This is a genomic window from Arthrobacter cheniae (assembly GCF_003602275.1).
GTDB classification, from domain to species: domain Bacteria; phylum Actinomycetota; class Actinomycetes; order Actinomycetales; family Micrococcaceae; genus Arthrobacter_D; species Arthrobacter_D cheniae.
This window is the reverse complement of sequence record NZ_QZVT01000014.1, coordinates 1-56676: the sequence shown is the minus strand read 5'-3', so window position 1 is coordinate 56676 and position 56676 is coordinate 1. Positions and strand designations below refer to the sequence as shown.

At 64.3% G+C, this 56676-nt stretch carries 53 protein-coding genes and 1 pseudogene (1 of these 54 only partly in view); 13 read left to right on the top strand and 41 right to left on the bottom strand.

The genetic code is table 11. The features are described from left to right. The 3 genes from D6T63_RS17425 to D6T63_RS17415 form a co-directional block, all read left to right on the top strand. Nucleotides 1–412, top strand: the 3' end of a protein-coding gene (locus D6T63_RS17425; protein WP_120150436.1) for a universal stress protein. Its footprint begins 455 nt before the window's first position; the window shows 412 of its 867 coding nt (coding positions 456–867); its start codon lies off the left edge, out of view; it ends in the stop codon at nt 410–412. 307 nt (nt 413–719) lie between these two features. Next, a complete protein-coding gene (locus D6T63_RS17420; protein ID WP_120150434.1) occupies nt 720–1976 on the top strand; it encodes a globin domain-containing protein in 1257 nt (418 codons plus the stop codon). A gap of 177 nt (nt 1977–2153) precedes the next feature. After that, complete coding sequence (locus D6T63_RS17415) at nt 2154–2774, top strand: DoxX family protein (protein WP_220725969.1); 621 nt, start codon at nt 2154–2156, stop codon at nt 2772–2774. 376 nt (nt 2775–3150) lie between these two features. Here D6T63_RS17415 and D6T63_RS19390 read toward each other — a convergent pair whose 3' ends face one another. Beyond that, a complete protein-coding gene (locus D6T63_RS19390) occupies nt 3151–3696 on the bottom strand; it encodes a hypothetical protein (protein ID WP_182977092.1) in 546 nt (181 codons plus the stop codon). 375 nt (nt 3697–4071) lie between these two features. Continuing rightward, nucleotides 4072–4380, bottom strand: a complete 309-nt coding sequence (locus D6T63_RS19905; RefSeq protein WP_235830835.1) for a family 1 glycosylhydrolase — start codon at nt 4378–4380, stop codon at nt 4072–4074. Nucleotides 4381–5331: 951 nt separating this feature from the next. Here D6T63_RS19905 and D6T63_RS19040 point away from each other — a divergent pair. Continuing rightward, a complete protein-coding gene (locus D6T63_RS19040; RefSeq protein ID WP_147394421.1) occupies nt 5332–6435 on the top strand; it encodes an excalibur calcium-binding domain-containing protein in 1104 nt (367 codons plus the stop codon). 134 nt (nt 6436–6569) lie between these two features. Here D6T63_RS19040 and D6T63_RS17395 read toward each other — a convergent pair whose 3' ends face one another. Beyond that, nucleotides 6570–7058 (bottom strand): Lrp/AsnC family transcriptional regulator, encoded by a 489-nt coding sequence (locus tag D6T63_RS17395; RefSeq protein WP_120150464.1) that lies wholly within the window; start codon nt 7056–7058, stop codon nt 6570–6572. A 315-nt stretch (nt 7059–7373) separates the two neighbouring features. Then, complete coding sequence (locus D6T63_RS17390) at nt 7374–8867, bottom strand: MFS transporter (protein WP_120150430.1); 1494 nt, start codon at nt 8865–8867, stop codon at nt 7374–7376. 151 nt (nt 8868–9018) lie between these two features. On the opposite strand from D6T63_RS17390, the gene D6T63_RS17385 reads away from it, so the two are divergent. Next, nucleotides 9019–9507 carry a DUF4396 domain-containing protein gene (locus D6T63_RS17385; protein ID WP_120150428.1) on the top strand — a complete coding sequence of 163 codons (489 nt, stop codon included), beginning with the start codon at nt 9019–9021 and terminating at the stop codon, nt 9505–9507. 32 nt (nt 9508–9539) lie between these two features. Here the strand turns inward: D6T63_RS17385 and D6T63_RS17380 are convergent, their stop codons facing one another. Next, a complete protein-coding gene (locus D6T63_RS17380; protein ID WP_182977091.1) occupies nt 9540–10505 on the bottom strand; it encodes a GlxA family transcriptional regulator in 966 nt (321 codons plus the stop codon). Between the two features lie 136 nt (nt 10506–10641). On the opposite strand from D6T63_RS17380, the gene D6T63_RS17375 reads away from it, so the two are divergent. Then, the gene (locus D6T63_RS17375) at nt 10642–11274 is read left to right on the top strand and encodes an isochorismatase family protein (protein ID WP_120150424.1); all 633 of its coding nucleotides are present in this window, start codon (nt 10642–10644) and stop codon (nt 11272–11274) included. Between the two features lie 245 nt (nt 11275–11519). On the opposite strand, the gene D6T63_RS17370 is transcribed toward D6T63_RS17375, so the two are convergent. The 19 genes from D6T63_RS17370 to D6T63_RS17280 form a co-directional block, all read right to left on the bottom strand. Next, nucleotides 11520–12482, bottom strand: a complete 963-nt coding sequence (locus tag D6T63_RS17370; protein WP_235830834.1) for a sugar kinase — start codon at nt 12480–12482, stop codon at nt 11520–11522. Further along, entirely contained in the window at nt 12479–13156 is a 678-nt protein-coding gene (locus D6T63_RS17365; RefSeq protein WP_328588687.1) for a bifunctional 4-hydroxy-2-oxoglutarate aldolase/2-dehydro-3-deoxy-phosphogluconate aldolase, read from the bottom strand. The genes D6T63_RS17370 and D6T63_RS17365 overlap by 4 nt, the downstream gene beginning before the upstream one ends. Nucleotides 13157–13213: 57 nt before the next feature. Next, nucleotides 13214–13981 (bottom strand): SDR family oxidoreductase, encoded by a 768-nt coding sequence (locus D6T63_RS17360; protein WP_120150422.1) that lies wholly within the window; start codon nt 13979–13981, stop codon nt 13214–13216. Continuing rightward, nucleotides 13978–15003, bottom strand: a complete 1026-nt coding sequence (locus D6T63_RS17355) for a zinc-dependent alcohol dehydrogenase (RefSeq protein WP_120150420.1) — start codon at nt 15001–15003, stop codon at nt 13978–13980. Before D6T63_RS17355 ends, D6T63_RS17360 begins: the two co-directional genes overlap by 4 nt. Further along, nucleotides 15000–15824: an IclR family transcriptional regulator gene (locus D6T63_RS17350; RefSeq protein WP_120150418.1), complete on the bottom strand. Its 825-nt coding sequence runs from the start codon at nt 15822–15824 to the stop codon at nt 15000–15002. Before D6T63_RS17350 ends, D6T63_RS17355 begins: the two co-directional genes overlap by 4 nt. Before the next feature lie 38 nt (nt 15825–15862). Then, on the bottom strand, nt 15863–16690 hold the full coding sequence (gene kduI / locus D6T63_RS17345; RefSeq protein WP_120150416.1) for a 5-dehydro-4-deoxy-D-glucuronate isomerase: 828 nt from the start codon (nt 16688–16690) through the stop codon (nt 15863–15865). A 52-nt stretch (nt 16691–16742) separates the two neighbouring features. Beyond that, nucleotides 16743–18050 carry a TRAP transporter large permease gene (locus D6T63_RS17340; protein WP_120150414.1) on the bottom strand — a complete coding sequence of 436 codons (1308 nt, stop codon included), beginning with the start codon at nt 18048–18050 and terminating at the stop codon, nt 16743–16745. Continuing rightward, nucleotides 18047–18553, bottom strand: a complete 507-nt coding sequence (locus D6T63_RS17335; protein ID WP_120150412.1) for a TRAP transporter small permease — start codon at nt 18551–18553, stop codon at nt 18047–18049. Before D6T63_RS17335 ends, D6T63_RS17340 begins: the two co-directional genes overlap by 4 nt. Nucleotides 18554–18582: 29 nt before the next feature. Then, nucleotides 18583–19599 carry a TRAP transporter substrate-binding protein gene (locus D6T63_RS17330; protein ID WP_120150410.1) on the bottom strand — a complete coding sequence of 339 codons (1017 nt, stop codon included), beginning with the start codon at nt 19597–19599 and terminating at the stop codon, nt 18583–18585. Nucleotides 19600–19906: 307 nt separating this feature from the next. Beyond that, nucleotides 19907–20758 (bottom strand): fumarylacetoacetate hydrolase family protein, encoded by an 852-nt coding sequence (locus tag D6T63_RS17325; protein WP_120150408.1) that lies wholly within the window; start codon nt 20756–20758, stop codon nt 19907–19909. A 38-nt stretch (nt 20759–20796) separates the two neighbouring features. Continuing rightward, entirely contained in the window at nt 20797–21549 is a 753-nt protein-coding gene (locus D6T63_RS17320) for an SDR family NAD(P)-dependent oxidoreductase (RefSeq protein WP_120150406.1), read from the bottom strand. A gap of 41 nt (nt 21550–21590) precedes the next feature. Continuing rightward, nucleotides 21591–22304 carry a GntR family transcriptional regulator gene (locus tag D6T63_RS17315; RefSeq protein ID WP_120150404.1) on the bottom strand — a complete coding sequence of 238 codons (714 nt, stop codon included), beginning with the start codon at nt 22302–22304 and terminating at the stop codon, nt 21591–21593. After that, nucleotides 22301–23503, bottom strand: coding sequence for a fumarylacetoacetate hydrolase family protein (locus D6T63_RS17310; RefSeq protein WP_120150402.1), 1203 nt, complete (start codon nt 23501–23503; stop codon nt 22301–22303). Before D6T63_RS17310 ends, D6T63_RS17315 begins: the two co-directional genes overlap by 4 nt. Next, a complete protein-coding gene (locus D6T63_RS17305; RefSeq protein WP_120150400.1) occupies nt 23500–24987 on the bottom strand; it encodes an aldehyde dehydrogenase (NADP(+)) in 1488 nt (495 codons plus the stop codon). The genes D6T63_RS17310 and D6T63_RS17305 overlap by 4 nt, the downstream gene beginning before the upstream one ends. Before the next feature lie 19 nt (nt 24988–25006). Beyond that, entirely contained in the window at nt 25007–26311 is a 1305-nt protein-coding gene (locus D6T63_RS17300; RefSeq protein WP_120150398.1) for an enolase C-terminal domain-like protein, read from the bottom strand. 31 nt (nt 26312–26342) lie between these two features. Continuing rightward, on the bottom strand, nt 26343–27623 hold the full coding sequence (locus D6T63_RS17295) for a TRAP transporter large permease (RefSeq protein WP_120150397.1): 1281 nt from the start codon (nt 27621–27623) through the stop codon (nt 26343–26345). 9 nt (nt 27624–27632) lie between these two features. Beyond that, nucleotides 27633–28247, bottom strand: a complete 615-nt coding sequence (locus D6T63_RS17290; RefSeq protein WP_235830833.1) for a TRAP transporter small permease — start codon at nt 28245–28247, stop codon at nt 27633–27635. Then, a complete protein-coding gene (locus D6T63_RS17285) occupies nt 28244–29293 on the bottom strand; it encodes a sialic acid TRAP transporter substrate-binding protein SiaP (protein ID WP_120150395.1) in 1050 nt (349 codons plus the stop codon). Before D6T63_RS17285 ends, D6T63_RS17290 begins: the two co-directional genes overlap by 4 nt. 43 nt (nt 29294–29336) lie before the next feature. Continuing rightward, a complete protein-coding gene (locus tag D6T63_RS17280; RefSeq protein ID WP_120150393.1) occupies nt 29337–30395 on the bottom strand; it encodes an Ldh family oxidoreductase in 1059 nt (352 codons plus the stop codon). A 104-nt stretch (nt 30396–30499) separates the two neighbouring features. Between D6T63_RS17280 and nhaA the strand changes: the two genes are divergently transcribed. Beyond that, a complete protein-coding gene (gene nhaA, locus D6T63_RS17275; protein WP_120150391.1) occupies nt 30500–31861 on the top strand; it encodes a Na+/H+ antiporter NhaA in 1362 nt (453 codons plus the stop codon). A 218-nt stretch (nt 31862–32079) separates the two neighbouring features. On the opposite strand, the gene D6T63_RS17270 is transcribed toward nhaA, so the two are convergent. Both D6T63_RS17270 and D6T63_RS17265 read right to left on the bottom strand, forming a co-directional pair. Continuing rightward, the gene (locus D6T63_RS17270) at nt 32080–33309 is read right to left on the bottom strand and encodes an NAD(P)/FAD-dependent oxidoreductase (protein ID WP_182977090.1); all 1230 of its coding nucleotides are present in this window, start codon (nt 33307–33309) and stop codon (nt 32080–32082) included. Nucleotides 33310–33564: 255 nt separating this feature from the next. After that, complete coding sequence (locus tag D6T63_RS17265) at nt 33565–34287, bottom strand: DUF4386 domain-containing protein (protein WP_120150387.1); 723 nt, start codon at nt 34285–34287, stop codon at nt 33565–33567. A 240-nt stretch (nt 34288–34527) separates the two neighbouring features. Here D6T63_RS17265 and D6T63_RS17260 point away from each other — a divergent pair, with 240 nt between their 5' ends. Then, a complete protein-coding gene (locus tag D6T63_RS17260; protein ID WP_120150386.1) occupies nt 34528–35259 on the top strand; it encodes a TetR/AcrR family transcriptional regulator C-terminal domain-containing protein in 732 nt (243 codons plus the stop codon). A 165-nt stretch (nt 35260–35424) separates the two neighbouring features. Here the strand turns inward: D6T63_RS17260 and D6T63_RS17255 are convergent, their stop codons facing one another. From D6T63_RS17255 to D6T63_RS17235, 5 genes are all read right to left on the bottom strand, one after another. Beyond that, complete coding sequence (locus D6T63_RS17255) at nt 35425–36606, bottom strand: MFS transporter (protein WP_182977089.1); 1182 nt, start codon at nt 36604–36606, stop codon at nt 35425–35427. A 37-nt stretch (nt 36607–36643) separates the two neighbouring features. Then, on the bottom strand, nt 36644–37540 hold the full coding sequence (locus D6T63_RS17250) for a dihydrodipicolinate synthase family protein (protein ID WP_120150384.1): 897 nt from the start codon (nt 37538–37540) through the stop codon (nt 36644–36646). Between the two features lie 84 nt (nt 37541–37624). Further along, on the bottom strand, nt 37625–38524 hold the full coding sequence (locus tag D6T63_RS17245) for an EamA family transporter (RefSeq protein WP_235830832.1): 900 nt from the start codon (nt 38522–38524) through the stop codon (nt 37625–37627). Continuing rightward, a complete protein-coding gene (locus D6T63_RS17240) occupies nt 38521–39300 on the bottom strand; it encodes a B3/B4 domain-containing protein (protein WP_120150382.1) in 780 nt (259 codons plus the stop codon). The genes D6T63_RS17245 and D6T63_RS17240 overlap by 4 nt, the downstream gene beginning before the upstream one ends. Then, nucleotides 39293–39895: a helix-turn-helix domain-containing protein gene (locus tag D6T63_RS17235; protein ID WP_120150380.1), complete on the bottom strand. Its 603-nt coding sequence runs from the start codon at nt 39893–39895 to the stop codon at nt 39293–39295. The genes D6T63_RS17240 and D6T63_RS17235 overlap by 8 nt, the downstream gene beginning before the upstream one ends. Nucleotides 39896–39980: 85 nt before the next feature. On the opposite strand from D6T63_RS17235, the gene D6T63_RS17230 reads away from it, so the two are divergent. Continuing rightward, nucleotides 39981–40886, top strand: a complete 906-nt coding sequence (locus D6T63_RS17230; protein WP_235830831.1) for an EamA family transporter — start codon at nt 39981–39983, stop codon at nt 40884–40886. A gap of 152 nt (nt 40887–41038) precedes the next feature. Further along, nucleotides 41039–41314, top strand: a complete 276-nt coding sequence (locus D6T63_RS17225; protein ID WP_120150378.1) for a hypothetical protein — start codon at nt 41039–41041, stop codon at nt 41312–41314. A gap of 186 nt (nt 41315–41500) precedes the next feature. On the opposite strand, the gene D6T63_RS17220 is transcribed toward D6T63_RS17225, so the two are convergent. Then, a complete protein-coding gene (locus D6T63_RS17220) occupies nt 41501–42835 on the bottom strand; it encodes an NtaA/DmoA family FMN-dependent monooxygenase (protein ID WP_120150377.1) in 1335 nt (444 codons plus the stop codon). 105 nt (nt 42836–42940) lie between these two features. On the opposite strand from D6T63_RS17220, the gene D6T63_RS17215 reads away from it, so the two are divergent. Continuing rightward, nucleotides 42941–43333, top strand: coding sequence for a MerR family transcriptional regulator (locus tag D6T63_RS17215; RefSeq protein WP_120150375.1), 393 nt, complete (start codon nt 42941–42943; stop codon nt 43331–43333). Here the strand turns inward: D6T63_RS17215 and D6T63_RS17210 are convergent. After that, entirely contained in the window at nt 43330–44823 is a 1494-nt protein-coding gene (locus D6T63_RS17210; RefSeq protein ID WP_120150373.1) for a DHA2 family efflux MFS transporter permease subunit, read from the bottom strand. The two genes, D6T63_RS17215 and D6T63_RS17210, sit on opposite strands and share 4 nt — an antisense overlap. A 368-nt stretch (nt 44824–45191) precedes the next feature. Here D6T63_RS17210 and D6T63_RS17205 point away from each other — a divergent pair, with 368 nt between their 5' ends. After that, a complete protein-coding gene (locus tag D6T63_RS17205) occupies nt 45192–45935 on the top strand; it encodes an NADPH-dependent F420 reductase (RefSeq protein WP_120150371.1) in 744 nt (247 codons plus the stop codon). Nucleotides 45936–45950: 15 nt separating this feature from the next. On the opposite strand, the gene D6T63_RS17200 is transcribed toward D6T63_RS17205, so the two are convergent. The 3 genes from D6T63_RS17200 to D6T63_RS17190 form a co-directional block, all read right to left on the bottom strand. Beyond that, a complete protein-coding gene (locus D6T63_RS17200; protein WP_120150369.1) occupies nt 45951–46895 on the bottom strand; it encodes an alpha/beta hydrolase in 945 nt (314 codons plus the stop codon). An 82-nt stretch (nt 46896–46977) separates the two neighbouring features. Next, entirely contained in the window at nt 46978–47991 is a 1014-nt protein-coding gene (locus D6T63_RS17195) for an SDR family NAD(P)-dependent oxidoreductase (protein ID WP_120150367.1), read from the bottom strand. A 23-nt stretch (nt 47992–48014) separates the two neighbouring features. Further along, nucleotides 48015–50540, bottom strand: coding sequence for an MMPL family transporter (locus D6T63_RS17190; protein ID WP_120150365.1), 2526 nt, complete (start codon nt 50538–50540; stop codon nt 48015–48017). Nucleotides 50541–50618: 78 nt separating this feature from the next. On the opposite strand from D6T63_RS17190, the gene D6T63_RS17185 reads away from it, so the two are divergent. After that, the gene (locus D6T63_RS17185; RefSeq protein WP_120150363.1) at nt 50619–51218 is read left to right on the top strand and encodes a TetR/AcrR family transcriptional regulator; all 600 of its coding nucleotides are present in this window, start codon (nt 50619–50621) and stop codon (nt 51216–51218) included. Between the two features lie 612 nt (nt 51219–51830). Here the strand turns inward: D6T63_RS17185 and D6T63_RS17180 are convergent. The 5 genes and pseudogenes from D6T63_RS17180 to D6T63_RS17160 form a co-directional block, all read right to left on the bottom strand. After that, entirely contained in the window at nt 51831–52760 is a 930-nt protein-coding gene (locus tag D6T63_RS17180; RefSeq protein WP_120150361.1) for an NADP-dependent oxidoreductase, read from the bottom strand. 773 nt (nt 52761–53533) lie between these two features. Beyond that, a pseudogene (locus tag D6T63_RS17175) lies at nt 53534–53869 on the bottom strand (DMT family transporter); the annotation flags it as partial. Then, nucleotides 53869–54192, bottom strand: a complete 324-nt coding sequence (locus D6T63_RS17170) for a DMT family transporter (RefSeq protein ID WP_120150357.1) — start codon at nt 54190–54192, stop codon at nt 53869–53871. The pseudogene D6T63_RS17175 and the gene D6T63_RS17170, both read right to left, overlap by 1 nt. Nucleotides 54193–54287: 95 nt before the next feature. Beyond that, nucleotides 54288–55733 (bottom strand): APC family permease, encoded by a 1446-nt coding sequence (locus tag D6T63_RS17165; protein WP_120150355.1) that lies wholly within the window; start codon nt 55731–55733, stop codon nt 54288–54290. Between the two features lie 373 nt (nt 55734–56106). Continuing rightward, entirely contained in the window at nt 56107–56436 is a 330-nt protein-coding gene (locus D6T63_RS17160) for a cupin domain-containing protein (protein WP_220725968.1), read from the bottom strand. Nucleotides 56437–56676: the final 240 nt, after the last annotated feature.

Sequence of the window (56676 nt, the reverse complement as noted above, 5' to 3'; positions counted from 1 at the left end):
CATCCGCCAGGATCAACCGGAAAAGGGTGACGTGCTGGTCGCGGTCGACGGATCACCGGAGAGCGATCGCGCGGTCATTGCAGCTGCGGATCTCGCGAAGACCCTGCACGCGTCATTGCGTGTCCTGCACGTCAGGCCCTACAGCCGGCACGCGCTGACGCGGCTGCCGGACCCTGAGCACGATCCCGTCGTCCAGCAGGCCCTGAACCTCCTGCCTGCGGATACCGAGCTGACCATCATCGAGGACTCGTTCGCGGAACCTTCAGTACCCGGAGTCATTGTGCACCACGCGAATAGGGCTGTCTGTGTCGTCCTCGGCGCCAAGGGCAACAACACGCTGGGCGCCCGCCTCGGATCAGCGGTCCATGCAGTGCTTCACCACGCCCAGGGGAATGTCATCGTCGTCCGTTAGGACACGACACGATGCCCGACGGCACGTGCTGAGGGAAGCATCACTGCCGGCTCTCCTGTGCCGGACAACTGATGCTTGCCCTGCACGCGCCACAGCCCACACCGTTTTTCGTGGGACCAGGAAACTGCGGAACGGCGCCGGCCCTTCAGGGACGCGTTCACTGACCGCCGGCGACGAGGCGCTGCAGCGATCACCGAGGACCTGATCCTCGTGCCGAACCGGACACACGCTGGGCGCCCCGACGATTCGGTCGTTCTCCTTCCATCACCACGCTCAGAAACCCCGCTCCCACCGTCAGGATTCCACAATGCTTTCCGATACATCCCGTCCCATCGTCGAAGCCACGTTGCCGGTCGTCGGCGCGAACATCGGCGAGATCGCCAAGCGCTTCTACGCGCACATGTTCGAGGAGAGGCCAGACCTTCTGGATGGTCTGTTCAATCGTGGGAACCAGGCAGACGGACGGCAGCAGCAGGCCCTGGCTGGATCGGTTGCAGCATTCGCGGGCCTCCTGGTGAACAGTCCCGGTGAACTACCCGAGCACCTGATGTCGCGGATCTCCCACAAGCATGTGTCCTTGGGCTTACGTCCTGATCATTACCAGATCGTCCACGATCACCTGATGTGGGCCATCGGCGACGTCCTCGGGGATGCAGTCACCCCGGAGATCGCCTCGGCGTGGGACGAGGTGTACTGGCTGATGGCCAACATGCTCAGGAATCAGGAACGGACCATGTACGCGGCCGCGGACCTGAGCCCCGAGACGGTGTGGGACACATGGCGGGTCACCGAGAAGATTCGGGAGACGGAAGACGTCGTGACCTTCGTCGTGGAGAGTACGAACGATCGAAGCGGGAAGCGATCCCTGCCCGGGCAGTACGTGACGCTCAAGGCGCTCATGCCCGACGGCGTGCACCAGCCACGCCAGTACAGCCTCACCCAAGCCGACGACGGACAGCACCGCCGGTTCTCCGTCAAGCGCCTACACGGGTCGCCGACCCCCGACGGCGAAGTTTCCAACCTCCTGCACTCGAGCACGGACGTCGGCGACGAGGTCGTGCTCTCGGCTCCTTTCGGTGACGTGGTCCTCGCCCCCGGCACTCGGCCGATCGTTTTCGCGACCGCCGGCATCGGTATCACGCCCATGGCAGGGATGCTCTCCCACCTCGCTCGGTCTTCCTCCACCCGCATGGTGGCGCTTCTACATGCTGACGAATCGTCCGACACCTTCGCGCTACAGAGCCAGGTACGCGCAGACCTCGCGCGGCTGCCGGGAGCAACACTGACCACCTGGTTCATGGAACCGTCACAGCCACCATCGCCCGACACAGCTCAGAACGCCGGATCAGGCCGGCAGTTCACCGGGTTCATGGACCTGTCCCTGCTCGAACTTCCCGCCGATGCCGAGTACTACCTGTGCGGGCCGCTCGCCTTCATGCAGATGGTGCGCAGCGCGCTGATCCTGCGAGGAGTTACCGCACGGGACATTCGCTACGAAGTCTTCGGACCGGATCTCTGGCTCGCCGAATTCCAGTCAGCCGACCCGGTTCTCGCCGCCTTGTAGTCGCGTACCGATACCTTCAGCGGGGACTCCAACGCGGTGCGTCTCCTGCTCATGCCAGTTGGCGCGCCGATGAGAATCCGCTTTCTCCGCGGCCGCGACCTTCGCCTCTGCCTGTTTCACCCGCAGCAGGCGACGCCGGTCGAAGCCCCATCCATCTCGATTACCTCAAGGATTCCCATGACGATCAGGACCTACTTCACCCGCCGTGCGCCCTCTGGAACACCGGAGCGCACGGTCCTCACAGAATCCACCCCGCCCTTGAGGGTCGCCCACACTCAAGGGGAGGATAAGGCGTCCCGCGGCAAGGGACTGCACATCCTGGCACTCCTGCGACTGGCAACCGGCTTCATCTTCCTGTGGGCCTTTCTGGACAAGACGTTCGGTCTGGGGTTCTCGACTCCTGCCGACCGCGCATGGGTTGCCGGCGGAACACCCAGCCAGGGGTTTCTGCTCAGTGACGGGGTCACCGGTCCACTGAAGGGCCTGTTCACTCTGATCGCCAGTCCTGCCTCCGACATCCTTTTCCAGCTGGGCATGCTCGGCATCGGGATGGCGGTGATGCTCGGCATCGGATTGCGCGTCAGCGCCGTCGTCGGCAGCTTTCTCATGGTGATGATGTATCTCGCGGAATGGCCCTTCGCTGCGAACACGACGTCGACGAACCCGCTCGTGGATTACCACATCATCTACGCGCTGACTCTGGTCCTCCTCGCTGCATCGTCCGCCGGCGACACCTGGGGCGCCGGCAGGCCGTGGAGGAAACTGCCGATCGTGCACCGGAGGCCGTGGCTCCTCTAGCGAAGCCAGGAACCACCAGTCGGCACCCCGGGCGTCATCCTCGCCGTCACGCTCATCACCGACTTGATCCGGGGTGCCCTCACACACAGGGCGCTCGCCGCCCCTATGCCTCCTCAGCAGCTCGAAGAGTCGGGACGTTGTGCCCTAGTACCCCGCATTGCAACCGGTTTGTATTGCCTGAGGACCTGAGGTGTGCGCCGTACCGTAGCGGCGGCCGATAAGGTCCCCGATCAGAAAGACGCACCCAATGACCAGCATCAGTGCTTTGTGGTCCACGCTTGATACCACCGTCCAGCAGTGGCTACTGGACAACCCAGGGACGATGGTGCTGCCACGCACCTACGTCAACCGGGTCGAAGCAGGTACAGGCGAGGTCCTATGCCTCGACGAGCATGGCGAGCACTGGCTGTCCGCGGAGGAGATGGACTTCCTCAAGGGGAAGCGAAGCAATGCTCCCCGCACCCATGACTGGCAAGAAGACATCACACGTCGGAGTGCACCTGCCCTCGGGTTGGACCCCCACCTTGAAGCCCTCGATCAGTAACTGAGGAGCTTCCCGCTGCACAACAGGTGCAGGCGAGGATTCGCGACACGGATCCCTCCTGCCGCGCGCCTCGTACTGTTCGCGATCCGTATGCCCATCGGCCGGAGGCCCTGAGGCCTCTAGAGGGCTGCATGACGGCACCCCGTGGTCGCATTCGCCGTCGACCTGGCCGCTCAAAAGGTGCAGCTGGAGTTCCACGATGATGGCGAGCTGCTGCTCGGTGAGCTGGATCGGGCGGTCGATCTCCTGCGTGGCCGAAGTATCGGTCTCGAAATCGTGCAGCGCCACGGCAACACTGATCACGTCCTGCCCTTTGGCTGCGATGAGCAGGATCGCCCCCTGCAGCCCATCGACACCAGAACAGCGATGAACGGCCAACTACCCATGCCGTTGCGCATCACGTCCGCTGCTCGCATGGATCGGGAGCGGAGGTCATCGACGCCCTCGGATGAGCAACTGATCCGGGCTCGCGGAAGGTGCTTGTCGAGAGGTTGCAACATTACGACGTCAGAACTGCAAGCGACGTCAGCACTCCGGTGGCACGGCGATTGCTCACTGCTGTCATCAGGTGTTTCCATTCTTCAGGAATGCGGGGGATCGGAACCCCCGCAGCCTTGATACTGCAGGTGAAGTCTGGCCATCGGGCAGGTCCTCGGCCCCGATCGCAGTGGCGGACCGCGCCATGGGCGACCAGCGCGCCGGCGATGAACGGGCGCGGCGCCCGTTTCGGCGGTGCCGGGGTTCACGGCGGTGTCAGGCCGGCTGAACGACGTCGGACGGGGTGTCCGCGCCGACCTGCGGAGCGTGTTCCTGCGGCTGATGACCCGGCCGGCGCGCACTGTCCTTGGGTGGTCCGCTCCTGGGTGTTCCGGTCCACCGCGATGAGACGAACTTCGGCCCGTAGCCGAACACCCATTCATAGTTGTCGAAGGCCGGCCAAACGATGTAGCCGCAGACATCCATGCCGTCCGCGAGGCAGGACGCAACGCTGTCCACCGCGGCCCGGAGATAGTCCACACGCTGTACTTCGTCCTCAGTGGCGAGGCCGTTCTCCTCGCCCATCTGGTTGGTCGCCGCGCCTTCCAGGGCCGGCGCCAGGCCGTTCGGCCGTAGACGGTGCGGCCGTAGGTCTGGATGCCCACGAAGTCGTCGTCGCGGGACGCCTCGAGGAAGCGTTCGTTGACGCCCCGGCGCACCTGATCGGCCGTGCCACGACCTCCATCGATGGACTGGATGTCCGAGTTCGCCAGGGTCCAGCCCGAGGGAAGCTCCGGGCGGTGAGCCTTGATGGCTGCGGTCGCGGCGCGGTGTGCTGCCGGCTGGAGCGTCATCAGGCGCTCGTAGAGGCCTCCGACGCGAACCGGTCACGACAGCCAAGAACCGCGCCAATATCAAGATTCCCCGTTACGGCTGTTGCAGCGCCGGGAAACTCTGGTCCGCACCGCTGAAGCCAAACTCGCGGCTTAGTTCGTATCCACCCAATCAGGGCAGGGCCTTTCTCTCGCTTGAATAAATATGTCCCGGTAGTGGAAATAACCCATGACGGAGACGAAAAGTCGCCGACACAACCCACAGCGTCGCAACAAGGTTCCACCGATTTCCCAGGTGGTTGTCACCCGAAGGAGTAGTGCGCCTGGGCAAGTAGTTTTCCCTCGATTTCCGAGTAGTCAGCAGCCTGTTGACTGGTAGTAACTGCCTGTTCTTGATTGGAAGCCCGGCGATTAAGGCGTAGGTGCCACTCGTGTTTACTCCTTCCCGAGTTCATAGATTGAGTGTTGTACGAGTGAGCACGACGCGCGAGGGGACCGCGCCTTTTGCATTCGATTAGAAGGTGTTGCAGCATTCGCAGCTTCTGACCGTGGCACTGGGTGACCTGGAAGTCCGGAAACGACTGGACAGGTCAAAAGTCGGCTTCAAACCACGCTTCATGGAGCGCCGCTGGATTGCCAGTGATGGGGCGCAACCCTCGCGCCAGTCCATGCCCAAAACACACAAGAGAAACAACAGGTAAATATGAACAAGCGCTCAGGGCTGCTCGCCCTCGCCGTCACTGCCGGTCTCAGCACATTCTCCGTCGCCCCTGCGTTCGCAACAGACCAGGTGGCCGAACCTGTGGAACAGGTGTGTGGCGAAGGTACGAGCGGGAAGCTGGACGTTACCGAGTCAGGACTCAAGGCAGTCACCATCACTGCCCCGCAGGGACAGCTCATTGCGAGCTACTGCGTCAAAGCCGGTTCCGCCAAGCAACAGAACGGTCCAGAGAACGTCGTCCTGTCTCCCCCCCAGACGGAGGTGACCTTCAGTCACACCAGCGGGAAGGACATCTCCCACTACTCCTACACGTTGATTCCCGCGCCTGTCGTCGTCGTTCCAATCCCCGAGGTACCTGAGGTTCCCGAGGTTCCCGAGGTTCCCACCCCGGAAACCCCCGAGACTCCCGGAAACCCCGCGGGGCCATCTCCCGAGCTTCCCGAGGTTCCCGAGGTTCCCGAGGTTCCCACCCCGGAAACCCCCGAGACTCCCGGAAACCCCGCGGGGCCTACTCCCGAGCTTCCCGTAGAGACCCCTGTCAAAGAGGTCCCCGTGAAGACCCCTGTCGAAGAGGTTCCAGTAGAGGTCCCCGCAGACGAAACCCCCGTGGACGAGGCTCCTGTCGTCGTGCCCGTCAAGGTTGAGGTCCCCGTGACCGTGGAAGTGCCCGTTACGCCGGTCGTCATCGTGGACACCCCCGACAACGTTCTCCCGGTGCTCGACCATGCAACGGTCGGTGTCTATTACGAGAACTGCGCCGAGGTTCGGGACGTACTGGGCCGCTCCATCCTCCTGGGTGAAGAGGGCTTCCGTGCCGGTCTCGACCGGGACAGCGACGGTATCGGCTGTGAGCTCGATACCGACGGCAACCGGACTGACGAGAGCACAGGAAACAACAACACCGCCAACGGTGGAGTTCTCGTGACCGACGATGACGACAATGCCACTTACAGCACACAGCAGCTTGCTTACACGGGCACCGACGACAGCATGAAAATCGCCGGGGGCATCGGTGCCGGTCTCCTGGCTCTCGGTGCCGGCGTGGTCCTCGCGGGCCGCGGCCGTCACCGCGCTGCGAAGGCATAGCAATAACGCATGGCTCGGGGCCGGTTCTCATGAACCGGCCCCGAGGCATGAACCGGCTCACCCCGCCAACCACCCGCCAGGCGGTAGTGGGAAGCGTAGTGGTGCCGGTCCCTGCTTGAAGCAGATGCCGAGGTTCAGTCGGTGATGGTGGCGAGCAGCTGGTTCATCCGGTAGGGGATGGGCTGGCGAAGGAACATGCTGGTTCTTGTTCGGAGGATCCCCGGGCAGAGCCGGATCTCCTCAGAGACGCGGTACAGGTCATCGGGGTCTCGTGCGACGACCCGGCAGAGCAGGTCCGTCTCTCCTGCCGGCGCCAGGCATTCTACGATCTCGGGTATTGCTCGTAGCCCCTCTACCGCTACATCGATCCGGTGCTGGTCGAGCTCAGCCGCGACGTGGGCCGAAATTCCCAGGCCAAGGGCAGTGGGGTCGATGCGCACGCTGTGGTCGCGCAGTGCGTTCTCTCGCTCGTATCGTTCCAGCCGGGCCTGCACCGTACCTCGAGCAAGTCCTGTGCGATGAGAAATGGCGAGGATCGTCATCCTGGAATCAGCATCGAGGGCTTCGAGGACAGCTCTGTCGATCGCATCCCGAATCGGGGTTGTATTTCGGCGAGACGCCATTGCTTTCTCCTCCTGATCTTCCCAGGTCAGATTGACCACGTGTGGTGATCCTAATGCTCTTACTCTGATCAGTTTGACTAGCTGATGTCGTGGCTATTGTTCAGGAAGTCGGTCATGGGATCAGATGGGTATCAGAACAGCGCTACCGAACGGGGAATGTTCAGGCGTTGGGAAGCACCTGCAGGGCACATCTCCTCTCGGGTTGCTGGCGATGGGCATCCCACGAGGATGTGCCTGCCGTCCATCGGCCACCCCACCCATGGACTCCATTGCAGGGAAGAATCGACCCTTCAGGGTCCGAGTTAGGAGTGTGCGTCACGCGCGTTCCGCGGCCTGCTGCGGGCGGGCGGTGACCATGAGGGCGACGATCAGTGCGGCGGCGGCGAGGATGACTGCTCCGCTGCTCAGGGCGGTGGTGTAGCCGTCGACGATGGCTTGGCCGGCGGTTGCCGCAGCGTCCGTATTGCCAGCTGAGCGTGCTTCGCGAAGGCTGGCAAGGGCGTTCGGGAGACGGCTTTCTGTTGTGGTGACGCTGATGGTGGACAGGGCTGCGATGCCGAGAGCGACGCCGATCTGCTGGGTTGAGTTCAGCAATGCCGATGCGATGCCTGAGTCTTCAGGGCGGACGCCGGTGACTGCGGTGAGAGTGAGGGGCACGAAGCTCAGCCCGAATCCGACGGCGACCGCGAAGATCCCGACCATGAGGTGCTGTACGTACCCGGAATCCGGGGTGATGGTGGACAGCCACAGAATGGCGCCAGTGGAAACGAGGATCCCGGCGACTGCGACGATCCGGGGTGCGATCCGGAGGACAAGCTTTGAGGCGAAGCCGGCGGAGAGGATGATCCCGGCGCCGAAGGGCAGCCATGCCAGTCCGGTCTGGACGGGGCCGTACTCGAGGATGTGCTGCATGTAGAGGGTGAGTAGGTAGAAGGTTCCCATGGGCCCGAAGCTGACGAACAGCATGCCGAGGTAGGAGCCGGTGCGATTGCGGTCCCTGAATAGACGCAGGGGAAGCATCGGGTCCGTGGTGCGGGCTTCGATGATGATGAATGCGGGCAGCAGGACGGCGGCCAGGCCGAAGGCGATCAGTGTCATCGGGTCGGCCCAGCCCTGCTCACCTCCGTGGATGATGGCGAAGACGATGGCGGCAATCCCGCCGGTGCCGGTGACCGCCCCGGGGAGGTCGAGTCGTCCGGCATGTCGGGGTGCGTCGACGAGGATCCGGGTTCCGGCAAGTAGGGCGAGCCCGATGGGGATGTTGATGAAGAACACCCACCGCCAGCCGAGCGTCCCGGTCAGCACTCCACCCAGCAGCAGGCCCACGGTCACGCCGAGGCCCGACATCGCCCCGTACAGGGCTAGGGCTTTGTTCCGGGCTTCGCCGGCGGGGAAGGTCGTGGCGATCAGAGCCAGCGCATTCGGCGCGGTCAAGGCGGCTCCGAGTCCCTGAATCGCTCGGGCCGCGATGAGGACCGGACCGGTCGGCGCGATCGCCGCGACACCAGACGAGAGTGTGAACAGGCCGATGCCGATCTGCAGGATCCGCTGCCGGCCGAAGAGGTCACCGAGCCTTCCACCGAAGAGCAGGAGGCCGCCGAACGCAAGGATGTAGGCGTTGATCACCCAGGGCAGGTTCGCTGGGGAGATCCGGAGTTCGTTCTGGACCGACGGCAATGCGATGTTCGCAATCGAATCATCGAGGACCAGCATCAGCTGAGCGCTGGCGACCACCAGTAGTGCGAGACCGACACCCCGACTATGCGCAGTGGTGGATGCTCCCGAGGGGGCGGGTGACTTCGCGGACATGGAAACTCCTCATGGGACGGTACTGAACTCTTGATACCCCCCAGGGGTATGCCCTACTATTTATAACCCTAGGGGGTATAGGAAGCAAGTGGGTAGCCGCTGCGTCCGGCACCTCGAGCGATCGGACGCGTGCTGGCTGAAGGAGAAGTAGATGAACGAGAACATGCATGCCGACCACCACGATCATCACGGCGGGTCATGGGCGACGTCCTGGTCGATGGCGGCGACAGCGACCCTGCATTGCCTCACCGGGTGCGCTATAGGCGAGGTCCTAGGTATGGTGATCGGCACGAGCCTGGGCCTACACAACCTGGCGACGGTCGCCCTGTCTGTCGCGCTGGCGTTCGTTCTCGGTTACGCACTGACGATGCGCGGGGTACTCCGGGTCCGTGTGCCCTGGCGGAACGCACTGAAGGTCGCCCTCGCAGCGGACACCATCTCCATCGCAGTGATGGAGGTCATCGACAACACCGCGATGCTCACCATCCCGGGTGCCATGGACGCCGGTATTGCTTCCGTTCTGTTCTGGGCGGCACTTGCCGCCTCACTGGTGTTGGCCTTCATCATCACGACACCCGTGAACCGCTGGCTGATCAGCCGCGGCAAGGGCCACGCCGTCGTCCACCAGTACCACCACTGATCCGGAGTCGATGGAGGACTGACTCGTAGCGATCAGTGCAGGCTTCGTATGTGGGGTCGGGCGTCGAAGCGGCGCCTGTAGTCGGTCGGGGTGGTTGAAAAGGCGGCCGCGAAGTTCTGGCGGAGTGTGACGGCGTTGCCGAACCCGCAGTCCGTGGCGATGTGATCGATCGACCGATCGGTGGTCTCCAGCAGGCGGCGGGCCGCGTCGAGCCGCCTGGACCGTATCCAGGCGGAGGGCGTTGTCCCGGTGGCTGCTCGGAAAGCACGGACGAAAGTGCGGCGACTCATATGCGCCTGCTCCGCGAGCCGGTCGACGGTGAGCGATTCACGGAGATTGCCCAGCGCCCATTCGAGCAGGGTCGCGATCGGCTCGACGGAGGAACGCTGTGGAACGGGCTGCTCGATGTACTGTGCCTGTCCGCCTTCACGGTGGGGCGCGACGACCAGGCTGCGGGCTACCGTGTTGGCCGCGTCGGCTCCCAGACGATCCCTCACAACATGCAGACATGCATCCAGGCCCGATGCTGTACCAGCCGAGGTCATGACGTCCCCGTGGTCGATGTACAGCACGGAGCGGTCGAGCAGGATGTCCGGGTGTCGCTCGGTCAAAGTGGCGAAGGCCTGCCAGTGAGTGACAGCCTGACGTCCGGCCAGCAGGCCGGCGTCCGCAACGGCGATCGCACCAAGACAGAGTCCCAGAACTGTCACGTCCCGCCGGTGTGCATCCTGCAGCAGGCCCCGCAGGGTGTCACCCAGCACGCGCCCGTCATCGAACCACGAGGGCACCACGACAACATCCGCCCTCGCCGCAGCCTCGGGGCCTTCAACCCCGGCCAGCTGGTAGCCCTCCGCCGTCCGGATCGAATTCGGACCGTCGGAAAAGAGACTGGTCGTCCACTCTCCGAGTCCCTGCCGCGAGACCTCGTCGAAGACCATCTGCGGAACGGCCAGATGGAACATCGTCACGCCATCGAAGGCGTACACCGCAATATGCACAAGACATCCTCCCGGGTGGCCCGAAACCATTGTACAAAGGCATACGTGCCACTGTTGGTCAGGTGTTGCACCGTAGAGGATGGAATCAGCACCCACCAGGCGTGCGTCAGCCCATTGATCCAGGAGAAGCCCCACCATGAGCAGCCCTCGCCGCGCCCTCGTTCTCGTCGATGTCCAGCAGCAGTATTTCAGCGGTCTTCTCGAGATCCAGTACCCACCGCACGAGCAGTCCCTGCCGCAGATCGCCGCGGCCATCGATGCGGCCACCGCCGCCGGTGTCCCCATCGCGGTCATCCAGCACACTGCGGGCGAAGGAGCTCCCGTCTTCGCTCCGGGCACGCCGGGCTTCGAGCTCCACCCAGAGGTCGAGAGCCGGCGCACCTACGCGTGGAAGAGCGTCGTCAAGCAATACGGCTCGGTCTACGCCGACACCGACCTCGCAGGGTGGCTGCGCGAGAACGATGTCGACACCGTCACCCTCGTGGGCTACATGACCAACAACTGCATCCTCGGTTCTGCCGTCGAAGCGGAAGCTCTCGGCTTCTCCACCGAAGTTCTCTCCGACGCCACCGGCGCGATCAACATCGCTAACGACGCCGGTTCCGCTGACGCCAGGACCGTGCATACAACCCTGCTCGCACTGCTCAACTCCAACTGGGCCTCCGTCGGCACCACGGACGCCTGGACGACAGCCCTGACCACCCACCACGCTCTTCCTGGAAGCGACCTGGGCACCTCGGCAGCTGCCGGAGCGCACGCTCACTCCTGACATCCCGCGCACGCGCTGAGAGCCAGCTGGCGCCCGAATCGCGTTCTCCCGTCGCGTCGGCAATTCCGCGAACTCGTACCCGACGGCTACCCCACGACCCTCGACGCCGTCGGCACCGGCGAGTTCGCACGTACCTTCCCCTCGATGACGCCGTCGATGCGATGCGCTACCTCAGCAACCAGCACCCAGGAGGGAAGCTCGCGCTACTCCCTCGAACGCAGCAGGGTAGTCGCGGGCGATCTTCCTTACCGGGTGACCGACTCGGTGTGGTGGAGCAGGGCCAGCTCGGCGCGTGTCGGGAGTCCTTCCCAGTCTCCGTAGGCAAGACAGGCGAAGGCTCCGGTCTTTGCTGCCAGCTCGAGCCGCTCCGACGGGGCCTTACCTGCCATCAATTCCGCCAGGTACCCGGCGACGAAGGCGTCGCCGGCGCCGACGGTGTCCACGGGTTCGATGGGTACCGCGGGCTGGTGATGTATCTGGCCGTCGATGCTCGCTACTGCCCCCTTGCTGCCGAGCTTGATGATCGCCTGTGCGGGACCCAGTTCGGCCAGCCGCTGCGCCAGTTCGGCGGGGTCCTCTGCGGCTCCGACGGCCAGCGCTGCCTCCTCGTCGCCCGCGAAGACGATGTCGGTGAGGGGTATCAACTCGAGGTACGAGCGCCCGGCGTCCACTGCCGTCCATAGGTTCGCCCGGTAGTTCAGATCGAACGAAACGGTAACCCCTGCCGATCGCGCGATCCCGATGGCCTCGCGGACAGCACTCGCCGCTGAAGCGGACAGCGCGGGCGTGATCCCGCTGAGGTGGAGTATCGCTGCTCCCGTGATGATCGATGGATCCAGGTCCTCGGGAGTCAGCCTGGACCCGGCGCTGCCCGCACGGTAGTAGCTGACCTTCTGGGTGGACAGTGTCCGGCGTTCCTTCAGCATCAGGCCCGTCGGTGCGTCCGGATCCTCGGTGACGAGAACCGTGACTCCTTCAGCCCGTATCTCGCGCCGAACGAGTTGGCCGAGGGAATCCGTTCCCGTTCGCCCGCACCACACCGCGTTTCCGCCGAGCCGTTGCACGCCGATGGCGACGTTCGATTCGGAACCGCCGATACCGAGGCTCATCGAGGACACGTGTGCAAGCGGCCCGGGATGCTGAGCGGTGAGGAGTGCCATCGTCTCCCCGAGAGTCACGAGGTACGGGGCCGGAAGAGACGCACTCACAGCGTTGCCCGTGCTTCATCGACAACGTCCCGCAGCCTGGTTGCGCGTTCGGTGAGCCGCCGCAGGTCCCCGCCCTTGAAAGCATCCCCGAGCAGAGGACCACCGAGGCTGACGGCTAAGGCTCCCGCCTTCACCCAGGCGGCGGCTTCGTCGATATCGACTCCACCCGAGGGGACGACCTGGATGCCGGGAAAAGGACCTCGCAGCATGGAGACGTATCCTGGCCCGACCACCGACGCGGGGAAGACCTTCACCGCGGTCGCTCCTGCCGCCCATCCGTTGAACAGCTCCGTGGGCGTCAGCCCTCCCGGGTAGATGGCGACACCGCGCTGCACCGCGGCGGCGATGATCGCGGTGTCGGTCACGGGGGTGACCAGGTAGGCTGCACCGGCTTCGATCGCCCGCACGGCCTCGTCGACCGTGGTGACCGTGCCCACGCCGAATTCGGCGGTGTCACCGAAGCGTTGCTGCAGCAGTGGAAGCTCCTCGAAGACGCCGGGGGTGCTCAGCGTCAACTCGATGCTGAGCACTCCGCCGCGAACCAGTGCCTCGACAACGGGAGCATAAGCCGTGGCATGGGGAGCGCGCATCACCGCTACGGTCCCGGTGTCCAGCAGTATTGGTGACGCCGGAGCGCGTTGGATGACGGTCGGCAAGTGTTCTGTCGGAGACAAGGAGGATCCTTCGTGTGTGAATCGTGCGCGGGAAGGGAGTGCCGGCGGGGCGAAGCGTCAGCGGCCGAGCCAGCCGCCGTCGACAGGGAGAACGACGCCGTGGATGTAGTCCGATGCGGGGGAGGCGAGGAAGACGGTGGCGCCGGCGAGGTCGTCGGGGCGTCCCCAGCGCGCTGCAGGGATGCGCTCGAGGATGCCTCGTTCCCGGTCCGGGTCATCCTGTAGCGCCTGTGTGTTGTCGGTGGCGATGTAGCCGGGGGCTATCGCATTGACGTTCACTCCGCGGGGCGCCCACTCGTTGGCCAGCGCCTTGGTCAGGCCCGCGATGCCCGATTTCGACGCGGTGTAGCCAGGGACGTTGATGCCACCCTGAAAACTGAGGAGCGAGGCAGTGAAGATGATCTTCCCGCTGCCCCGTTCGAGCATCTGCCGGCCGACCTCCCGGCTCAGGATGAATTGGCTCGACAGGTTCACCTCGATGACCTGGTCCCACATGTCGTCCGGGTGCTGCGCTGCGGGCGTCCGGGCGATCGTGCCACCGTTGTTGACCAGGATGTCGATGGGCCCCGCAGCGGTCAGGTCGGCGGCGAGTTGATGTACCGCGGCACGGTCCGCGAAGTCCGCGCGCATCGCCGTGAAGCTGCGCCCGAGCGCTGTGACGGCATGTCCGACGGCGCTCCCTTCGGCCTCGAGGTTCGCGGAGACCCCGATGATGTCGGCTCCTGCTTCGGCGAGGGCTACGGCCATCGCCATCCCGATACCTCGCCGGGCTCCGGTGACGACGGCAGTCTTCCCACTCAGGTCGAAAGGACTCGTCGTGCTCATGCCGTCACCTCGCGGCAATCGACGAGGACCTTCATGACTCCGCCGGATTCGAGGGAGAGAAACCCTTCCTCGACGTCCTGCAGTGCCACGACCCGGGAGATCAGCTGGCGGGCGGGGATGGCGCCGTTGGCCACGAGGCGCACGGCTTCCTCGAAGTCCTCGCGCTGGTACAGGCGGGCACCGAACATCTCCAACTCACGCCAGAAGAACCGGTGGAGGTCGATTTCCTTCGGCTTGGGGTGGATCGCCACCATGACGAGCCGTCCCCGGGTGGTCAGGACTTCGACAGCCGAATTGACGCCTGCCGCTGCCCCGGAGACTTCGAAGGCCACGTCGGCTCCCGCGCCGTCCGTCTCCCGCAGGACGTACTCGACGAGGTTCTCCTCGCGGGGATCGATCGCGATGATGCCGAAGCCCTTGGCGGTCTCCCTCCTGCCGGGATCGAGTTCGACCAGCACCACCCGGGCGCCCTGCTGCAGGGCCACCGAGGCGATGAGCTGACCGACCGGGCCGCCGCCGATCACGACGACGAAATCCGATGCGACCAGCTTGGACCGCCGGACGTCGTGCACGGCGACGGCAGTCGGTTCGATCAGTGCCGCCTCATCGAGGGCCAGGCCCTCGGGTAGGGCGACGAGGATGTCGGCAGGGACGTTCCATGAGTTCTGCATGGAGCCCTCGGAGTCGATGCCGACGAAATTCAGGTTGTGGCAGATGTGGGTGTTTCCCCGGCGGCACGCCGGGCATGAGCCACAGGAGAGCGTGGGCATGACCGTCACGGGTTGGCCGACCGACCAGCCGGCGCCCCCCTCACCGATGGCGGCGATGGTTCCCGACATCTCATGGCCGATCACTGCCGGCATGGTCACCCGTGCATCCATGTCTCCGTGGAAGATATGCAGATCCGTACCGCACAGACCCGTGTAGGCGACGGCGATCTGCACCTGTCCGGGTCCCGGCGGGCCCACCGTCGGCTCGGCAGTCGTGAAGGTTCGTGCGCCCGTATAGGTTGCAGCGGTCATGGGGTTGCTCCTTGTAGAAGGGGGGAGGGGGCGGGCTCGGGATGCGGGCCCCGATAGCCGAGGGCCTCGGAAATGGCTGCGGCTGATGCGAGGAGGCTGCCGGACATCGCCTCCACCTGCTCATCGGAATGTTCGATCGACAGGGTGGAGATACTCAGTCCGTACCGGACGACACCGGTGTGATCATGGACCGGCGCGGCGATGCAGGCGATCCCCGGCACGTTCTCGCCGCGATCGCGGGCGGTACCCCTGCGGCGGACGTCCTCCAGCTCACGTCTGAAATCCTGCACATTGGTGATGGTCGCATCAGTAAGCTGCACCATCCCGGCGCGCTTCAGCATGCGTTCCACCGTCTCGTCGTCGTAGGTGGCAAGGATCGCCTTGCCGATTCCTGTGGTGTGGAGTGGAACGGACAGCCCGACCCTCGATGGCATCTGGTAGGGCTTGTCGGAGTCCTTGCGGAGGATATAGATGACGGAGTCACCACTGATGGCACCCATGTGGACCGTGCAATGAATGGTGTCGACGAGGTGGTCGACAAAGGGTTGCGCAATGGAGGAGATGTCGATGCGCTCCAGGGCCCGACCCGCCATGGCGAGGATGGATGGCCCGGGCAGGTAGTTGCCGTGGGCGTCGATCGTCACGAACTGGCGGTCGACCAACGTCGAGATCAGTCGATGGACCGTAGCTTTCGGGAATCCCGTAGCGGCTACGACCTCGCTGAAGCGAGCGTGCTCCAGCGCAGCTTCCAGGACGATCAAGGTTTTCTCGCTGGTACTGGGTGCGGAGCGGACAATCTGAGCGACAACTTTTTCTACCATGACCGTCTTTCCTTGGGAGGTGTTACGTCCATGGTCGGTCAACGCAGTTCGGTGATGGCGACGTGATCCATGTCGTCGAAGGATTGATTTTCTCCGGCCATCGCCCAGACGAAGGAATAACTGGCCGAGCCCACGCCTGAGTGGATGGACCAGCTGGGTGAGATGACGGCCTGTTGGTTGCCGACGATCAGATGACGCGTTTCGGTCGGTTCACCCATGAGGTGTACGACACGTGCTTCTTCCGGGAGGTCGAAGTAGAGGTATGCCTCCATGCGCCGGTCGTGGGTGTGGGCAGGCATCGTGTTCCACATGCTGCCGGAATGCAGGGTGGTCACTCCCATGACGATCTGGCAGCTGCGTACGCCGTTCTCATGGATGTACTGGTTCAGCGTGCGTCGGTTCGACGTCGACTGGTCTCCGAGCTCTCGTACCGTGCCGGCGCCGGCTTCGACCAACGTCGTCGGGAAGGTGGTGTGGGCGGGCGCGGAGAAGATGTAGTAGCGGGCCGGATCGGTTCCATCGGAGGCGAATTCCAGGTCCTGCGCACCTCGCCCCACGTAGAGGCAGGAACCGTGGGCCAGGGCGTACGACTCACCGTCGACGGTCACGGAACCGGGACCGCCGACGTTGATGATTCCTCCCTCGCGCCGCTCGAAGAAGTGGTCGGCACGCAGTTCGGGGAAGGTCGGAAGTGACAGCGGGCCGTTGACCGGCGCTGCCCCGGCCAGCACGACCCGGTCCCCGTGGGAGTAGACAGCCCGTACCTGATCGTCGGCGAACAGGTCCTCGACAAGGAATCTGCGCCGCAGATCGTCAGAGGTGAGGGCTGGGATCTGGTCGGGACTCGTTGAGTACAGCACATGCATAGGAGATCCTCGTTGGTAGCTGAGCGGGATGCGGGGGAGAGGGGCCGTGCTGTCACAGGAATCCGAGGAGCCTCGGCAACCACAGGGACAGTTCGGGGACGAAGGTGATGATGAGGAGCAGGATGACCAGGACTCCCATGAACGGCAGGAGCTTGGCGACCACCGGTGCGATGTCCACGTTGGCCACCTGGGCCCCGACGAAGAGCACGGGGGCCGAGGGCGGGGAGATCACCGCGATCGACAGGTTGAACACCATCATGATCCCGAAGTGCACGGGATCCACGCCGTAACTGACCGCGATGGGCAGGAAGATCGGCGTGAAGATCAGGATCGCCGGAGTTGCGTCCAGGGGGATGCCGATGATGAGCAGCACGATCATCATGATGAGCAGCACCACGACCTTGCTGTCGGTCCAGCCGAAGAGACTGTCGGCGAGCAGCGCGGGGATCCGCGTGAAGCTCATCACGAAGGACATGATCGTGGAGACACCGATCAGGAAGATGACCACCGAACTGGTGCGGGCGGCATTCATGAGGATGCCGGGCAGGTCCTTGACCTTGATGCTCCGGTAGATGAAGGAGAGAAGCAGTGCATAGACGACCGCGACCGCTGACCCCTCGGTCGGTGTGAAGAAGCCGGAGACGATGCCGCCGATGACGACGACGATCAGGCTCAGTGCGGGCAGGGCCTGCAGGAAGATGATGAGTGCTTCCCGCGGCCGCGTCCACCTCTCGGCCTTCAGTTCGGGGTGGCGCCGAGCGTAGAAGTACACGACGGTCATGCAGGTCAGACCCCACAGGATGCCGGGGACGTATCCGGCCAGGAACAAAGCGCCGACCGAGGTGCCTCCGCTGGCGAGGGCGTAGATGATCAGGGTGTTGCTGGGTGGGATCAGCAGACCGCTGGGTGCAGCTGCTACATTCGCCGCTGCACTGAACGCCGGGTCGTAGCCCTGCTTCGCCTGGATGGGAGCGGTGGTGGAACCGACGGCCGCAGCGGTGGCGACAGCCGACCCGCTGACCGCACCGAACAACATGCTCGCGAGGACACCGGTCTGCACCAAGGGGGCAGGGGTGCGGCCGACGAGCACTTTCGCGAGGTTGATGAGCCGGATGGCTATCCCCCCGTTGTTCATGATGACGCCGGCCAGGATGAAGAAGGGTATAGCCAGCAGCGCGAACGAGTTCACGCCGTTGAACATCCTCTGGGCCGAAGCGAGGGCACCGTCCTCGAACCCGAGGACGTACACCATCGATATTGCCGACGGCAGGGCCACGCTGATGCTGATGGGAGCGCCGATGGCGAGCAGGATCACCATTCCGCCGATGAGCATCGTGGCGACTGTCAAAGCGTCTGTCATAGCTCGACCTGCATCTCTTCAGGAGCGGTTGCGTCCTCTTTCGCCAGCACGATGCGGACGAAGTGGTAGCAGAGGTAGAAGGTGAGCAGCACGCCCGCGACCGGGACTGCCAGATACAGGACGCCCTGGGTCACCGGCAGAACCGGGTTGGCCTGGTTCCATGAGAGCTTCGCGTTCAGGTAGCCGCCGTAGACCATGAAGACTGTCGCGAAACTGATGGCCGAGAGGTAGGCGACCGCAGTCACCCAGCGCTGGGCCGCGACGGGAAGCTTCTTCACGAGAAGATCGATTGCGACGTCGGCGCGTTCCCCCGTGGCGACGGAGATACCGATGAGGCTGAGCCAGATGAAGGTGTACCGCGAGGCTTCCTCCGACCAGACGCTCGGGTCATTGAGCACCAGCCTGGTGAAGATCTGCCAGCACACGAGGAGCACGAGAATCGCGAACAGCACGATGCAGAGTGCCCGCAGGACGGAATCAACCGCCTGTTTCAGCTTGGTCATGTCAGTTATCTCCGGTGATGGTCAGGCGCTCAGCGCGCCGCCTCGATCTTGTCGAAGATGGCCGTGGTGACGTCGTTGCTGATTTTCTCCTCGAGCAAGGGGGCGACCGCTTCGCGGAAGGCATCGACATCTGCTTCGTGGAACGTCGCCCCCGAGTCCTCCGCCTTTTTCTTGGCTTCGGTGACCTTCGCGTCGAAGGACGCCAGTTCGCTGTCGACCGACTCGGTGAAGAGCGATTCGAGGTCCGCGCGCTGGTCCTCGCTGAAGGCCTCGAGCACGGCGGGGTTGGCCACGAGGTAGTCGGGGATCATGAGGTGCTTCGTGTAGGAGTAGAACGCAGCGATCTCGGAGTGACCCAGGTCGGCGAAGATGAGCTCGTTGTTCTCCGCACCATTGAGTACGCCCGACTGGATCGCTGTGTAGACATCGCCCTGCGGCATGGGAGTCCCGACGCCGCCCATGAGTCCGACCATGGAGACGTTCGTGTCGGACGAGATGACGCGGATCTTCTGCCCTGCCAGATCAGCGGGCGTCTCGACGGGACCATCCGTCGTGTACACGTTGCGGACGCCGCCGTGGTACGCGCCGATCACGGAGATCTGCTCCGACTCGGTCAGCGAGTCGTACAGGTCCCCGGTGATCTCGGGATCATTGAGGACGGACATCTGGTGCTCGGGTGAATCGTAGATGTAGGGAAGGTTCAGGACCGAGAAGTCAGGGTTGAACGCCTCCAGGAGCGGTCCGGCGACGATGGCCATGTCGACCGCACCAGACTGCACCAGTTCCAGCGTTTCGGCCTGCGAGCCCAGCTGCTCGTCAGGGAAGAGCTCGAGCTCATAGGCTCCATCGGTGGCCTCCTTGAGCTTTTCGCTGAGTTCCGTGATAGCCACAGCCTGGGGGTGGGTGGCGTTCTGATTGAATGCCACCTTCAGAACCGTTGCGGACTGCTGGCCGGCGTCATTGCCGCCCCCGGAACCGCAGGCGCTCAGTCCGAGCACTGCTACGGAGGAAAAGGCCAGGACAGTGAATACTTTGGTGCGCTGCATGTGAATCCTCTTCGTCGAGCCCACGCGTGTGGGCGCCTCATCGCGCCTCGACCAAGACGTCCGCAGCAGGATCAGAATCCTCCGCAGAACCGACCTCTGGCCGAAAATGGAACTCTGTTCCATTTCCGGCAACGGTAATCGCTTTCCGACATTGGGTCAAGGGTTCGGGCGCCGAAAAGGTGACGCCCCGTTCCAGAGCAGCGCCAGCAGGTGCTCTCGCTGTCCCTTCAGGCCGGGAGGGGCTGCCTGCTTCAGGAAGCGGGGCAGCCCGTGTGTTCGAGCTGGTTCGCCGTAGATGTTCCTTGCGTCAGTGCGCCACCATCTGTTGGTGCTGCTCGCCCAGTCCTTCGATGCCGAGAGTCACGGTGTCCCCGGGCGCCAGATACGGGAACCGCCCCGAGAGAGCTACGCCTTCCGGTGTTCCGGTGTTGACGACATCCCCGGGATCAAGTGCCATGTACTGGGACAGGTCACGGATGATCTCGGCCACGCTGAAGACCATGTCGGCGGTCGTGGAGTTCTGCCGTTCCTCGCCGTTCACGCTCGAGTACAGCCGGAGCGACTGGGGGTCCGGTATATCGGCGGCGGGGACCAGCGCGGGGCCGAGCGGATTGAAGGTGGGGGCGCATTTGCCCTTCGACCACTGGCCGCCGGAGTGCCGAATCTGGAAGTCGCGTTCGGACACGTCATTGCTGATGGTGAAACCGGCAATGCATTCCAGCGCTTCCTCGTGGCTCTGCACGTAGGAGGCGCGCTTGCCGATCACCACTGCCAGCTCCACCTCCCAGTCGACCTTCTCGGCCCCGGGTGGGATGACGACGTCGTCGTTCGGGCCGACGACGGTGTTCGGGTGCTTGAAGAAGATGATCGGTGCGGCCGGCGGTTGGTCGCCGGTCTCGGCAGCGTGCGCTGCATAATTCATGCCCACGCAGACGACGGCGCCGATTCCCGTGAGCGGAGGCCCCACCCGCAGGGACCCGGCGCCCTCGAGTTCCGGCAGGGAACCATCCCGGAGGGCGGCTCGCACGCGCTCGATGAGGCCCGCTCCGAGTGAGGCCCCGGTGATGTCCGGTGCCAGTCCGCGCAGGTCGTAGTAGGTGCTTCCTACCCGGACGGCCGGTACTTCCCGTCCGGCATCGCCCAGTCTCATCAGGTCCATCGTCGTTCTCCTAGCTCATTGGGGAGTGGGGGCGGGGCTCAGGTGGCGGGCCGCAGGAGGAGGCTGTGCATGCCGCCGTCCACTGCGAGTGAGACACCGGTGGTCGACCCGTTCGCGGGGTCGGCCAGGAACAGTACGGAGGCGGCGACCTCGTCGGGACGCACCAGTCTGCCGTGCGGTTGCCGGGCCTCCAGCGCCCGACGCTCACCGTCGGGGTCGTCGGCAGTGCCGAGTAAGCGACCTACCCAGGGTGTGTCGGCAGTACCGGGGTTGACGCAGTTGACCCGGATCCCCTCGCGCAGGTGGTCCGCGGCCATGGCGCGGGTCAGGGCGTCGACGGCTCCCTTGCTCGCCGTGTACAGGGCGCGCTGCGGAAGGCCATGGGTGGCCGCGATGGATCCGGTATTGACGATCGCTGCGCGGTCCGATTGCCGGAGGTACGGCAAGGTGGCTGTGGATACGCGGGCGAGGCCCACGACGTTCACGCTCAGCACGCGCAGCCATTCCTCGTCGTCGTGGTCCTCCACCGTGCCGATGGCACCGATGCCGGCGTTGTTGATGACGATGTCGATTCCGCCCAGCGATAGCGCGGCCGCGTGCACGGCCGCCTCCACGGACGCGCGGTCGCCCACGTCGCACTGGTGGCCCGATACCGTTTCCGGCAGGCCGTCGATACGGAGGTCGAGGACGGCGACGCGTGCTCCGCGGTCGAGGAGCGCCGTGGTGACGGCTGCGCCGATCCCGGACGCCCCGCCGGTGACGATGGCGCGGACGCCGGAGAAAGTATCCATGATGCACCCCTGGAGGTAGAAGAGAAGCCGGAACGGACGGGTCAGTAGAGCCTGGCCGTCGGTGGAACCCGCAGGCCCCGGCCGATGTCCTGGGAGAATGCCTCTGCGAAGCGGTGGTAGGCCCCGATGAGGTGGGCATGCATGGCAGCCTCCGCCGCGTCCGGGTCACAGGCCCCGATCGCATCCACGATGTTCCGATGCTCTTCCACCGTCTGTTTCCCCCGGTAGTCCGCCGGATGAAGGCGGAAGAGATGCAGGTGGCAGTGCGTGGCGCGGTACGCGTGGAGCGCGAACTGATTGCTGCTGGCGCTCAGGATGCTGTCGTGGAACTGGGTGTCGTGTGCCACGAGGAGGTGCCGTACACTCGGTGCGGTCTCCGTGCCGCACTCGAAGGTCGAGAGGGACTGCTGCAGCGCTCGGGCCGGATTGCTCAGCCGGTTCACCGCCGCTACACGCGCGCCCCACGGCTCCACCATCAGCCGGAACTCGAACAGTTCCCGGAGCTCGGCCATGTCCAGCAGTGGCGTTGTCCGGTACCCCTTGCCGGGGGTCTTGATGATGAGGTTGTCACCCTCGAGCTGACTCAGTGCTTCCCGGACCGGGGTCTGGGAGACCCCGAATTCCCGGGCGAGGGCATCGATGTTCACCTTCTCGTCGGGCGGCAGCTGAAGGTCGAGGATCTTGGCCCGCAATGCCGCGTAGACGTCGACGGAGGGCCGCGCCCGGGGTTCGAGATCGAGGGAGCTGTCAGTCATGGCGTTCCAGCAGTAGCTGCCCGGCGGCGGATTTGTCCATCATTCACTACATACTCCAGCAGATCGCCGATGCCGTAGGTCCACGGTGCGAGTTCCTCTGTCGGTTGCACCCTGTTCGTGAGAGTACCGAGGCGGCTGCTACTGATCTGCACGATGTCCCCCGTCTCGTGGGTGAAGCCCATGCCCGGAGCGTTCCTGTCCTCGTTGGGGGCGAAGAGAGTCCCGGTGAACAGGGCGAAACCGTCCGGATACTGATGGTGCCGGCCGAAGGCAGCACCTACGAGTTCCTCGAAGGGGCGGCTCAACCGCTGCACGCTGTTCGTTCCGGTGAGGGTGTACCCGTTGGCTCCACTCACGATCAAACGGATGGTTTCCTGCCGGGCGTCGTCGAGCGTATACGCGTCATCGAAGAGGCGGATGAAGGGGCCGAGCGCGGCGGACCCGTTGTTGTCCTTCGCCATACCGAGCAGAAGTGCGCTGCGCCCCTCGATGTCGCGCAGGTTGACGTCATTGCCCAGGGTGCAGCCGCGGATCCGGCCCTGGTTGTCGACCATGAGCACCAGTTCAGGTTCGGGGTTGTTCCAGGAGGAGAAGGAGGGGATGCCGATGTCCTCGCCGCTTCCCACAGTCGAGAGGACAGGGGACTTGGTGAATACTTCCGGGTCCGGGCCGATACCGACCTCGAGGTACTGCGACCAGAAGCCTTCGCGGACCAGCACTTCCTTGACCCGGGCGGCTTCCTCCGAGCCCGGGCGTACTCCGGTGAGGCTCCCCCCGATCGCTTCCAGCACCTGCGTCCGCATCTGTTCGGCGAGCGTCATGTCACCGGCGCACCGCTCTTCGATGACGCGCTCGATCATGCTGTCCACGAAGGTGACTCCGCAGGCTTTCACAGCCTGCAGGTCCACCGGTGAGAGGAAGTGTGGTGCATGGTCGCGGTTTCCAGCTGGTGGATTCAGGACGTCCCGGAGGTTCCAGCTGCGGTGGGCCTCCTGCCGCCCACGCTCCAGGACATCAGGAAGATCGTCACGATTGAGCAGTGCGGAAACCGTGTGGGCGGATTCGAAGAGGTCGAGCAGGGCGCCGTCGTGGAACAGGACGGGGCGGGGACCCTGGGTTTCCGGGTCCCACAGACGGCCGATGAGCAGGGCCTCCGAGGCGTCCTCCGGCAGGACATCTTGCGGTTCGACCGGTGTCATCGGTTTCCTCCTGCTGGTTCCATTCTTCCGTCGACCCGGCGGGCGATGCCCCAGGGGTTTGCTTCCTGAAGGGCTGGCGGAAGGGCTGCGTCGGGTACGTCCTGGTAGGCGACCGGGCGCATGAAACGCCCGATCGCGGCCGTGCCGACGGATGTGGTGCCCGGCGCCGTCGTTGCCGGGTACGGCCCGCCGTGCTGCTGGGCGTAGGAGACGGTGACCCCGGTGGGCCAGCCGTTCCACAGCACGCGGCCGGCGATACCCGTCAGCGTCGAGAGCAGCTCGCCGGACGAATCTCCCTCGTCCGCGTGGATCGTTGCCGTCAGCTGGCCCTCCATCTGCGCAGCGAGCTCGGGCAGGTCCGTGACGTCGTCGTACCGCACGACCACGGTCGCGGGACCGAACATCTCCCGTTGCAGCACTTCGGGGTTGGACGCGACGGACTCGGCGTCGATCAGCAGGACGGTGGGGGAGGGTACCTCGTCATCGGTGCCGGGCACGAGAGCGTGGACGCCGTCGAACGATGCGACCTCGTCACGTGCCTTGCCGAAGGACTCCCTCAGGCCGGGAGTGAGGAGTTTGGCCAGCGGGGCCTTTTCGAGCGCCGTCCCCAGGGTGCCGCGCAGCTGCTCCTCGGAGGCGGAAGCCGGGACGAAGAGCACGCCGGGCTTGGTGCAGAACTGTCCCATGCCCATGGTGAAAGATCCCGCGTAGCCGGCAAGGATCTCTTCGGCACGGGCGTCCCAGGCGGTGGGTAGCACGAAGACCGGGTTGATGCTGCCCAGTTCCCCGTAGAACGGGATCGGCACGGGGCGAGCGTTGGCGCGGTCGAACAGCGCGCGGCCTCCGACCGTGGAGCCCGTGAACCCGATGGCCTTGACGAGGGGATGGTCGACCAGTGCCTCCGCGGCGGAGCGACCGTCCACCAGGGCGAACAGTCCGGTCGGGGCACCTGCGTCGGCGAGGGCTGCGACCACGATCTCCCCCGTGCGGAGCGCCAACTTCTGGTGCCCGGGGTGGACCTTGTGCAGGACGGCGCACCCCGCGGCGAGAGCCGAGGCGCTGTCTCCTCCCATGACGCTGAACGCGAAGGGGAAGTTGGACGCCCCGAAGACCCCGACAACCCCGAGCGGAACGTTGACCCTGCGAATATCCGGGCGGGGGCTCATGCCCCAGTCCGGATCCGCGTGGTCGACGGTGGCGTCGAGGGCGACGCCGGATCGAACCTCGTCGGCGAACAGGTCCAGCTGGAATGCGGACCGTTTCAGCTCTCCCTGGAGCCGGGCTTCGGCGAGATTCGTATCGGTTCCGGCAAGTGCGACCAGCTCGTCGACGTTGGCGCGGAGGGCATCGGCGATGGCATTCAGCCGTGCGGCTCGTGTCGAGGGGGATTCGTCGGCGATGGCGAGGAAAGCAGTGTGAGCCTTCCTCGCGGCGTGGTCCACCTCCTCGGACGTGGTGGCGATGGTCAGGGTGGTCGTGTTCATGGCAGATCCTTTCGAGAGCTCAGCGGGCGTTCAGTTCCTGCCAGACCGCGCCGTCGGGGTAGGACCAGCGTGAGGTGGACTCGGGCAGCATCTCGGCACCGATGCCGGGAAGCTCGGGCGCTCGGTAGCGGCCGTTGGAGACGACTGCCGGTTCGGTGAAGTGCTCGTGGAGGTGGTCGACGTATTCGATGACGCGGTCCTCCATGGTGCCGGTGATGGCCGCGTAGTCGAAGAAGGAGAAGTGCTGCACCAGTTCGCACAGCCCGACGCCGCCCGCATGCGGGCACACGGGCGTTTCGAAGCGGGCCGCGAGCAGCAGGTTGGCGATGTTCTCGTTGACGCCGGCGACGCGGGTCGAGTCGATCTGCATGATGTCGATAGCTCCAGCCTGGAGCATCTGCTTGAAGATGATGCGGTTCTGGACAGCTTCACCGGTGACCACCTTGATGGGGTGGACGGCCTTGCGGATGGCTGCATGGGCGAGGATGTCGTCGGTGCTCGTCGGTTCCTCGATCCAGTAGGGCTGGAAGTCCTGGAGCTGGTTGACCCAGTCGATGGCCTCCTGCTCCTCCCAGCGCTGGTTGGCGTCGATGGCGATCCGGACGTCCGGCCCCACTGCCTCGCGTGCCAGGGACAGACGGCGGCGATCGTCCTCGATGCTGCCGGCGACCTTGAGCTTGATCATGCCGAAGCCGTCCGCCACCGCTTCCTTCGACAGGCGCACCAGTTTCTCGTCGCTGTAGCCGAGCCAGCCGGGTGTGGTGGTGTAGGCCGGGTAGCCGTCCGCCTTGAGTTCCGCTATGCGCACCTCCTTGCCCACCTGTCCCTTCTCGAGGATGTCAGTGGCATCCTCTGGGGTGAGGGCATTGCGGATGTGGGTGAAGTCCACGGCGCTGACGATCTCCTCCGAGGACATCTCGCTCAGCAGCAGCCACAGTGGCTTCTTCTCCCGCTTTGCCCGGATGTCCCACATTGCGTTGATGAGGCCGCCGGCGGCCATGTGCGAGACGCCTTTCTCGGGGCCGAGCCAGCGCATCTGGGAGTCGTGGACGAGGCGCCGTGAGGACTCCCCGAGGTTGTTGACGAGTTCGTCGGTATCCCGGCCGACGAGGAGCTCACCATAGCTGTCCATCGCTGCGGTGACGATCTCGTTGCCGCGGCCGCAGGTGAAGACCAGGCCGTAGCCGCTCTCACCGTCGTCCGTGGTGATCTCGACATAGGCCGCGGAGTAGTCCGGGTCGACGTTGACGGCGTCCGAACCGTCCAGTTCGAGCGAGGTGGGGAAGCGGACATCGGTGGTGCGGACGGACTCGATTTTCGACATGAGGAATTCCTTGGGGGTTGGTCGGTGAGTGTCAGAGGAAGCCGAGCAGGACCGGCAGGCCGAGCGTGATGACGGGGAAGAAGGTGATGAACAGCAGGGTCAGAACCATCGGGGCGAAGAAGGGCAGGATTCCCTTGATGACGACGGGCACCGGTGCCTTCGTCACGCTCGACAGGACGAACAGCACCAACCCCACGGGCGGGGTGATCAGTCCGATCAGGAGATTGAAGATGACCATGATGCCGAAGTGGACCGGATCGATCCCGAACGTCTCGGCGACGGGCAGGAGGACCGGGACGAGGATCAGGATCGCAGCCGTCGGCTCCAGCACGCAGCCCACCAGGAGCAGCAGCACGTTGACGAGGATCAGGAACATGATCGGCTGGTTCGTGATGTCTAGGATGAGGTTTGCGGCGACCTGTGGTGCCTGCTCCCTGGCGAGGACCCAACCGAACAGCGCCGCTGCGGCGACGATCAGGAGGACCGAGCCGGAGGTCTCGACGGTCGTCAGCAGCGTGCGGTACATCTTCCGCCAGGAGAGTGCTTTGTAGATGACGGCGAGGACTGCGATGTAGACGACCCCGATACCGCTTGCTTCCGTGGGGGTGAAGATGCCGCTGAGGATCCCACCCAGGATCACCACGGCGGAGCCGAGGGCCGGCACTGCGCCGAGGGCCGTCTTACCGCGGGTGGCCCAGGTTGCCTTGGGCAGGCGGAGTTCGTTCTTCTTCCGCATCAGGATCCAGACGGTGGCGCACAGCGCGGCGACCAGGATGAGGGCAGGGACGATGCCTGCCATGAACAGGGCCCCTACGGACACGCCTGCCGTGACGGCATAGATCACTGCTGGAATGCTCGGCGGGATCATGGGGGCGATCAGGCTCGAAGCGCCAGTCACTCCGAGCGCGAACTCCTGCTTGTAGCCGCGCTTGACCATGGCGGGCACCTGCACCCGACCCATTGCGGCAGCGTCGGCGATGGCGGCACCGCTCATCCACGAGAAACCGAAACTGGTAGCCACATTGACATAGCCCAGGCTGCCTCGCAGATGGCCGATTGCGGCGACCGCGGCGTCATAGAGCTTGTCGGTGACGCCCGAGACGTTGGCGAGGTTTCCCAACAGGATGAACATCGGGACGGCCAGGATCGAAAAGCTGTCGACACCCGAGACGGTCTGCTGGACGGCGGTTCCGAGTTGTACGGATGGGTCCGTGATGACGTACCCGAGGGAGGGGATCAGGAGCGCGAAGGAGACAGGAACGCGGAGGGCGAGGAGCAGCAACAGGCTGATCACCATGATGAGTAGAGTCATGTTTGCTTCCTAGACCGCTTCCCGTTCGAGGTTTTCCATCGCATCCGGTACGAGCTCCGGATGGCGGATGTTGAGGTACATGTGCACGAGGGCGTGGAAACAGATCAGCACGAATCCTGTTACCGCCGAGCTGTAGACCAGGCTCATGGGCAACGATGTCGCCGGGGCCTGCAGCCGCGCTGCTTCGGCCGCGAATCCTGCGCCGGCGTAGGCCATCATCCCTGAGGCGATGATGACCATGAGCAGGGCGAAGGTGTCGAGGACGACCGTTCCTCGTCGCCCCAATTTGCTGGCGACGATATCGACCGCGATATGGATGCGGCGCGCCATCACGAATCCGGCGGAGACGAAGGTGAACCACAGCAGGGCGAACCTGGCGAGCTCTTCCGTCCAGGTGAAGGGCGTGTTGAAGATGTAGCGGCTGACGACCTGCAGGATGATCAGGCCGAGCGTGCCCACGAGGAACGTGCACGCGGCGATCCTCTCCGCGACGACCAGGTACCGGTAGAGGGCGACCCGTTGCTCCGGGAAGTCCGGGTCATCGGGTTCCTGCGGAACCCGCAGTCCGGTGGCGAGGTTGTTCTCATTGCCCGAGGACGGCTGCGGGCTCACCGCTTCGCTCACCGAGAGGCCTGGATCTGCTCGTAGAGGTCGCCCCAGGGCTGCTGCCGCATCGCTTCCCCTGCTGCGGCGGCGAGGGAATCCCGGTCGACGTCCTCATTGACCTGAATGCCGCTTCCGGCCTTCCATTCCTCGAGGATGGACTGTTCCTGCTCCTCGACGCACTCGCGGGTGGCATCCGCTGCAGTCTGCATCGCACCCTCGAGTGCGCTGCTCTCGTCGTCCGTGAGCCCTTCATAGACGGTGCGCCCTGTGGTGATCTCGACGCCCTGAACCATGTGACCGGTGAGGTTGATGTAGTCCTGGACCTCGTTGAACTTTGCGGTGGCGATGGTGGGGATGGGGTTCTCCTGGGCGTCGATGACGCCCTGCTGCAGGGCGAGGTAGACCTCGTCGAGCGCCATGGGAGTAGCCGTTCCGCCCATCGCACCGATGTTCGTCAGGTAGAGGGGAGCGTTGGGTGTCCGGATCTTGAGGCCGGCGAAGTCCGCTGCTGAGCTGATTTCCTTGTTGGCCGTCACGTGGCGGGTTCCGTAGTACCAGCTGGACAGGACCTTGATGTCCGAGGATTCGTAGAGGTCGTCGAAGACAGTCTGCATCTCCTCACCGTTGGCGGTCTCGACGAAGTGGTCGACGTCGTCGAACAGGTACGCCGCATCGAGAACTGCCGCGTTCTCCTCCCATACCCCCAGGAAGGACGGGCCCGCAACGGCCATGTCGAGGCTGCCCGAAGCGACCTGTTCGAGCAGCTCGGACTCGTTGCCCAACTGCGCGGACGGGAAGCTCTGGATCTGCAGACCGCTTCCCTGCAGCTCCTCCTTGAGGGTGGCGACGCCACACTCTTCAACCGGGTGACCGGCGTCGTAGACGTGAGCCAGTCGCAGCGTCTTGGCTTCTGTATCCACTTCTTCCACGCTGTCCCTGTCGACGGGAGCGCCGACGTTGCAACCGGACAGCAGCAGGGCTGCTGCTGCGGCAACGCCCAGGACGATCTTCCGGTTGCGTCGGCGACCCGTGGAATTGTTGGTGGGGTGAGTTTCGAGCGTCATTGCTTGATCCTTTCGAAGGTGCTGGTGGTTACGGTGCTGGTGGTTACGGTGCTGAATGCGTTTCGAGGGGCGATAGGGACAGCTCTTCGGCCAGGGCGGCCAGTTGGCTTACGGTCGAGGGTGGCAAGGGGACTGCCTGTGCAGCTTCCTCCTGGCGACGACGCTCCGGATCTCCCGGAGCGTCGACGGGCTGTCCACCTGGACCCGAGGAGCGCACCCGGTCCTGGAGGGCTGCGACCCGCGATGCAGTTTTCTCCGAGCCGGCAAAGGCAGCGGTGTCGAGACCGATCACCAGATGGCCGTTGTTCATCCGCGATGCCGGGTTGGACCAGATATCGACCGTCTCGAAAGCGAAGGTCGCGTCCGTCAGGGAGGCTGCGAAGGCCTCGAGCAGGACGGCGACCGCAGAACCCTTGTGTCCGCCGAAGGGGATCATCGATCCCTTCTCCGCTTCAACGGGGTCGGTGGTCGGGTTGCCGTCGGCATCGACGGCCCAGCCCTCGGGCAACTGAGTACCTTCGTTCTTCGCGGCGATCACCTTGCCGTAGGCGCCGTTGCTGGTCGCAAGGTCAGCGGTAAGTGGCCACCCGGACGCGCTGGGTACACCGAGTGTCAGCGGATTGGTGCCGAGGACCTTGCTCGTACCGCCGTGAGGCGCCACGACCGGTCCAGTGGATGAGGTGATGAAGGACAGGAAGCCTGCCTCGGCGAGCTGATCGCTCCAGAAGGCGCCTGCACCATAGTGGCTGCTGTTATGGACGGCCACGGCGGCAATTCCCTGCTCGCGCCCGACTCGAATCACGCGGTCTACGGCAGCCTGCATCGCGACCTGACCGAGCGCGGCATCGGCGTCGAGTACTGCAACACTGCCCTGGTCCTTCGAGAACTTCAGCTTGGGCGCGGGGTTGATGCCTCCGAGCCGCAGTGCCTCGCAATACAGGGGGAGCCGGAGCAAGCCGTGGGAATAGATGCCGCGCTGGTCCGCCTGGACGAGCGAGCGGGCCGTGAGGTCCGCGTCCTCTCGTGGGACGCCCCGGGCGGCTAACGCCTGAGCGGCGAAGCGAACAAGATCCCGCTGAGGGAAGAGCTGCTGGGTATTCATCGGCGAATCCCCTTCCTATATAGGAACTAGATGTATCCTATATTTATAGTGCCCCACATCACAACCCTGGGGAAAAGTCAGTTCTGCAAGCCAGAGGAGTCGGCATGTCCGCCAGCAAGCCGGATCGGTCCAGGCGTTTTCCTTCCGTGGTCCTGCAGCGCTCCAGTTATCCGGAGTACCTACGCATCGCGGAAATCCTGCGCAAGGAGACCGTGGGTGGCATCCTGCTGCTCATCGCCGCCTCGATAGCGATAATCTGGGCGAACTCACCCTTTGCCGACGCCTATTTCGCGATCCGCGACCTCGAGTTCGGCTACGAACCGTGGCACCTGAAGCTGTCCGTCGGCGTATGGGCGTCCGACGGGCTCCTGGCCGTGTTCTTCTTCCTCACCGGGCTCGAACTCAAGCGCGAGTTCGTTGCCGGTGACCTTCGGCGGATCAGCCGCGCAATCGTGCCCGTTGCCGCGGCCTTCGGCGGCGTCGTCGTTCCTGCGCTCATCTACACCTTGGTCAACCTGTCCTCACCCGACACCCTGCGCGGGTGGGCCATCCCCACCGCGACGGACATCGCCTTCGCCCTGGCCGTCCTCGCTGTGATCAGTTCGCACCTGCCGGGCGCCCTTCGCGTCTTTCTCCTGACGCTCGCAGTGGTGGACGACCTCATAGCGATTGCGATCATCGCCTTCTTCTACTCGGAGGACGTGAGCCTTGTCTTCCTCCTGTGGATGCTCCTACCGCTCGGGCTGTTCGCCCTGCTGGCGCAGCGGAGCCCGAAGTTCTTCGGCGCCACCACGCGCGGCCCCTGGCTCATCCTCCTGCCGCTCGGCATCGCGACGTGGGCGCTGATGCACGCATCCGGGGTGCACGCCACGGTGGCCGGCGTGCTGCTCGGCTTCTGCGTCCCGGTGCTGCGCCGGACGCCCGACGGTAGACCGGCATTGCCCAGGCCCAACAAACCCGGCCTTGCCGAAGTACTCGAGCACCGCTTCCGTCCGCTCTCCACGGGGTTCGCGGTTCCCGTCTTCGCGTTCTTCTCGGCCGGAGTCAGCATCGGGGGAGTGCAGGGGTTCGCTTCCGCACTGGCCGATCCGGTCCTCATCGGCATCGTACTGGCTCTCGTGCTTGGCAAACCCCTGGGCATCATGCTGACGACGTTCATCGTTACCAGGACCACGAAGGCGGATCTGGATCCGGGTCTCAGCTGGTGGGACCTTTTCGGCGTCGGGATCCTCGCGGGCGTTGGCTTCACCGTATCGCTGCTGGTGAACGACCTCAGCTTCGGCGCCGGGAGCGAGCATGACGACCACGCGAAGGTGGCCATTCTGACGGCGTCGTTGACGGCAGCGCTGCTGTCGAGCGTGGTGCTGCGCAGCCGCAACAAGTACTACCGCCGCATCGACGAGCAGGAAAAGATCGATATCGACAACGACGGCATCCCCGACGTCTTCCAGGACCGCGGAGACTAGTGCACCGATTGAGGTTGTCGCATCACAGCTGACCTGGGTTCAACCTCCGAAGGCGGTACTCGACGTACCCACTCATTGGTAGGGGACAGATGCGTCGCGGCAGGTCTGCAAGTAGGTCCGGAATCGTGCATCGTGCTCAGACATGGGGGTGCCCATAGCGTCCACGTGGTCCGCTGACATCGTGCAACCTTCACCTCGCGGTTGAACCGTCGGCATGATCAGGGTCCTGCGGGTGCGGAAATGTCCATCCGTGGGGGAATTCGTGGTCCTTTCGGTGCTTTGTAGGCTCCGGGCCGGATCCGTTCCTCCTGCAGTGCCCTCACGGTCATCCGACAGATGGCCTCTTTCATCCAGGCACCGGTACGGCCACGAGCCCACAGTTTCCGGGGCGAATCGTCGGGCCCGACGACCTGGATGAAGCTGTCCAGCCGGCCAAGACTCAGGCACTGCAGGGCGTACCCGATGGACGCTGGTTCCGGTTCGACTCCTCTCAGCTGGGCAAGAACAGTCCTGGCGGCGGAGCTTCCCATCGGAAGCGCCGCCGCGCACCCCATGCGCAGATGGCCGCCTGCGGTACGTGGCATGACAGCGGCATCGCCGGCACCGATGATGTTCGGGTGATTCCATGCCCTCAGGCACGCGTCGACCTTGAGCCGCCCCGAGGAGTCGGTGGCCAGACCACTGTCTTTCGCGAGCTTGGGAACGGCAAAGGAAGCAGCCCAGATACAAACATCGCCAATAATCAGTTCACCCGAATCCGTAACCATGCCCTGCTGCGTCACTGACATGACGCGTACTCCTGACCTGACGATGATGTTCAGCCGTTCCAGTGACTTCCGGACGCTTGCCCTGGCGCGGGGTGTCATCGATTCTGCAAGTTCTCCACCACAAAGCAGGGTGATGACAGCGTCCGGGTGTTGCTCCGCTATCTCGGAAGCTGCCTCGATGGAGGTGTATCCGCCTCCCACCATGATGATGCGCATGCCTGGACGGGCATTCTTGATCGCTGCCTGTGCTCGGAGGGCGCCGCCGGCATCAGCGATGGTGTGGGCATAGGTGCTTACCCCGGGAACCGAGTTGGAGGCCAGACTTCCAACGGTGTACACCAAGAAGTCGTAGTGCAGCGTCAGTCGGCCGACCGCGGTTTCAACCGTGATGACCTGACTCCCAGGATCGATGAGAACGGTGATTCCTTCGAGGAGTCGGACGTCCGAGTGAAGTACATCGCTCAGCGGAATGGAGGCGGTCCGGGTCGTGCCGGCAGCGACTTGGTGAAGCCGAATTCTCTCGACGAACGACCCGAGCGGGTTGATGACGAGGATCCGGATCTGCTCCGCTTCCTCATTTGTCAGGGAGGAACGCAGCCTGTTGGCGGCCATGACGCCGGCGTAACCGGCCCCGATGATGACCACCGACCGCTCAGCTGCCCGCGTGTCGGTACGAGGCAAGTTTCGAGTCATTGTGTCAACTTCCAGGGTCGTTGCAGCTCGGCGGTTCGCAGGGGCATCTGGACGCATTGGCGCCCAGGTGCTTCAAGGGCCATGAACGCGCCCGAGTCCAGGTGCCGGGCCGGCGCACGGTGATCTGCTGCCCCGACGGTACTCGCATGCACGTCAGGGGACCTTGTAGCGCGCGGCAGTGGCGTCAGCACCCCCGTCACCGTCACTACGTCCGGAGGTCCAACCTGCCGGATTCAGCAGCCTTCATCGTTTAGCCGTTGCTACGTCGAGTACGGCCGGGCGGCTGATCAGAAAGCTCACCGGGCGGAAGCCCTTGACGATGAGCCACAGTGCCAGGCTCAGCTCCCAGGCAAAGACGGGGAGCGCGACGATCAGCCCAAGGGGGGAGAACTGGTCGTAGGCGCCGAACATCACGGCGACTGCAGAGAGGGAGATCATCGTACCGCCGGCGAGCCCGAGGACAGCGATTGGACGGGGCACCAGACGCGATGAGTACATCAGGGCGGCCAGGAGAAGCGAGGCGGCACCGAGGGCGAAATTCGGTCCGAATAGGTACGTCCATTCGCGCAGAGCCACCAGCGAGGAGCCGATGGTGGAGAGTACCTCCGGGTCCGCGCCTGCGCCGGCGGCGAACTGCCGGCGAAGCCTGACGATCGTCAACAAGCTGAGGGTCCCCACGAGAATGACCGCGGCCTCCAACAGTCGGGCCGCAAAGAACGCCAGTGCGAGCCCCTCGTTCTGGCGCTTGAGGATCGGATACAGCGTCACAGCGGTCCCGACGGCGGCAATCACCAGGAGCAGTTCGAAGAACCCGCCCAACAGGATCCTGACATCCGCCCCGGGGCCCGTGATGTAACCGATGTCTGTGAGGACCGGGCTGTAGAGGGAAGCTCCCACGATCGCGCCTACCTCGGTGAGCAGGAAGAACACGCCAGCGGTGACGGCGGTGGATCTGGACAGGTTCATGATGATTCCTCTTAACGGAAGTATACGGCGTACACCTATGTAAGGAACCGTAAGGTGTACACCGTACTCCTGTCAAGAAGTGTCATCCGAACGGGGCAAGAAGTCCCTTTCTTGGAGGGAGGCGGTCGGTCGAACCACCGCCGACCGTGGAATCGAGCCCTACCGCAGGCAAGAGGAGGTAAGGTGTACGCCGTACTCCCGTTGATGAATCCATGGGCGGATGACAGGAAGGCTGGGCGAATGACCGACGTACTCAAGGCTGACCGGCGTGTCCGCCTCAACAGGGACCGCGTCCTGCAGGCCGCCGTCTCCCTGGCCGACGAAATCGGCATCGACTCGCTGAGCATGCGCAGGCTCGCCCAGGAACTTCAGGTAGTGCCGATGGCCCTGTACAAGCACGTCTCGAACAAGGAAGAACTCCTCGACGGCATGGTCGAGGCGATCGTCGCGGAGATCGATCCTCCCGAAACCGGTGCTGATTGGAAGAGCGCTGTTCGCCTGCGGGTGCTCTCGGCAAGACGCGCGCTCCAGCGGCATCACTGGGCGCGCCGGGTCATCGAGTCGCGTACCACCAAGACCCCCGCGGTGCTCGCGTACTGGGATTCGTTCATCGGAATGTTCCTCGAGGGGGGATTCTCGGCCGATCTCACGCATCACGCCATGCATGCCATCGGTGGCCGCATGTGGGGGTTCACGCAGGAGCTCTTCGACGACCCCGCTGTGCACGCGGCAGCGACGCCGGTCGCTATGCCACCGGCCGTCCAGTCCGAGATGCTGCAACAGATGGCCGAACTGTATCCAAACATCGCTACCATCGCCGCGCTGAGCGCCCACGACGACGCTTCGGTCGTGGGGCAGGGCTGCGACGACCAATTCGAGTTCGAATTTGCCCTTGATCTGCTCCTGGACGGATTCGAGCAGCTGCACAGCGGGGGCTGGAACTCAAAGCTCGGGCTGCGCGGCACTGCATGATCCTTCGCACCTGAAAGCTCCACAACCCACCTCGTGTCAGGTGTTCAGGAATCCTCCGCCGATGCGACAGAAGAGTGCATCACGGTGACCCGGCGATCGCTGGTGTCGCCGGTACCTTCGTGAGGTGTGAGCTTGGTTGCCGGTTTCGAGAGGCGCCGGGACGGACTAGCCGGAACGACGCGAGAGCGCTCGCGTTCGTCCGACGGCACTGATGCCACCGGCAAGGATGGTGAGCACTGTCGCAAGGGCGAGCGGTGCCCAGCCGGCGGAGCCTGTGATGGCGCCGGCGACGGCGGTGCCGGCGGATCCTGCCGCGATCTTGAGGGCTCCCACCCAGATGAACACCTGCCCGCGTGCCGCGCGGGGCGCGTACTCGCTGCGGGCGGCCAACGTCGCGGCGAAGAACAACGCGTTGGCGATCCCAGCCAGGCCGAAAGCGAGAAGCAACACCGGGAGATTCGGACCGAGGATGACCAGGATCAGCGTGACGGCGACGAGGACGGACAAGGACGTCATCAACCGATCGGCGTCCCCGCGCAGCGGTCGGAGCATCAGGCCGGCCGATCCGAGCAGGTTCCCGACGCCGTATCCGGCAACCAGCAGACCGGCCGATGACGCGCCGCCCATGGCCGGGGCGATCGCGACCGCGTAGATCGGTAGCGCGGCGACCGAGAATGCAACCGTGACGGTGAGTCCGAGCGTGCGGCGAAGCGGACCGTGTCTCCAGATACTCCCCAGGGTCCGCAGGGGTGTGGGGACGTCGACCGCCGGGTCGGGTGGAGCCTGCCGGGGGAGCGCCAGCACTGCCGCCGCGCCGAGGATGGCTGCTGCGGCGAGGACCAGCGTCGCTGTCAAGGGACTGGATGTTGCCGAGATCCATGCCACCACGGCCGGTCCGAGTGTCCCACTGAAACCGTACGTCGCCACATCCCAGCTCTGTGCCCTGCGCTGGGCACGCTGGTCAGGACCGGCGATGGAAGGCAGGCGGCTACTGATCCCGCCGGTGAGCATCGGCCCGAAGATGCCGGACACGAACAGCAGAACAGCGGGCCAGAGCGCCCAGGTGATCGGCAGGAGCAGTGCAGCGGCACCGAGCAGCAGCCCGTGGAGGACTGCGGACACTGCGATCACTGTGCGCCCGTCCCGGGCGGTGTCCAGGCGGCGGGCGATAAAAGGGCCGAGGAGATGGGGTGCTGTGATGGACGCCCCGAGAAGCCCGGCGACCCAGCCGGGCAGCCCGACAGCATGCGCCAGGAGCACGATGGCGACGACCGCGCCGCCGTCGGCGCTGCGCACCAGTGTCGCGGCAAAGACATACCGGATCAGCGCACCACGGTGATCGCTCACCCGACGCCTCATCCGGCCTGGAACTCCCGGTCGGCGTCTACTGGTCGAGGCCGAGCTCATCGATGACCTCGGCGACCCGGTGACGCTGGCTCTCGGTCAGGCCCTGGATGGGAAGGGGCAGGCTCGCTGAGGGTGCGAGCCCGAGGTGCTCCGCGATGGCGGCGACGACCCTGATGCTTCCCCCGAACTCGGTGAACAGATCCCACAAGGGTGCGAGCCGGTGGGCTTCGGTGGCGGCGTCGGACATCCGGCCCTCCTGGGCCGCCCGGGTGATCGTCCGGGCAAGGACGGGCAGGGTACCGCCGATGACCGAGTACCAGGTGTCGCATGCGGCGGCCAGGCCGGCAGCCGCGCTGGCGTCTCCGGACACGCCGATACTCACGTGGTCGGGGATGACGGCCCTGATGCTCCTGACACGGGCCTGCGCCTGCTCGGGGTCCGCCGGTACAGCAGGGATCTTGATGGACGCGATGCCGGGCAGCTCGGCGATCCGTCCATAGAGCTCAGGAGCGAACATGAAGTGCGTGGTCCCGGGGTTGTCATACACGATGACCGGCAGAGAGGAGTGTGTGGTGACGGTTCGGAACAGCTCGAACACATCATCGGGGGTGAGCGGCTGGTACGTCATCGGCGCCAGCAGAAGACCGGACGCGCCGGCCTTTTCCGCGTTGGCTGCATTGGTGAGGACGTGTGAGGTCCGTAAGGCTCCGATGCCGACGAAGACCGGGGTTCCAGCAGCGTGGGCGACAGCAAGCTGGGCGACGCGGTGCCGTTCCTCGCAGGTGAGGTACGCATACGAGCCGGTTGATCCCAGTGCCGTGATCGAGTCGACGTCGGCCGCTGCGAGCCGGTCGACCAGGCGGGTGAAGGACTCTTCGTGGACGGTGTCGTGGTGGAGGGGTGTGAGGGGAAAGGCGCTGAGCCCGGTGAACATGTGAAGACTCCCAGGGGGTGGTGGGGAACGTAGGCGAAGTGGGATGAAGTGCAGTACGCGGGGGAGGCCCTGTGTGGAACGCGCCTAGGGGGTGGATCCGAGTTCGGGTGTGCTGTGTGCTGGTTCGAAGGATCGGGTTCGGCGGCCTCCGCGCTGGGCTGCTGCGCCGGCGAGGACGACCAGCAGGATCCCGGCGAATTGGATGGGGGAGGGCTGCTGGTGGAGGACGATCAGGCCGAGTAGGAGCCCCATGGCCGGTTCCAGCGACATGAGGGTTCCGAAGGCGGTGGCAGTCAGGCGTCGTAGGGCCAGCATCTCGAGTGCGAAGGGCAGCACGGGCAGCAGGACTGCCAGACCCGCAGCTACTGCAAGGACGCCGAGGTTCATGTGACCGGCTGCTTGCGGGATGCCGATGATCGCAGCTGTCAGGGCAGCGACGGGGATGGTCAGGGACAGGGCGGAGATTCCCGTGAACCGATCACCGATCCGCTGGGTCAGAATGATGTAGATACCCCAGCCGATCGCTGCCAGTGCCGCGTACATGACGCCGACAAGGTTCACGTCACCATGCCACGGCTCGGTGAGGAGGATGACCCCGCACAGGGCGAGCCCCGGCCAGATCAGCGCTCGGGCCGAGTGGCTTCGGAGGGCGGCGACGGAGAGCGGGCCCAGGAACTCGATCGCGACCGCGGTGCCCAGCGGAATGTGTTCGAGTGCGGACAGGAATCCGATGGTCACCAGCCCGGTCGTCACCCCGAGTCCGAGCAGGACCGGGACGTCGGGGCGGCGCACCCTGGACAGGGGTGGTCGGGCGATGATCAGGAAGATCACCGCACCCATGCTCAGTCGGAGCCAGGCCGTACCGGCAGCTCCGACCTGCCCGATGAGATCCACCGACAGTGCTGAGCCGAGCTGCACGGACAGCATCGCGGTGACCGCCAGACCCCACGGAGGGACGGGACCACCCGCCCGCGACCGGATCATGATCGACCCTCCTCACCGAGCAGGCCGGATGCACTGGCAATACCGGGTGCACTGGCAGTACCGGGGGTGACCAGGCGGCGGGTGATCGTCACGTTGGGTCCAAGCCGCCCCAGGTGACCGGACAGGTCATCGGCTGCGGCGGTGAGGTCATCCTCGGTCAGAGGTGCCAGGGCATCGAGGATGAACAGGGCCGACGTCGTGTCGTCGGTGAGCTGAGTGCGTCTGCCCTGTCGCCAGTTCCAGCGGCGGCACGTCACGCCTGCGTCATCCATCCACACGACCTCTCCCGGCTCGGGATGCTCGATGACGATCTCGCCGTTGCTGGCGGTGTCGAAGATTTCATTCCCGGTCGCGCGGATGAGGGCGGGGGAGCCCTGGTACCGGGTGAGGTCCTCGCCGCCGAGGGGGATCTGGTGCAGTACCGAGATCGCGTTGTAGATGTCCGTCAGGCGGTTCACGCGCGGCAGGCCCACAGGCGTACGGCGCAGGAGCGCTTCGAGGCTGTTACGGGTGCGGTTCGGCTTCGCACCGAAGCCCTGGTACGCCTCCCGCCACGACACGACATGGGGGAGCTCCGTAACCGGTCGCTCCGCCAGCCAGGCACCGGCGGCGGCTTCTGCTCTCTGCAGCAGCGCCTCGCTCTCGGCGTCACTGGGGCCGGCAACCAGCCCGTCGACGGCGATCAGCAATGCCCGGTAGTCGGGGCGGAGTGCGAAGACCGCCTCGTCGACACGGGCGGCTTCGAGGAAATCCTGATGCTGCCGTGCCTCAGTCATGGGTGCCCTCTTTCTGGGTGAATCCGACACCGGGCTCGAAGACGGCCAGTAAGAACCGTGCCTTGGTTTCGCTGTGGTTCACGTAGCTGTGGTTCACATCGCCGGGAAAGGTCAGCGCATCGCCCTCACCCAGCGTGAAAGGCTCACCGGCTACGGTGATGGTGATCGTGCCCTGCTGTACCTGTAGGAGTTCCATCGTTCCGGCCGAATGGGCCTCGCTGACGTGCTGTTCCTGAACTTCGAGCGTCCAGTCCCACAGTTCCAGGACATTCGGTGAACGGGTGCCGGCGACGAGGACCCCGAAGCCACCCAGATCACCCGTCCACAGAGCGGCCCCTTCGCCGCTGCGTATGACAGAGACAGGGGAGCTACGGGGTGGTGCCACCAATTCGGGCAACCCCACACCCAGGGCATCACTGATTTTCAGCAGTGTCCCCACACTCGGATTGGTCGCACCCTGTTCGATACTGACGATCATCCGACGACTCACACCCGTAGCTTCAGCCAGCTGGTCAAGGGTCAATCGGCGGTTCAATCGCTCATCCTTCACGCGACTACCAATGGCTGTAGCGAGCACAGCAGCTTTCTCATCCATTCGTGCAGTATACTGCACTAATGGAGCATTACGCAGTGAAAGTGCACGAGGGCGTTCAGACCGATGACCGCGAAGAGGTCCAGGCGTGATCGCGATCAGGCGTTCTCCGTCCGTCCCAGCGCCCCTGCTGATGATCTCCGCTGTGCTGTCCGTCCAGTTCGGTGCAGCGTTGGCTCAGACCCAGTTCGATGCCGTGGGTCCCACCGGCGCGACTCTTCTTAGGTTGGTCTTCGGAGCGCTCATCCTGCTGATCTCCGTCAGACCGAGAGTTCGCCGGTGGAAGCGGGAGCAATGGGCGGCCGCGACCGTGCTGGGCATCGCACTGGCCGGCATGAACACCCTGATCTACCTCGCCATCGGCGAGATTCCGATCGGTGTGGCCGTGACGCTCGAATTCACCGGGCCACTCCTGCTTGCCCTCGTACAGACCCGGCGCCTCACCGATGCCGCCTGGGCCCTGTTGGCGTTCGCCGGTGTCCTTCTCCTGGGGCTTGGCGCCGGCACCGACCTCTCGCTCGCAGGCATCCTCTTCGCGCTCGGCGCGGGCGCTTTCTGGGCCCTTTACATCCTCGCCAGTGCACGCGTCGGGCGACTGGTACCAGGCGTCGGAGGCCTGGCGGTCTCCATGGCGATCGGAGCGGTCATCGCATTGCCGCTCGGGGTCACAGCCGCTACCAGCGGAATAGCGGCCTCACCCATGGTGCTGCCGGTTTTCATCGGTGTGGCACTGCTATCCAGCGCCCTTCCCTACGGCCTGGAAATGCTCGCACTGCGGCGGCTATCCACGCGCATCTTCGGCGTGCTCTCCGCCCTGGGACCCGTCGTGGCCGCCCTCGCCGGCCTTCTGGTGCTAGGCCAGGCGCTCGGCCCTCGCGAGGTTATCGCACTGGTGCTGGTCACGGTCGCCTCCATCGGTGTCACGGTCGGCGTGCGACGACGGCGTGTCGACAACACGGTAGCTCTCACCCCCGAAACCGAGCGAAAAGCCTGATTCCTGCCCCTGCCCACGAAGGACACCACGATCACCTACCCGGACGGCGTGACCTCACTGTCCAGCGTTCGCAATCAACGCCGCTTCAATCGACTCCTTGAGCAAGCCCGCGACGAGGGGCGTCGGGAAACGGTGGGAACAGGAGACACGACATGATCGCCCGCCCCTTGTCGGTGACGATTGCCACTGACGCTGCCTCTCACCAGGAGGACCGAGGCGCGGTAAGCATTTCCGTGGACATCACTCAGATCGCCGCTACCTGCGTCGTCGATTGCGCCTTCGATCAGCCATCTGCCCTGCCTGCTACGGGCGCAGACGTGGTCTCACTCCTGGTTCCACTGGCGCTGGTGGTGGTCGGCATCGCCGCGACGTTGTGGTCGCGATGCACGTCCCAAGGACGACGGCCGGTCGCGGGACTCCGGTATTAGCTGAGGAGTCTGCTGTCACCTGGTCGGACTGCGGGTCAGCCGATAGGACCTTGAGCGTTATGGCCGGTGATGATGGTGATTCCGGAGGCGTCGTGGCCCACGCCGTCCCGGAACCGCCGTGGATCAATGCTGTCGCTCGCGTTGCCGGCTATCTCAGTAGTGGTCCTGGAGTGCTGGTGGTGGTTGTCATGGGGTGGGGTCCGTGAGGCGGGGGTCTAGTCCGTATTGGGCCGGCGCGCCGAGGTGGTCGCGGAGTGTGGCGCCGTCGTAGTCGTGGTGGTAGATGCCTCGGTCCTGCAGGATGGGGACGACTTCGTCGACGAAGGTGTCGATGCCGTCTTCGTTGACGTCGATGGAGACCCAGAATCCGTCGCAGGCGCCGGCTTCGAACCATTCCTGCATGTGATCCGCGGTGGCCGATGCGTCGCCGACGGGGGTGGGGTGGTAATCGATGACGCCGTGGGCGAGGATGTCGCGGATGGTCCATCCTTCGCGTGCAACTTCTAGTGCCCGTGGGGAGCGGGGGTCGAACGGGCTCGGGGCGGCGACGGCTAGCTGAGCGGGTGTGAGGGGTTGGTCGAGCTGGTCGGGGTCGAGCTGGAGGTTCAGCATCGAGCCGAGGTAGGGGACGCGGGATGCTGCTGTGAGCTCGCCCAACTGCACGCGCCGGTCGAGGGCTGCGCGTTTGGTCTTGCCGATGGCGGGCATGACTCCGGCGAAGAATTTGATCTCGTCCGGGTTCCGCCCTGCCCTGGCCGCGGCGTCACGGTAGGCCTGGCGTTGTTTGCGGGCGTCGGCGATGGTGAACGTGGCGCCGATGACGCCGTTGGCGTAGCGTCCGGCGAGGTCGAGTCCGTTTGCGCCTCCTCCGGCGGAGAAGATGACGGGCTGTCCCTGTTCGGATGGTGGGATGGGTAGCGGCCCGCGGGAAGCGACGTACTCGCCCTGCATGTTGATGGGTTGGATCTTGTCGGGGTGGGCAAACCGCCCGGTTTTCTGGTCCTTGATCCATGCGTCCTGCTGCCAGCTCCCCCAGAGGGCCTGGGCGATCTGGATGGTTTCGTGGGCGCGCTGGTATCGCTGCGGCCTGGGTGCGATCCCTTGGCCGAAGTTCGCCGCAGCATTGGGGTCGCTGGTGGTGACCGCGTTCCAGCCGGCACGGCCGTGGCTCATCACATCGAGGGCCTTGAACTGGCGGGCGATGTTGAAGGGCTCGTTGAAGGTCGTGGAACCGGTGGCTACCAGCCCGATGCGTTCGGTGGCTCGGGCGATCGCTGCGAGGGTCATCATGGGGTCGAGGGTGATCTGGGGTGCCTCGTGGTCCACATCGGCCTGCAGGCCGGGGAAGTCCGGGAGGAACAGGAAGGCAATCTTCCCGCGTTCGGCGGCTTGCGCGTAGCGGACCTGCGCGTCGAAGCTCGCGTAGTTCGCAGGATCTACGTTCAGGGAGCGCCAGGCTGAGGTCTGCGATCCGTATCCGTTGCCCAGGTGCATACCCAGGATCATCTGTGGCTTGGTCATTGGTTCTCCTTGTACTGCTATCTCGTGATGCCTGGAACTTGCCCAGTCTCAACGTTGCCACTAATGTGAAGGTCGAATTGGCCGGACAAGTGTTGGAGGGGTTTCATGCGTATTGGTGAGCTGGCGAAGAAAACTGAGGTTCCTGCCCGGATGCTGCGGTATTACGAGGAACAGGGCCTGATCTCACCTCGTCGCCTCGATAACGGGTATCGGACGTATGACGACTACCTGGTCGATCGGGTGAGGAAAATCCGTGGGCTGGTCGATTCCGGGATCCCGACGCGGATCATCTCGAATATCCTGCCGTGCCTGGACCAGCCGCAAACCATCGTCGTGAAGAACGCCGAACCCGGGCTGCGGGAGCTTTTGGTGACAGAGCGGGACCGCATGTCGGAGAAGATCGACTTCCTCATCCACAACCGGGACTCGATCACCCGGTACATCGAAGCGATCGATCGCGCCACCGTCTCTCCACGCCAGACGTCCAGAGCTAGCTAGCTCTCGTCTGGTGTGGCACGGCCTTTGCTGACGAACAAAGAGCCGATGACTGCACCGAGTCCGAGGATCGCGGCAACGGTGAAGGCGGCCTGTCCGGCGTCTAGGCTCTGAGTGAAGCTGAGCGCTCCGGTCTGGGTGGCGTTCGCTCCGATGGTGAAGGCGGAGATGAGGATTGCGCCTCCCGCGGCGCCGGCGAGCTGCTGGACGGTGGAAAACGCCGCGGTGCCATGAGCGTAGAGCTTGGTGGGCAGGGACCCGAGGGCTGAGGTGGTCATTGGAGCCCACATCAGTGCCTGCGTTCCGGTGATCACCAGGTAGGTGCACAGGGCCAGCCAGACGCTGGTGTTCTCATCGATAGTGGTCAGGAACCAGATGGCTGCGGCCCAGATGATTGATCCGGGAATCGCCAGGGGCTTCGGTCCGACCTTGTCGTAGATGCGTCCGCCGAGTGCGGAGACGATCGCGATCATCGCCCCTCCGGGGAAGAGGAACAGACCCATCTGCAGGGTGTCCAGTCCGAGGACCGCGGTCAGGATCAGAGGCAGGACCAGGACGACGCCGAAGCCGTTCATCGCGACGAAGACCATCACGATGGTAGGTAAGACGTAGGAGCGCGTGTTGAAGATTCGCATGTCCAGGAAAGCGTCCCCGTTTCGCTGCAGCCGGATCTGACGGTGGACGAACGCTCCCACGCCGATCAGTCCGATGAGGATCGGGATGTAGGGGTCGACGGGTGCGTGGCCGGAGACTGACTCGCCGATGGACGCCAGCCCGAAGACAAGTCCGCCGAAGCCTACGACGGACAGCAGCAAGGAGAGCACGTCCAGGTTTACCCGCTCGGGGACTGTGACGTTCTTGAGCTTCGCTGCGCCGAGGACGAGGGTCACGACGATGATCGGCAGCATGAGGATGAACAGCCACCGCCAGGAAAGCTGGGACAGGACCAGCCCGGAGACCGCGGGACCGATGGCCGGCGCAATGGCGGGAACCGCCGTGACGAGGGCCATCATCCTGCCCCGGCGCGAGACCGGAACCAGGCGCATCGTGGTGGTGATGAGCAGGGGTACGAATACCGCGGTGCCTACAGCCTGAATGATCCGGCCGGCGAAGAGCACGCCGAACCCGGGAGCGATGACGGCGATGGCCGTTCCGATCAGGAAGATCGTCATGGAACCGAGGAAGATCGTACGTGTATGGAACCTGCGCATCACGAACCCGGTGGCTGGAATCAGCACGGCAAGTGTCAGCAGGTACCCCGTGGTGAGCCACTGACCGGTCGTGGGAGTGATATCCAGATCACTGATCAGCGTCGGCAGGGCGACGCCGAGCATCATCTCGTTCAGCAGGACGACGAAGGTCGAGACCATCAAGAGCCCGATGATCATCGCGCTACCCGGCGCTAGCCGATCGGACGGGGCGGCTCGGGTGCCATCAGTTGCCCCTGGGGGAGCGGCTTCCAGGGTGGACTCGTTCTGACTAGGTGCCGACATGGGGCTCTCCTGATAGTGGGATGGTCTTGGAAACGAGCGTCAGTCGCACGACGGCGTACCCGCAGTCAGCGACGCGTCTCCGCTGTGTAAGGGCGTCGTTAGAGGTGCCATCCGGGAACGAGCAACTGTGCTGGGTTCGACCGGATGACGGTGATTCCCAGCGATTCCCCGTGGCCCCGGATGGTTCCCCGCGAGCCTTCACCAAACCATCGTGCAACGTTGCCATTAGTGAGAAGGTCAAGCCTGTGGGGGCTCATGTGACGAGAAGCACGGGGTTGAGGCACTGCCCAGCGGGCGCCCTGCTTGACCTTGACACTGTTGGAAGGTTCGACAATTGGAGTGCTCATTCATTCCACGGAAGGATTCTCATGAGGATCGGCATTCTCGGCGCAGGCTCGATCGGCTCGACGCTGGCACGCAAGCTCGCTGCAGCAGGACACGAGGTGAAGGTCGCCAACTCGCGCGGGCCGGAGACAATCGAGGCCGACCTGCTCGCTTCAGGCGCGACTGCGGTTGAGGCTTCCACTGTGGTGCAGGACGTCGAGGTTCTCATCACCTCGATCCCGCTCAGTGTCATGCCGGCACTCGAGCCTCTTATTGCGAACCTTCCCGCGGATGCCATCGTCATCGATACGTCGAACTACTACCCGGCCAGGGACGGGCAGGTGCAGGCCCTCGAGGAGGGACAGGTCGAAAGCCTGTGGATTGTCGAGCAGATCGGACGTCCCGTCGCGAAAGCCTGGAACGCGATCCTCTCCGGGACCCTTGAGATTAAGGGCACGCCTGCAGGAGACCCGGTCCGTCTGGCGATTCCTGTCGCCGCTGACACTGACACGGCCAGGGAAACCGCGATGGCGCTGGTGGAAGACACAGGCTTCGACGCCGTTGACGCAGGCTCACTCGCCGACTCCTGGCGGCAGCAGCCGGGTGCCCCGGCCTACTGCACCGAACTCACCCTCCAGCACCTGCCTGCCGCTCTCGCTGCAGCCGAAAAGGACCTGCTTCCGGAACGACGGGACAAAGCCATGGCCATCATCAGCAAACGAGCCGAGGCCGGAGAGTCGTTGAATTTCGACGACCTCGTGGCGATCAACCGAGCGACCTACACCTGAAGAAAAGCCCGCTCCCTAGGCCAGTGCTGCTCGCAGTTCCTGGCACAACTCACCCAGTGCTTGCGGCACGGCCCTGCTGATGCGGGGGAACGCCATGAAGCCATGCGGCATCCCGAAGTAGGTCGTCGTCCGTACAGCGGACCCCGCTTCCCTGAGGGCAGCGGCATATCGGAGGCCGTCGTCGCGCAGGGGATCGTGTTCGGCCACCTGCACAAGGGCCGGCGGTAGTCCGCTCAGATCATCGGCCAGCAGGGGCGACGCATGCGGGTGTCGCGGGTCCTGATCATTGAGGTAGTGGCCGCGGAATGCGAGCATGTCCGCCTTCGTGAGGATCGGGGCGTCCGCGTTCTCCTCAATGGATGGACTCGCCATCGTCATGTCGGTCGCGGGATACACCAGCCCCTGGAACGCGATCGCGGGGCCCGACCTGTCCCGAGCCATGAGGGCGACGACGGCGGCCAGGTTCCCTCCCGCGCTGTCACCGACGACGGCGACCCGGGAGGTGTCGGCTCCGAGCTCGGCCCCCCGGCTGACCAGGTCGACAGTCGCTGCGTACGCATCTTCTGCTGCGGCCGGCCACCGGTGGTCGGGCGCCAGGCGGTAGTCCAGGGAAGCGACGACGGCGTGCGCGTCACGGGCGATGCTGCTGGCGAACCAGTCATAGGTGTCGAGGCTCCCCGAGGTCCAACCGCCGCCGTGGATGAACACGACCAGTGGGGGAGCCTCGCCCGATGTCCGGGGGCGGTAGGTGCGGACCCGGATGGCACCGTCGGCACCGGCAGCAGTGGTGTCCCGTACCTGTACGCCCTTGGCGAGACCGCCGAGCAGGAGGTCTGTCAGCGGATTGTGGCCGATCGCCCGGCGCTGGTCCGCGACGATCTGCTCCTCGGAACGCCTGGTCACGGAGGCCAGGCCGATGAGCCGACCCAAGAGCTTTGTTCGCAGGTCGAGTGCTGTCATTTCTTCATCCTCTGGTCGTCGATGGATAGCGCCGCTTGCACAGTCGATGGTGCGGATTGCACCTGGTGTGCCTCACATCGGATCAGACGGCGGACCAGCCGTCGTCGGAGGGCAGGATGGCACCGTTGATGTTCACGCCGTCGTCGCTGAGCAGGAACGAGATCGTGGCTGAAAGGTGCGCGGGGTCGGCGATGCTGGGAATGTTGACGCGGGCCGCTTCGAGGCGGGTGGATCCGTACGCCGAGGGCGTGCCCGGCATCGGGATGCCGGTCGCGACGCCGCCTGGTGCAACCGCGTTGATGCGCAGGCCTTCCTTCGCGTACATGAACGCGGTGCTGCGGGTGATACCGACGACGGCGTGCTTCGACGCCGTGTAGGCGACGCCCGATGCGGAGCCCCGCAGGCCCGCCTCGGAGGCGACGTTGACGATCGAGCCGTGACCGGCGTCGAGCATGACCGGCAGGACCGCCCGCGTGAGGCGCATGAGTCCCTCGACGTTGACCGCGAAGACCCGCGTCCACATCGCGTCCGACACCTCGTGCAGTGGGCTGAAGTCGTCGTTGATCCCCGCCACGTTGGCCAGGGCATCGATACGGCCGTTCGCGCCGGCGATGATGCGTTGCGCTGCGGCCGTATCCGTGAGGTCGGCGGCGATCGGGACGACCTGATGGCCGTTGAGCGTTGCAACGAGGTTCTCGAGTCGGTCCGCAGCGATGTCGACGGCGAGCACACGCCCGCCCTCCCGGGCCACCCGCGACGCAGTGGCGCGGCCGATGCCCGATCCGGCTCCCGTGACGATCACGGTGCGTCCCTCGAAGCGTCCCGGAACTATGCGTTCCTGCCAGACCGAGGGGTCGGTCTCGGGAATGACGCCCCCGTTGACCTGCTTCACCAGCCCGTCGACCGCCTCCTGTGGCAGGGTGCCCTGGCTCAGGGCGACCAACTGCTGCAGGGGCATGGACCTCGCCGGGCCGAGGGCAGCTTCGTCGGTTCCGGCCTGGGCGAGGAATCCTCGCAGGACCGGTCCGCCCTCGGCGTGGCCCAGCCACTGCTCGATGGTGCTGTGCGCGGTCAGGGTGATGGGTGTCTGCGTCATCGCTGGTCCTTCTGCTTGTGGGTCTACCGAGTGAGTTGGCGGGCGGTGTGCTGGTTGTCCTGATGGTCGACGGGATGGGGCGGGTGTTGGCGTTCGAGGGCTGCGCCTTCGACGTCGACGTTGGGAAGGAACCGGTCCAGCCAGGTGGGGATCCACCAGGCGTGGCGTCCGAGCAGGTGCATGAGGGCGGGAACGACGAGCATGCGGATGATGAAGGCGTCGACGAGGACACCGAACGCGAGCCCGAAGCCGACGGCCCTGATGATGGTGGAGTGGGCGAAGATGAACCCGCTGAAGACCGAGACCATGATCAACGCTGCTGCGGTGACGACGGAACGGCCTGCCCGGAAGCCCTGGGCGACGGCGAGACGGGCGGGGGAGCCGTGGACGAAGGCTTCACGCATTCCGGCGGTGAGGAACAGCTGGTAGTCCATGGCGAGGCCGAAGAGGATTCCCACGAGGATGACCGGGAGGAAGCTCAGGATGGGCCCGGGGTCGTGGATGCCGAAGAGTCCGCCGAGCCAGCCCCATTGGAAGACCGCGGTGAGGGCTCCGTAGGTGGCCATGAGGGACAGGATGAATCCGGCCGTTGCGATGAGCGGTACGAGCAGGGACCGGAAGACGACGACCATGATGAGGAAGGACAGGCCGACGACGACGGCCACGTAGAGGGGGAGGACGTCGGCGAGGTTGCCGGAGATGTCGATGTTCGTCGCAGCCTGACCGGCCACACCGAGCGTGGACCCATCAGGCGCGGGGAGGTCTCGGAGACTGCGGACGAGTTCCTCGGTCGAGGCGTCGTTCGGGCCTCCAGCGGGGATGACCTGGAACGCGGTCAGGGTGTTGTCGTCGGAGACAGCGATCGGGGCTACGGCGGTGACGTCTGCCTGGCCGGCTATCGAGCGGGCGGTACTGAGCTGCTCCGTCAGGATATCGTCGTCGGTTGTTCCCCGAGGCACGGCGGCGGTGACGAGCAGGGTCCCGTTGACGCCGTCGCCGAACTTCTCGGTGGTGATCTGGTGGGCCCGGTACTGGGTGGAGTTCTCCGGTTCGGAGGATCCATCGGGCAGGCCGAGTCGCATCGACAGGGCGGGCGCGGCGACCAGCAGCAGGACGGCGGCTCCGGCGATGACGCTGATGACCGCACGTCCGGTCCGCATGGGGGTGATCTGCTTCTCGACGCGGTGCTGCGGGGGATTGCCGCGGTGGACCAGTTCCTTGCGGGACAGCACCCGGTGCTTTACGAGTCCGAGCAGCGCGGGAGTGAGGCTGATGGCAACGAGGACCGCGACGGCGACGCTCACGGCTCCGACGGTGCCCATCAGACCGAGAAACGGGACCCCCGTGATGTTCAGGGCCAGGAGGGCGACGACGACGGTGGAGCCGGCGAACACCACGGCGTTACCGGCCGTTCCGTTGGCGAGTCCAATCGATTCGTGGAGGTCCGTTCCCGCGATGAGTTGCTTGCGGTGGCGGTTGAGGATGAACAGTGAGTAGTCGATGCCGACAGCGAGACCGAGCATGAGGCCGAGGACCGGTGTCACAGACGCCATTTCCACTGAACCCGAGAACGCCAGCGAGGCCGTCAACGCGACGCCGATGCCCACGATGGCACTGACCAGAGGCAGCGTCGCAGCCAGGACCGTGCCGAGCATGACGAACAGGACGATGGCCGCGATCATCAGGCCGATGGCCTCACCCGGGCCGAAGACGCTGGGGGTGGCCTGCGCGAGGGAGTTCGCGTACTCGACGTTCACACCCTCGATAGGATGCTCTGCCACATAGTCGATGACCCCCTCGCGGGTCTCGTTGCTCAGCTCGAGTTGCGGCACATCGAAGCTGACGTTGATGATCGCCGTCGTGCCGTCGTCGGACACAGAACCGATGTTCTCCGCGAATGACAGGAGCTCCGCGCCGTCCTCGAGCTGCCGGTTCTGCTCCTCGAGCTCCGCCCGCCCGTCGTCGAGAGTCTTCTGCTGCGCGTCGAGCGTGGTGGACTGAGCGTCGAGCTGCCCCTGCTGCGTAGTGATGGCATCGGCCGCCGGCCCTGTCGCTCCCTGCCGTGAGCGGTCCAGCTGGGCCTGCGCGGCCTCGAGCTGCTGCAGCCCTGCATCGAGCTGTGTCTGCCCGGCATCGAGTTCGGCGCGTGCTGATTCGATTTGCACGCGGCCGTCCGTCAGTGTCTGCTCCTGCTCGGCGAGCTGCGCCTCGGTATCGAACGGGTCGATGACAGCGGACACATCAGCAAGGTCTCCTGCGTCAGCGGCCAGATCCTCGACGGCAGCCTTGTGAGCTTGCGTGAACGGCTCACCGTCAGCGGTCTGCAGAACGACAGCCCCGGAACCACCACTGAGGTCCGGCAACTTTTCCGCTAGCTCGTCGGTGACCTTGGCGGCCTCCGTTCCGGGAATGTCGAAGCTGGAGGCCAGCGCCCCACCGAACGTCAGGAAGGAGGCGACAGCCAGTGTGAGGATGGCAGCCCATGCCCCGAGGGTCCGCCAGGCGTGAGCTGCAGCCCATGAGCCGAGACGGTAGAGGAACAGGGCCATGAGGAATCCTTGCTTCGAGTGACACTGACACTTAGACGATACGCACCGTCTTGTTACAGTTCCAATTATGCTGGTGTGATGTCGATCAACCATCGTGCTGGTGCCCAGCGCAGCGAAGCAGCACGGGTCGCCATCCTCGATGCTGCGGCGAAACTTTTCGCCTCGAGTGGCTATGAGCGTCTGACGATGGAAGGCATCGCGTCGGCCGCGAAGGTGGGCAAGCAGACCATCTACCGTTGGTGGCCGTCCAGGAGTGCACTGATCGCGGAATGCCTCGCGGACGGGTACCTGCTACCCAACGACCGCTTCGACCCGCCCACAGCAGGGCACGTTCTCGAGGACATCAGCGCCTGGTACTCCAGCGTCGCAGAATACTTCCGGGCCGGAAACAACGAGCGACTTCTTCTATCCCTGATCTCCGCTGCGGCCGGTGATCCCGGTGTTGCCGAGCACTTCAATGCCCGCTTCGGTGGTGGCCACACCATCGAAGCCCGGCTACAGCAAGGCATAGACGCCGGCGAACTGCACCCGGAGGTGCCGATGAACCAGGTGGCCGAAGCCCTGATCGGAGCCCTGATCCTCCGGGTACTCGCCAGATCCACCATGGAGCCGGCGTTTGCCCGCGACATGGTTCAGCTGGTGCTGATTCCCCACCAGATCTCACCGACACGGACCTGACACGACATGTCGTCGTCGAACTCCCTGGAGGGGCATACAGGACCCTTTCAATGCTCCAACCAATCGCCGATGATCTACGTTCCATCAGGTCAGGCGTAGTGAAGGCTTCGTCGACGTCATTGCTCGGTAGTTGCGCCACAGGGACGGTGCAGGCCACGTGTCCATACTCGGGGGAGTAGATGATGCCCTTGTTGATCGGTTGGGCTCGAGCGCGACCGAGCGCTGTCACTTCGACGCCGAGTCGATCGGCCATCCGGGTGGTACTGAATCCGGTGTCACCGTCCTGTGCCATCGCTCTGAGATAACCCCATGCTGATATCGGCTCTGATTCCGGGAACACCCAGGGCGAGGTTGAAGGACTGAATTGTCCCGAGGGCTTCCCGTAACCGGTCCTTACTGAAGGGCCCGTTGTATCGGCGGGTGGCGGAGGTGAGTTCCCGTGCGAACTTGTCGCGAACTTCGGTGAAGCCCTGCGCGCTATAGGAAAATCTGTATAACCACTTAGACCTTCGTAGTACTCGCATAAGCACCAGACGCGGTGGACGTGTCCGGGGACGTCCACCGCGTGAGGACCGGGATCGCCGCTAGGGTCGGCGCTGCGGGCTGAGCAATCTAGAAGGTCAGCACCAGACGACCGCGGACGCCGCCCGCTTCGAGCCGACGGTGCGCGTCAGGTGCGTCCTCGGCGGGCAGCGTGTCCGCCAGCCGCGGTGTGAGGATGCCGTCCTCCGCTGCCTGGCGCAGGCCATCGAGCTTGGCTGCGGAGTGGTACTCGTCGAACACCCACACAGCCTCGAAACGGATGTCGCGGGTAGGTTCTCCCTTCCAGCCCCGAACAGAAACGAAGACTCCCTGATCACGGAGCGCGGGTACGACGTCCTCGTGCAGCAGCGCTGTATCCGCGATGGCATCGACACCGTCGGGAAAGATTCCCCTGATGCGATCGGCAAGACCGGCACCACGGTCGAGGACGTGATCGGCCCCGAGGCCCTGCACCAGATCACGGTCCTTGGGTGCCGAATCCGCCACCACGATCAGGCCCTGCTGCTTGGCGAGCTGGATCGTGTAGTTTCCCAGCGTTCCCGCGCCACCTGTGATGGCGATGACCTGGCCGGGCTGCAGCGCCACCAGTTCGAGGATCTGCACCGCCGTCAGACCGTTCATCGGAATCGTGGAGGCTTCCTCGAGCGTGGCGTTCGCTGGGATCCGGGCGATCGAGTCGTCAGGTGCCACTAAATATTCAACGTATGCGCCGCCGTGTTGCCCGAGGGGCAGCGCGATGGCCATGACTTCGTCGCCGATGTTCCACACGCTGCCCTCGCCCACTTCGTCGATGACGCCAGCAGCGTCCATCCCGGGCATGTAGGGAGGCTCGGACTGACTCATGTCGTAGGCGCCTGTGCGGACGTTCGTGTCGGTCGGGCTGACGGCGGCAGCCCTGACCCTGATGCGTACTTCCTTCATACCGGGATGTGGTTTGGGGAGATTCTGGACCTTCAGGACCTCGGGACCGCCGAATTCTGTGACTCCGATTGCTTTCATGACAAACCAACTCCATAGTCTCGTGTTCAGTGCTGCGAGCGCGGAACGCCCTCGTCTTCGGCAGTTCGTCGTCGTGCGATCCCATGCACGACGCTTCGTAGCTGGTGCAAACCACCGACGGTTCCAGAACGGAGATCCAGGCCGGGGCATTCCGACGACCACTGAAAGTTGGCTTCTTCTCGTACTCGCCTGTAACCGATCTCTGGTCAGCCTGCTGCCTGCCCGGCTGACGATCGTCGGCTACCACCAGCTACATGAGTCGCAGGACCTGTCTGACGGGAACGGGTGATGCGCTGGCTACTAGGTAGTTGCAAAGTTCCAAAGTATGGAAGTGAAAGGTACTGCTCGAGTACTTGAGCGGTGCTACGAGCTGCAGCGCGTGATGGTGCTTCGAGCCCCTGTCGGTTACCTGACGCGATCGCCGATGACCTATCCTAAGTCAACAAATGTTGACGAATGCTCCTACTGTTCGATGCCAACTGAGTCGAAGGCTTCAGTCGTGGCCTCGATCATGGCCGGTTTTCACTCGAATCGCACGGACGGTTACACACCGTTATCCAGACAGATCCACAAAGGGCGATGGCCGGTGTTGGCCAGGTATTCGGATGCGACGCTCACTGCAAGCCCGGCTGATTAGCTGGATGACTTACCGGCGATGAATCAAGCCCACGTTGGCCAGCGCGAGAATGCCTGCTATTCGAAGCACACTCAACGTGGATACCTCCCTGACAAGTGAGCGGCCCGGGTGTGGCTGCGTCGGATGCGGATCGGTTCTTCGTGTCCGGCAGCGACTTCAGTCCGGCCGCGCAGCCTACGATGCCGGTTATGAACATCAGCTTTACCACGCTGAAGGGTTCTACGCCGGTGGCCATCGCCCAGCCCACGGTCAACGCGGCGCCAATTCCCACCCAGATCGCGTATGCGGTGCCCAAGGGAATGGTCCGGATAGCCATGCCCAGACCGAGCATGCTGATCGTGACACTGACGGCGAAGACCGCAGTAGGCAGCGGTTTGCTGAAGCCGTCCGACGAACCGAGCGCCGTTGCCCAGACTGCTTCGAGGACTGCCGAGATCAGAAGTATCACCCAGGGGAGTGGACGCTTTGGCACTACGCCGCTACCTTCAGGCCTACGACGCACACGGCGATACCCGACAGCAGGAGCAGTCGCACCACCGTCGGCCGTTCCGCCCCGATGGCGATTGCATAGGCAGAGGTTAGAACCACGCCGACGCCGACCCACACTGCATAGGCCGTGCCGGTAGGGATGGACTGCATTGCGATGGCCAGGCCACCGGTGCTGGCGGTCACGGAGACCAGAAATAGGGTGCTGGAGGCGAAACGCCGACGACCAGAAGTTCGGAAAGCACGATGCAGCGCTGCGGCCCAAACAGCCTCCAGAGCGCCAGAGAAAACAAGTATCAACCAGGCCATACGAAGCCTTTCCACTAGCAAAAGTCGACAAAGTTATTCCGACGTGCGAAGCCCCGGCGAACTGTGTGCTCGTCGGGGCTTCGCTTCAGGGTGTGTCAGTGGGTGAGAGCTGGGGCAGGGGCTGCTTTAGCAGTCCGTCGCAGTTCGTACTGCGTGAACAACCAGATGGGGATGTAGAAGGCCAAGACGACGAATCCAAGCCAGGTTGAGGACCAACCGATTTCCAGGCTGTTAAGGTAGACCACACCGATGACGCAGAACGGCAGGTTGAACAGGCCGAAGACCAGCGCGACGTTAGTCCAGCCCTTGGGCGCTTTGAAGGGGCGTTCGAGGTTGGCGAAGGAGGGGTGCTTCTTTGCTTTGACGTAGGCGAAGAGGCTGATGCCGTTGGCGCAGGTGTAGCCAATGGCCGCGGCTGCAAGAATTGCCGGTATGGATCCTATGGTGATGAGGGCCATGTTGAAGGCTGCGGTGACTAGCATGGCAACGAACGGCGTTCCATGCTGATTGGTCTTGCCGAAGACCTTGGGGAGGTTACCTTCGGCTGACATGGAGTGCATTGCGCGGGAGGAACCAAGATAAGCGGTTTGAATGATCAGGATCATCGCGGCGATCAGCATGATGATGGTCACGACGGTACCGACTTGTCCAAAGACTGCCTGAGCGACTGGGATCAGAGGTGAGATGGGCTCCGCCATGACACCATCAACACCAAGCACGCCGATTACTACGGCTTGAACCAGCACATAGGAGAAGAAGCAGACAATCCCGCAGGCAAACAGTGCCTTGGGGACGTCCTTGCCGGGCTTCTTGTATTCGGGAGCGTAGATCGCTGCTGTTTCCCAGCCACAGGCGCTCCATTGCGCGATGGCGAAGATACCGAAGAGAATGAGGACGTGGTGCAGGTCCCATGACCAGTCAGTTGGCAACCAATTGCCGGTGATGTTCGCCACGTCGACGTGGCCGGTCGCGAACGGGGCGATGGTCAGGATGGCCAGCGGTATCAGCGAGACGGCTGCAAGGATATAGCCGAGGATGGCACCGTCCTTGAGGCCGAACCAGTTGACTATGGATAACCCGACAAATATTACAACTCCGGACAACAATGCAAGTTGGTACTCGGAGAAGGTTGCCGCGAGAGCTGGAAAAAGGCCGTGTAGGTAACCGCCGACGAGGATGGAGAAGATCGCCAAGACGGGGTTCCAGGCAAACCAGTAGCTCCAGGCGCTGAAGCCTCCAATCAACTTACCCTTGTCGTACTTGCCTTTGTAATTCTCGGTACGGAATACGTGTTGCGCGAAACCGGGCAGCCCAGAAGCCTTGGGGAAGGTCGTAGCCAGTTCGGCATAGGCGGTGTTCTGGAAAAAGCCCTGCAGAACAGACAGCCCCCAAACGAGGATGGCAGCGGCTGACACGTAGATCGGAAGATAACCCAGCGATGGCAGGATCAACAGGGGTACGCCCAAAGAAATGGCTAGCCCTTGCTTCCAGTCGATCGACCGTTTCAGGTGGTCGACTTCATTCGATGTATCCTGGCTCATAAAATTCTCCTTTGAATAGCATGAAAATGAATAGCATGAAAAGTGGTAAGCAGATTTAGTAGGTGGCGAGTTGCGACCTACTATCGCACGGTAGTATCAAGCCGGCCGTTCAGATCGGGACGCTTTTGCATTCCTGCAGCACGTTCCGAAAAGTAGGAACAGGGCCGGCGTCAGTGATTCACGACCAGATAGCCGCTAGCTGATCGGCCCGGTACGAGAAGAACCTCGTAGGTTCGGGCGAGCGGTACGTCATTTTGTGGATGATTGCACCGCCAGTGCAACTCGTGGCCGACTCCGCCGATGCTGGAGCTACGGGTCTGAGTTGCATGGCAGGTCCCAAGAAGCCCGTTACTCCGAGCCCTTGAGGGGATTATCAAAATTCGAAGTATCGGAAGGAGTGTGACTCCAGCCCCTCCGGATTCGGACCGTAGATGGTAAGCATGTGGGCATATACCGGCGCCCAGTATCGTCCGAGTTGTCCTGGGTTTACGCGTGCTGAGTCACCCGGATGAAGGATGACTGTTCTGCCTTCACTCTCGACGTGAAGCTCACCTTTCAGGACGAAGTTCGTCTCGGTGTGAGGGTGGAAGTCCTCCCAGCCGCAAGCGTTCAGTTCCCATTCAGAAAGCCGGAAGTCATCCCACTTCCCTACCGGGTCGGCATTGATGAATCGGCACAGCAATCGAGGCCATTCGGGCTTCATCGGCTCCATGGCTTTCTTCGGCCAGGAGTCAATTGCTTCCCCTGTTGGAATCGGGGAGTGCGGAGTAGTTGTGGGCATTGTCTAACCCTTCCGTGAGTACGGGATCCATGAGCAGACGCACTTCTGGCTCTCAGGGTGATCGCGTGGTTGTGATGCGGGTCACAGCGATGCCAACTGTTACAGGAACAAGCGTCTTAGTCAACAGTTCATGGAAAACCGGAGCTCGGGACGGCCCGGAAA

Bases quoted from the DNA above. Each gene is read 5' to 3' on its own strand.
- D6T63_RS17420 (WP_120150434.1), top strand. From the start codon at position 720: ATGCTTTCCGATACATCCCGTCCCATCGTCGAAGCCACGTTGCCGGTC.
- D6T63_RS17415 (WP_220725969.1), top strand. From the start codon at position 2,154: ATGACGATCAGGACCTACTTCACCCGCCGTGCGCCCTCTGGAACACCG.
- D6T63_RS19905 (WP_235830835.1), bottom strand. From the start codon at position 4,380: ATGGGCGAGGAGAACGGCCTCGCCACTGAGGACGAAGTACAGCGTGTG.
- D6T63_RS19040 (WP_147394421.1), top strand. From the start codon at position 5,332: ATGAACAAGCGCTCAGGGCTGCTCGCCCTCGCCGTCACTGCCGGTCTC.
- D6T63_RS17395 (WP_120150464.1), bottom strand. From the start codon at position 7,058: ATGGCGTCTCGCCGAAATACAACCCCGATTCGGGATGCGATCGACAGA.
- D6T63_RS17390 (WP_120150430.1), bottom strand. From the start codon at position 8,867: ATGTCCGCGAAGTCACCCGCCCCCTCGGGAGCATCCACCACTGCGCAT.
- D6T63_RS17385 (WP_120150428.1), top strand. From the start codon at position 9,019: ATGAACGAGAACATGCATGCCGACCACCACGATCATCACGGCGGGTCA.
- D6T63_RS17375 (WP_120150424.1), top strand. From the start codon at position 10,642: ATGAGCAGCCCTCGCCGCGCCCTCGTTCTCGTCGATGTCCAGCAGCAG.
- D6T63_RS17360 (WP_120150422.1), bottom strand. From the start codon at position 13,981: ATGAGCACGACGAGTCCTTTCGACCTGAGTGGGAAGACTGCCGTCGTC.
- D6T63_RS17355 (WP_120150420.1), bottom strand. From the start codon at position 15,003: ATGACCGCTGCAACCTATACGGGCGCACGAACCTTCACGACTGCCGAG.
- D6T63_RS17350 (WP_120150418.1), bottom strand. From the start codon at position 15,824: ATGGTAGAAAAAGTTGTCGCTCAGATTGTCCGCTCCGCACCCAGTACC.
- kduI (WP_120150416.1), bottom strand. From the start codon at position 16,690: ATGCATGTGCTGTACTCAACGAGTCCCGACCAGATCCCAGCCCTCACC.
- D6T63_RS17340 (WP_120150414.1), bottom strand. From the start codon at position 18,050: ATGACAGACGCTTTGACAGTCGCCACGATGCTCATCGGCGGAATGGTG.
- D6T63_RS17335 (WP_120150412.1), bottom strand. From the start codon at position 18,553: ATGACCAAGCTGAAACAGGCGGTTGATTCCGTCCTGCGGGCACTCTGC.
- D6T63_RS17330 (WP_120150410.1), bottom strand. From the start codon at position 19,599: ATGCAGCGCACCAAAGTATTCACTGTCCTGGCCTTTTCCTCCGTAGCA.
- D6T63_RS17325 (WP_120150408.1), bottom strand. From the start codon at position 20,758: ATGGACCTGATGAGACTGGGCGATGCCGGACGGGAAGTACCGGCCGTC.
- D6T63_RS17320 (WP_120150406.1), bottom strand. From the start codon at position 21,549: ATGGATACTTTCTCCGGCGTCCGCGCCATCGTCACCGGCGGGGCGTCC.
- D6T63_RS17315 (WP_120150404.1), bottom strand. From the start codon at position 22,304: ATGACTGACAGCTCCCTCGATCTCGAACCCCGGGCGCGGCCCTCCGTC.
- D6T63_RS17310 (WP_120150402.1), bottom strand. From the start codon at position 23,503: ATGACACCGGTCGAACCGCAAGATGTCCTGCCGGAGGACGCCTCGGAG.
- D6T63_RS17305 (WP_120150400.1), bottom strand. From the start codon at position 24,987: ATGAACACGACCACCCTGACCATCGCCACCACGTCCGAGGAGGTGGAC.
- D6T63_RS17300 (WP_120150398.1), bottom strand. From the start codon at position 26,311: ATGTCGAAAATCGAGTCCGTCCGCACCACCGATGTCCGCTTCCCCACC.
- D6T63_RS17295 (WP_120150397.1), bottom strand. From the start codon at position 27,623: ATGACTCTACTCATCATGGTGATCAGCCTGTTGCTGCTCCTCGCCCTC.
- D6T63_RS17285 (WP_120150395.1), bottom strand. From the start codon at position 29,293: ATGACGCTCGAAACTCACCCCACCAACAATTCCACGGGTCGCCGACGC.
- D6T63_RS17280 (WP_120150393.1), bottom strand. From the start codon at position 30,395: ATGAATACCCAGCAGCTCTTCCCTCAGCGGGATCTTGTTCGCTTCGCC.
- nhaA (WP_120150391.1), top strand. From the start codon at position 30,500: ATGTCCGCCAGCAAGCCGGATCGGTCCAGGCGTTTTCCTTCCGTGGTC.
- D6T63_RS17265 (WP_120150387.1), bottom strand. From the start codon at position 34,287: ATGAACCTGTCCAGATCCACCGCCGTCACCGCTGGCGTGTTCTTCCTG.
- D6T63_RS17260 (WP_120150386.1), top strand. From the start codon at position 34,528: ATGACCGACGTACTCAAGGCTGACCGGCGTGTCCGCCTCAACAGGGAC.
- D6T63_RS17250 (WP_120150384.1), bottom strand. From the start codon at position 37,540: ATGTTCACCGGGCTCAGCGCCTTTCCCCTCACACCCCTCCACCACGAC.
- D6T63_RS17245 (WP_235830832.1), bottom strand. From the start codon at position 38,524: ATGATCCGGTCGCGGGCGGGTGGTCCCGTCCCTCCGTGGGGTCTGGCG.
- D6T63_RS17240 (WP_120150382.1), bottom strand. From the start codon at position 39,300: ATGACTGAGGCACGGCAGCATCAGGATTTCCTCGAAGCCGCCCGTGTC.
- D6T63_RS17235 (WP_120150380.1), bottom strand. From the start codon at position 39,895: ATGGATGAGAAAGCTGCTGTGCTCGCTACAGCCATTGGTAGTCGCGTG.
- D6T63_RS17225 (WP_120150378.1), top strand. From the start codon at position 41,039: ATGATCGCCCGCCCCTTGTCGGTGACGATTGCCACTGACGCTGCCTCT.
- D6T63_RS17220 (WP_120150377.1), bottom strand. From the start codon at position 42,835: ATGACCAAGCCACAGATGATCCTGGGTATGCACCTGGGCAACGGATAC.
- D6T63_RS17215 (WP_120150375.1), top strand. From the start codon at position 42,941: ATGCGTATTGGTGAGCTGGCGAAGAAAACTGAGGTTCCTGCCCGGATG.
- D6T63_RS17210 (WP_120150373.1), bottom strand. From the start codon at position 44,823: ATGTCGGCACCTAGTCAGAACGAGTCCACCCTGGAAGCCGCTCCCCCA.
- D6T63_RS17205 (WP_120150371.1), top strand. From the start codon at position 45,192: ATGAGGATCGGCATTCTCGGCGCAGGCTCGATCGGCTCGACGCTGGCA.
- D6T63_RS17200 (WP_120150369.1), bottom strand. From the start codon at position 46,895: ATGACAGCACTCGACCTGCGAACAAAGCTCTTGGGTCGGCTCATCGGC.
- D6T63_RS17195 (WP_120150367.1), bottom strand. From the start codon at position 47,991: ATGACGCAGACACCCATCACCCTGACCGCGCACAGCACCATCGAGCAG.
- D6T63_RS17190 (WP_120150365.1), bottom strand. From the start codon at position 50,540: ATGGCCCTGTTCCTCTACCGTCTCGGCTCATGGGCTGCAGCTCACGCC.
- D6T63_RS17185 (WP_120150363.1), top strand. From the start codon at position 50,619: ATGTCGATCAACCATCGTGCTGGTGCCCAGCGCAGCGAAGCAGCACGG.
- D6T63_RS17180 (WP_120150361.1), bottom strand. From the start codon at position 52,760: ATGAAAGCAATCGGAGTCACAGAATTCGGCGGTCCCGAGGTCCTGAAG.
- D6T63_RS17170 (WP_120150357.1), bottom strand. From the start codon at position 54,192: ATGGCCTGGTTGATACTTGTTTTCTCTGGCGCTCTGGAGGCTGTTTGG.
- D6T63_RS17165 (WP_120150355.1), bottom strand. From the start codon at position 55,733: ATGAGCCAGGATACATCGAATGAAGTCGACCACCTGAAACGGTCGATC.
- D6T63_RS17160 (WP_220725968.1), bottom strand. From the start codon at position 56,436: ATGAAGCCCGAATGGCCTCGATTGCTGTGCCGATTCATCAATGCCGAC.